Genomic DNA, 57671 nt, shown 5'->3' with positions numbered 1-57671 from the left:
GCGACCGGACCCCGCCGCCCCCTGATGCTCGCCGCGGCAGCTGCTGCCCTGCTGGTCGGCGGCGGCATCAGCTGGGGAGTCACGCAGAGCGGTGACACCCCGCCGGCCACCGCCGCCCCGCTGACCCTGACCGTCCAGAAGAGCGACGCCATGACCGCATGCGCTGAGCTGGACGTCGCGACCCTGCACAAGTACACGACCGCTTTCGAGGGCACGGCCACTTCCGTCAAGGGCGACCAGGTCAGCCTCCGGGTGGACCACTGGTACCGCGGCGGAGACACCTCCACCGTCCGGATCACGAACAACCAGGAGGCAGAGATGGAGTCCTTCGGGCAGGAATTCGCCGTCGGTGAGACCTACCTCGTCTACGCCAAGGACGGCAAGATCCCGCCGTGCTACGGCGACGCCGAGGCCACCACCGCACTGCGGAGCCTCTACAACCAGGCGTACCCGGCTTCGTGACCGTTGGCCAACGCATGCGCTGGATGTACTCGCGCTCCATCCCCGGCACGGCGGCCGAGATCCTCGACGACGAGGGTGACGCGTACACCGGAGGAGCGGATCTCTCCGGCGAGTTTGACGGCGGCCTCCAGTTCGGGGCGCGTGTTGGCGCGGGTGGAGATCTCTTCTCGGAGAAGACCCGGGTCACGCCGGCCTCGGCGAGGGAGTCCGGCTGTGCGTCCAGGGACTGCCGGGCGGTCGAGGCTCGGGCGTAGCCGAGGGGGGACGTGGCCGACCGGCTCGGCGCCGGCGCTCACGGGCCATGGAATGTCCCGACCATCATGGCGAAGACGCTGAGCGCCTTCGCGCGCGGAGGGCGGATCGTCAGGCGCCCAGGCGGGCGACGATGTCGTCCATGACGACCAGCACACTGTCGGTGAACGTCCGCCTGGTCTCATCCGCGCAGCGCCCGATTGGCTCACCGCGAGCGAGCCCATGCAAGTAGTGGTCCATGACGGAGAGGCGGCTGATGCCGGCCACCTCCGCGCCCGCCGCGGACGGTTCGGGACCGAGAGCGGCCGGGCCGTCATGGTGGTCGAAGCGGGTGATGTGTACGCCCAGTCGCAGGGGTCTTCAGTTCAGTCGGCGCGGTGGCGGAGTCCGTCGAGGAGCAGATCGAGCATGCGGCCCGCGCGGTCGCGCAGCCCCTTGTCGGTGGTGATCAGCAGGATGCCGCCGAGGCTGAATCCGACGTCGAGAGGGTCGACGTCGGAGCGCAGGACGCCCGCCTCGGCCCCGGCCTTCAGCAGCGTGCTGATGGCCGTGCTGATCCGGTCCAGGCTCTCGGCGAACGGGTCCGAGTCACCGGAGGCGATGACGGCCTTCAACGCGTCCGCCATGCCCTGCTTGGTGGCCAGATAGTCGATGAACCGGTCCATCCACACCCGCATCGCCTGGTCGGGCGGGTACTGCGCCAGCAGTTCTTCGGCGCTGTCGCAGACCCGCGCGACCTCGTTGCGGTAGGCGGCCTCGAGCAGTGCCTCCCGAGTGGGGAAGTGCCGGTACAGCGTGCCGATGCCCACACCGGCCTCTTTGGCGATGGCCTCGAGCGACGCGTCCGTGCCCCGCTCGGAGAAGGCGCGTACGGCGACATCGAGCAGGCGTTGCCGGTTGCGCCGCGCGTCGGCACGCAGTCCGCGTGTGTTGCCGGTCACAGCATTCCTTCCTCCTGGACAATCGGAGGATCCTCCGCTTAAAGTCCAAGCAAAGCGGAGGAGCCTCCGATTTTTGGATCGTACCAAACCGGGAGCACGTGCCGACATGACCACGAGCACACGCGTCACCACCCCCTTCCACGCCGGATCCACGGCCGCCGAGGTCATTGCGGACACGGATCTCACCGGCCGCCGCGCCGTCGTCACCGGAGCCGCCTCCCTGGATCTGACCGATCCGGCGTCCGTGGAGGCGTTCGTGACCGCGTGGGACGGCCCGCTGCACATCCTCGTCAACAACGCGGGCGTCATGGCGACTCCTCAGACCCCAAGTGGGCGGTGGAGGGGCTGTCCGAGGCCCTGGCCGCCGAGGTCGCCGGGCAGAACATCAAGGTCACCCTGGTCGAACCCGGCCCCTACCCGACCGACTGGCCCGGCGCCTCCGCGGTCAACTCCGAGCCCGACCCGCTCTACGACGGAGTCCGTCAGGCCCTGGCCGAGGGCCTGGACCTGTCCGACATGGGCGATCCGAAGGCCGTCGGATCCGCGCTGCTGACCATCGTGGACGCCGAGGACCCGCCGTTGCGGGTGTTCTTCGGCAGACCGCCGATCGAGCTGGTCAAGGACCACTACACGCGCAAGCCGGCCACCTGGGCCGAATGGGAGCACGTCTCCCTCGCCGCCCACGGCTGACCCCATGGCATTCATAACCCAGGGGACTTTCTGCCCTATTACTTGAACTTTCAAGATCAATTATCCGATCGTCTGCCTCTCGGAGGAACCAATGGCACGCACCACACCCGGACGCTGGAAGCGTCGGCTGATCGTCGGCGTTGCCGCCGCCGCCCTCGTGGGTGTCGGCGGCCCGTACGTCTACATCAACTACATCCAGGACGACCCACCAGCCGCGCTGTCACTCGACAGTCCACCGGCCGCACCGGAGAGCACATCCGACTCCGGCTCCGGCGATCAGGCGGGCAAGAGCGTCGAGGGCAGCTGGCGGGTCGCGAGCGGCTCGCAGGCCGGCTACCGCGTCGACGAGGTGCTCTTCGGCCAGAACGTCACGGCCGTGGGCCGTACCGAAGAGGTCACCGGAGAGCTGGAGATCGAGGGCACCCGGGCTGTCAGCGGAAGCTTCACCGTCGATCTGGCCTCGGTGCGGAGCGACTCCGACCAGCGCGACGGCCAGTTCCGCGGCCGGGTCATGAACACCGAGCGGTACCCCAACGCCACCTTCGAGCTCACCGAACCCGTGGACTTCAGCTCGGTGCCGGACGTGAACGAGCAGGTCACCGGCGAGGCCACGGGCGACCTGACCATCCACGGCCAGACCAACTCCGTCACCTTCGACCTCACCGCCCAGCGCACCGCCGACGGCTTCCGCGTGAACGGCTCGATCCCCGTCACCTTCGCCGACTACGACATCGACGCACCGAACTTCGGCGGGATCACCGTCGAGGACGAGGGGACCGTCGAGTTCCTCCTCGCCTTCACCCCCGCGTGATTCCGCCGCCCACAGCCACCACGTAACGCATCGCTCATCGCACCCGTATTGGAGAACACCGTCATGCGCAGCACCTCCCTGTACAGGAAGGTCGTCGCAGCCCTGCTGGCCACGGCGACCGTCGGATCCGTGGCCGGGTTCGCACCCGCCGCCACTGCGTCCAGCCCGGCATCCTCCCGGACCGTCGCGGACTTCCGGCACACGAGCCCTCACGTCCAGGAGCGCAACAAGCGCGTCGCCGTCCACGTACTCAGGCAGCTCTTCGAAGAAGGCAACCTCAAGGTCGCCGACCAGTACATCCGTGCGGACTACATCCAGCACAACCCGATGGCCCCCGACGGCCGGGAGGCCATCAAGAACTTCATCCGCGACTGGACCGCGCAGTTCCCGGACCACGTGTACAACGTCAAGCGGGTCCTCGCCCAGGGCGACCTGGTCATGGTGCACTCCAACCCGGTCTACGAGCCCGGCACCCGCGGTTCGTCCGTGGTCGACATCTTCCGCTTCGACAAGAAGGGCATGATCGCCGAGCACTGGGACGTTGTCCAGGAGGTACCGGAGACCACCGTCAACGGCAACGACATGTTCGGCACAGTCAGCCGGCCGCGCACGAACCAGCCCGGCCCCCGCTGGATGACTCCCTTCAGCCAGAAGGTGGCGACCGCCTACTTCGACACACTCCTCGTCGACAAGAACCCCGACGCGGTCAGGTACCTGACGCCGGAGTACCACCAGCACAACCCCACCATTCCGAGCGGCTCGGCCGGCCTGCGCGAGCAGTTCACCAACTTCTTCCAGCAGTTCCCGAACCTGATCGTGGAACGCAAGCGCGTCATCGCCGAAGGCGACATGGTGGCCATCCACGCCCACTACCGCCTCAGCCCCGAGGACCGCGGCCAGGCCGTCGTGGACATCTTCCGCGTCGGCAAGCACGGCAAGATCCTCGAGCACTGGGACTCCGTCCAGGACGTGCCGTCGACCCCTCCCCTCAACGACAACACCATGTTCTGAGCCCATTACGTCGCGAGGGCTTGCTGTAGGCATCGATCACGCGCCCATGTGACCGCTGTACGAACATTTGTCCGTACAGCGGTCAAGGCCTGTCGAATCGAGGAGGCTCCCGTGGCCTTCGTGACGGAGGACAATCTCACCGACCTCGTGGTCAAACGGTGGGCCACCACTCACTCGTCCAGGCTCGCCGAGGTGATGGCGGCGCTCGTACGCCACCTCCATGCGTTCGCCCGCGACGTTGATCTCACCGAGGAGGAGTGGGCGGCGGCAGTCGAATGGCTCACGGCGACGGGCCGGATCAACGACGACAAGCGTCAGGAGTCCATCCTCGCCTCCGACGTGCTCGGGCTGAGCACGCTCGTCGTCCAGCTCAACCACCGGCTCTCGGCGAACGCCACACCGGCGACCGTGCTCGGCCCGTTCCACATCGACGACTCACCCGAGGCCGCGTTCGGGGCCAGCATGTCCGACGACATCCCTGGCACCCCGTGTTCCTCACCGGCCGGGTCCTCGACCTCGACGGCACACCGCTGCCGGACGTCGTCCTCGACGTGCCTGCTCGCCCGCACGGCCGGACTCATCGGCCGGCTCGCGGAGGAGATCCGTACCCCTGTCGCGAACGACATCTTCCTCTCGGTGGACCGGGGCAACCGCGCCGTACCGCCGCACCCTGCCGACGGAGGCGAAGCTTCAGCAAGCGGCTGATCAGGAAGGGACTGATGCCGTACGCCGGTAGCGGCCGGGCGCGATGCCGTGTTCCCGGGAGAATGCCCGCGAGAAGGCGAACTCGGAGCGGTATCCGACGGTTTGCGCGATATCGCCGACCGGATTGGCGGTGTCACGCAGCAGGCGGGCGGCCAGGTCGATCCGCACGCGAGAGAGGTAGGCCAGCGGGGTGCGGCCCACCACCTCCTTGAACTGGCGGGCGAAGGCCGGGCGGGACATCGTGACGGTGCGGGCCAGGCTCTCCACCGTCCAGTCGCGGTGCGGCTCTTCGTGCATCCGTGACAGGGCGGTCCCGATGCGCGGGTCGCGCAGGGCGGTCAGCCAGGACGGTCCCGTCTCGGTGGCGGTGTCGGCCCGTTCGATCCAGGCGCGGATCGCGAGCACGAAGAGCACCTCGGTCAGGCGGGTGGCCACTGCCCGGGAGCCGGGCTGCCCGCCCACCGTCTCGGTGGCGAGGATCCGGACGACATCCTGCAACTGGGGGTCGGCGCTCATGCCGGGCACATGGACGACCTCCGGCAGCGCCGACAGCACCGGATGCCCGTCGGTGTTGCCGGCGTAGTGGAACTTGCCGCACACCACCCGCATGACGGGCCCGGCCCCGCCGAGGTCGACCACGCCCTGCCCGGCGTGCGCATTGGCGCTTGTTGCGGCGGTGAACTCCTCAAGCTCCGCACCCGTATGCGCGGGTGGGGTGTCTGGTGGGGACCATTGGGTGTTCCGGCTGTTCGGGAGCAAGCAGTCGTTCTTTCTGGCCTGCGTCGATGAGCTGGAGAACCGCGTCCGCGGGGTCTTCCGGCAGGCTGCGGCAACGTGCCCGAGCGATCCGCTGCAGGCGATGGGCGAGGGCTTCCGGGAACTGGTCGCCGACGGGGTCATCAGCGGCTTGTGGCTGCAGGCGTGCGCCACGGCGCGCGGGAACGAGGAGGTGGCGGCGCGCTGCCGCTCCCTCATCTCAGGTGTCCTGGGGGAGGCCGAGCGGTTGACCGGAGCCGCACCGGACGACCTGGCACGGTTCCTGGCCAACGGTTCTCTCGTGGTGTTGCTACAGGCGCTGGGGACGGACCTGACCGGTGGGAGCCGGGCGGCCGTCGAATCCCTGCGTGTGGAGAGGACGGTTTCGTGAATCCGCTCCTGCTGCCCATCGTTGCCGCGCAAGGGATCTGGGTGCGCGCCACCACCGAGGTGCTTCCCCCGGCCGCCGGGCCGACCACCGGAACCGTGGGGGACACGTCCCGGCCGCCCATACGCATCGCCGTCGTGGGCGAGTCGACCGCGGCCGGCTGCGGTGTCGACACCCACGACGACGGATTCACGGGACGTCTGGCCCACGAAATCGCCACACGAACCCGCCGACCCGTCGAATGGGAGGTGGCCGGGCAGTATGCCGCCACCATCCGCCGCATTCACTACCGGCTCCTGTCCCGGCTCGGAGAGAACCTGGACGTGGCCGTGCTCCTGGCAGGTGTCAACGACGTGCTCACCAGACGGCCCCGTGCCCAGTGGGGTGCCGATCTCTCCGCGATCGTCGACGACCTCACTGACCGTTCCAAGCACGTCGTGGTGACCGGCATCCCACCGTTCGATGTGTTCCCTTCTCTCCCGACCACGCTGGGGCGATATCTCGCCCGGCGGGCGGGCGCCCTCGACGAAGTCTCCCGGCAGATATGCGCTGCGCAACCGCGGGCAACATGGGTCGACTCGACGGACCTCCTGCCCGCAGGCCCGGGCTTCTTCGCTCACGACCGTTTCCACCCTTCGGCCGCCGGTTACCGCGACTGGGCCCAGGCTGTTGCGGACAAACTTTCCGAGGACAACGGGTTCCGGGCCTGGTAGAGCGTGCAGAGCCTTGACTCGTCTTTTTGACCTTGGTTCGGGTAGGTGTTGGTGGCCAGGGGTGATTCCCCGCTCACAGGTACTCAGCGGGAAATCTGCAGGTCTTGATTGTTACTCGCCCCGGGCCGAGTCGATGTCCCAGGCCACGGTCGGCCGCCCGTTCCTAGAGCGTCTGGAACCGATCCGTGGCCGCCAGCACGGCCTCCGTCGTGGCGTCCCCAGACAGCCCGTGCCCGTCCGCATCCGCCCGTGGACCATCACACCGGGAATGCCGGCGAGCTTCCCGGCGTCACGCAGCAGCACCCCGTCCTCCAGGAAGCCGGCGTGCCGCCAATAGTGCGTAACGAGGCGGGCGAAGCGCAGCCGGAAGTGCGGGTGCTCGTAACAGGGGTCGGGCTTGTACCCCTGGTGGGTGGACACGTGTACGTCCTCCCACCGGCACCACTCCCGCGCCGCCCGCTCCCGTACGGCCGGATCGGCGTCAGCGAGCATCCGGGCGTACGCCTCCACCAGGCTGCCGTCGCGCTCCCGCTCCGGTACGGCATCGCAGAACCGGGCCCATTCCTCGGGAAAGACCCGCCCCATGTCCCGGGTGACCCACTCCACCTCGCGGCGGGTGGTGTTGGTGACGCTGAAGAGCACCAGCTCGGATACGCGTCCAGGGTGCTGCTCGGCGTAGGCCAGCGCGAGAGTCACACCCCAGGAGCCGCCGAGGACCAGCCACTTCTCGATGCCGAGGTGCTGCTTCCGGTCCGCGACCTGGCCGCGGCGGTGGGTGTCACGCACTCGGCCGCGAGCCAGACGGCCGCCCAGATGGCCCGCGCGGGCCTGGTCACCCACACCCCCGACCCGCGAGACGCCCGCCGTCGGCTGATCGAGCTCACGCCGAAGGCCCAAGCTCTGCTGCCGCAGATCGAGGCGGAGTGGGACGCGACGGTGGCGGCGATGGCGGAGCTGGACGGGGAGCTCTCGATGCCGCTGGCGGAGCTGCTGATCGAGGTGGCGGAGGCCGTACGCCGGCGCCCGTTCCGGGAGCGGATCGCGGCGGCGTATCGACTCTAGGGACCTGCAGGAGCGGCCACTTTTCCGAGCTGTCGCACTGCGGCAGCCCTGGAACCGGACGCGTTGGACCGCATGGTCCGACCGGCTCCAACGCAAGACCGCCTATGGATCGAATGCCACCGATGCCTTCGCCGTCCTTGCCGACAACCGTCGCACCAAATGGATCCGCAACACCGCCAGGACCAACCCCCAGCAGCCGAGCGGGCGCTGATCTTCAAGTCAACTCATCCACAGCTCTTGCCTGCTGCTCCTTCGAGCCCCCGTAGGTTCCCGGGCAGCAGCAAGGGCCCGAACAGCTGCGACCGAGCATTCCCTCTGGCCGGTGAGAACTTCACTGGCCAGTCCCGTGCTCAGCGGCTGTGAGAACATGCGACTGTTCTGGACCGGGGCGGGTCGCCCCGCCCATGGAAGTCAGCCCGCTCCGGCCTGCTCGATGGCTGTGCGCAGCAACTCGGCCATCGATCGGCCGGCCACCCGCAGCGGCTCCGGATCGCGGGAGGCCCGGGAGAGTACGAACGCTCCCTCCAGGATCATGATCATCGAGTAGGCGAGTGACCGCGCCGTGTTCTGGTCGGACACCCAGCGGCCGAACCACTGTTCGCCGCCGCTGACCCACTCGGCGAAGACCTCCGCCGTCGCGACCCGCAGGATGTCATCGGTGCTGGCGACCTCCAGCGCCACCGTCGCGATCGGGCACGCGTCGGCATAGTCCGTCGCGGCCAGGTCGTCCGCGGCCGCCTCGAAGGCATGCGCGACGGACTCGACCGGGTCCGGAACACTGTCCAGCAAGGCCAGCACCATCAGGCCGTACGCGGCGCCGGACGTGCGGATCGTCTCCTCGGCCAGCTGCTGCTTGCCGCTGGGGAAGAAGTGGTAGATCGAGCCGAAGGGCGCGTTCGCTTCCGTCGCGATCCGCTTCAGGCCGGTGCCCGTGTAGCCGTTGCGGCGGAACAACACCGTGGCCGCATCCCGGATCCTGGTCCGCGTGTCCGGCTGCCCCTGTCCCATTGCCCTTTCACCCCTTCTCCACCGAGGTCTTGGCGTGGCCCGTCGGCCTTCACTAGATTACAGTAGAACGATCTATCAAATGGGGGTGCGATGCCGGAGATCGAGCTGTCGTCCGGAGTGATCGACTATCAGGACACCGGTGGTGGAGGGCCGGTGCTGGTGTTCGGCCATGGCCTGCCGATGAATGAGACGCAGTGGCGCCGGGTGGTACCGCTGCTGGACGGGTATCGCTGCATCCTGCCCACCCTGCCCCTCGGCGGTCATCGCCGACCGATGAACCCGGACGCCGACCTGTCCCACCGTGGTGTCGCACGGCTGCTGGGTGAGTTCATCGAACGGCTGGGCCTGGACGAAGTGACCCTCGTCCTCAATGACTGGGGCGGTGGCCAGTTCCTGGTCTCAGAAGAGCAGGGCCGGAGGGTCGCCCGGCTGGTGCTGGTGGCCTGCGAGGCGTTCGACAACTTTCCCCCTGGACCGGCCAAGGCGCTGGCCACCGTGTGCGGGGTTCCCGGCGGCGTCTGGCTGCTGACGCGGCTGATGCGCATCCCCGCGTTCCGGAACAACCGCAACGGATACGGCGGGATGAGCCTGCGCGGGATTCCGGACGAGATCCTGGACGACTGGTTCGCTCCCGCGACCCGGAGCAGGGCCATTCGCCGGGACTTCGCCAAGTTCGCCACCTCGGCGCCCAAGCGTGAGACCTTGCTGGCCTGGAGCGAGCGGCTACGTGACTTCGACCGCCCTGTACTGGTCGTCTGGGCGACCGACGACCGATTGATGCCGCGCGAGCACGGCCCCCGACTGGCGGAGCTGTACCCGAAGGGCCGGCTGATCGAGATTTCCGACTCGTCCACCCTCGTCCCCGAGGACCAGCCCGAACAACTCGCCGAAGTGCTCACCGACTTCCTGATTCGGACCGGAGCAGTGCCGGTCCGGCACACCGGCTGAGCCCAAGGGCGGTAGGCGGGCTCTCTGCCACCCCGCCGGCCAACGGAAGCACTCACACCGGCCAACCGCGGGGTTATGACCGACGTGCCGCTTCGGCGTCGTGCCATCGGGTTCGCTTCCGGCACACGCTTCATGCGTGAGCGATGAGTTTGGGCGGCGGGTCGGGTCTGCCCTGGCATGACTCGAATCATCGCGGACATCTCGGTCTCTCTCGACGGCTTCGTCACCGGGCCCGACCCCGGCCCGGACAACGGTCTGGGCACCTGCGGCGAGGCCCTGCACACTTGGGCGTTTTCCGACGACCCCGACGACCGCCGGGTCCTGCGCGAGGCGACCGCCCGCTCGGGCGCCGTCGTCCTCGGCCGCCGACTCTTCGACCTGGTCGACGGGCCGGACGGCTGGGACGACAAGACTGGCTACGGCGCCGGCGAGGTCGGCAAGCCCGCGTTCGTCGTCGTGACGAGCTCGCCGCCCAAGGCGGTGCGGCTCACCGACCTCGACTGGACGTTCGTCACCACCGGTCTGCCCGACGCCGTCACCGCCGCGCGCGAGCGGGCCGAGGCGGCGTCGTCGGACCGCGGCAAGGACCTCGACGTCGTCCTCATGGGCGGCGGCGCCACGATCGGCTCGGCGCTCGACGCCGGGCTGGTCGACGCGCTGACGCTGCACCTCGCGCCCGTCGTGCTGGGTGCCGGGACGCCACTGTTCACCGGCAAAGCGCCGCGCATGCTGGTGCAGCGGAGCGTGACTTCGACATCGACCGCGACGCACCTGACCTACGACGTCCTCCGGTGATCCGATGACCACCGTCAACGTTAATGAGATCGCCTTGGGCATCGAGTCGTTCGGTGACGACGACGCGCCACTCGTCCTGCTCGCGGGCGCGACGACGATGCTCTCCTGGCCCGACGCGCTGTGCGAGCGCCTCGCCGCCGGCGGGCGCCGCGTGGTGCGCTACGACCTACGCGACAGCGGAGAGTCGACGACGGCGGACCCGGAGGCGCCCGCCTATACCCTGCGCGACCTCGCCGCCGACGCGGCGGCCCTTGCCGACGCGCTCGGCGGCGGGCCCGCGCATCTCGCGGGCATCGGCGTCGGCGGGATGGTCGCCCAGGTGGCCGTGCTCGACCATCCGGGCGCGTTCTCGGCGCTCACCCTGGTCGGCACCCGCGCGGTTGCGCCCGGCCCGCCCGACGACGACCTCCCCGACCATGACCAAGCGACGATGAGCCGGCTGTTCGCGCGTCCGATGCCCGACTGGGCCGACCGCGAGGCGGTGGCGGAGTTTGCCGCCGCCGGCGCGGAGATCCTCGGCAACGACCCCGTCGCCGCGCGCGCGATCGCCGCGCGCGTCTGGGACCGCACGCCCGGCACCGCACCCCCGGTCCAGATGGCCAACCAGCTGGGCATGGTGTTTGCCAGGCTCGACTGCAAACCCCGCTGGCGCGAGCGCCTGCCCGAGATCGAGATCCCCACGCTCGTCGTCCACGGCCGCCGCGACCGGTTCTTCCCCGTCGGCAACGGCGAGGCGATCGCGCGCGCGATCCCCGGGGCGCAGCTGCTCGTCCTCGAGGAGGCCGCCACCGCGATCCCCGACGCGGCGGTCGGCGAGGTCGCCGAGGCGATGCTCACCCTCGGGTAGAGAACGGCGCGTGCCGCGCGGGTATGGCATCCGCGCGGCAGCGGGCGTCGGAGGCTCGACCCGGCCGCGCGCCCGCGATCGGCACCCGCGGAACTCTCGAAGGCGGTTCGGACAGCCACGGCGACCACGCCCCGGCCTGACGTCACGCCGAGCTGTGACGACATGACCTGGATCACAAGTAACGTATTGGCGCAGTGTGTTGAGCCACCGGCTCACACGAGGGTGAGGCCACCTGGTGGACCAGGTTCTTCGAGTATGTGTGATCACGCAGACGGTCGTGGACCGAGGACGTGGACGACGGCCTTCGGACGCGGTCAAGCCGCTACTGCCGCCGAGTGCCGCATGGCCTGCGCCGGGCAGGACGTCCGGGTGAACAAGACCTGGGCCGACAGCAACTAGATCAGGAAGGATCCGATCGGGCGGCATCTGTGGTTGTAACCGGGTCCGGGCCCTCCTCCCCCCGCGCGGCGATCAGCGGTCCCAGCAGCTGCGTGCCCGGCCCTACCCGTCCGCCGGGGCCGGGCAGTTGTGTCGTGTCGGCCACCGTGAGCGGCTCCTGGCAGGCGTCGCAGGCCACGACCGGCGTGGCCAGGTGTCCGCAGGCGTCGTGGCGTATCCGGGCGGGCGGCCCTGCGGGGCCCGCGTACCACTTGTCGCCCCAGGTCATCAGCGCCAGTAGGACGGGGTAGAGTTCCTGGCCCTTCTCCGTGGCCACGTACTCCTCGCGCGGCGGGCTGCCCTGGTACCGCTCGCGCGTCAGTACGTCCTCCTGGACCAGGCGGGCCAGTCGCGCGGCGAGGACCTTGCGGGACAGGCCGAGATCCTGCGCCAGCTCGTCGAAGCGGCGGATGCCGACGAGGACGTCACGCATGATCAGGGCCGTCCAGGCGTCGCCGAACAGGTCGGTCGCACGGGCGATCGAGCACGCGACGCCGGAGAGGGGGGTACGGGTCACGCTCCCGTCGTATGACCGATGAGTTCCCTGAGGGAACTCATGGTTGCAGCCATCGGTGGGCCCGACTGCAGTGCAAATCCAGGCTGCCAGAAGAGTCTTACTGGTCAGCCCGCTCGCCCCTTGATCACTCATGGCAGTGAATCGACCAAAATCCTGCAACCGTCTGCAACAGGACGCGGTTACCCCAGGTGCTCATCAGAAGATCATCAGAAAGGGCCACCTGGGTCATGCAGTACATCGCTCGTCTCACCACGGCCTTGGCCGCCGCGGGAGCACTCGTCCTCACCACCCCGACCGGTGCGCACGCCGGCGCAATCGGATCAACTCCCGTGCGCACCTTCGAGTACAGCGTGGGCGGTGTGACGATGAAGGTTCCGACAGGATGCATGTTCACGCACATCATCCGAGGAAGCGGTAGGAAGATCACGTACCAGAACGCCGGCGTCGACTGTGCCTTCGCCGGAGCACTCAGCAGCGGTTTCTGCAACTGGCGCATCGACTTCACGTATGCCGACACCAACAACCGGACCTACCGCACATCGCGCGGCCGGACGTGATCGAGCAGCAACACGGACAGAACTCGGACCAGGCGTGGGAGGCGCGACGGCGCCGGGCCGGGATCGCCGCGTTCCTCGTGGGCCTCGTCGCTACCTTCGCCTTCTTCGCCTTCTTCCCCGGACTGCCGCACGTCATCGACTCGGGAGCCGTTCTCGTGTCCCTTGCTATGGGCGGGCTTGCCCGGTGGGCCTGTCAGTCCTGGATGACGAGAACCCGGACGAAGAAGGCAGAAGAAGAATGAAGGCGCGAATTCCCTTGCACAGCACGGCGTCCCACCCGCGAGACTCGCCGAATGGGACGCCATGACCGTGCCCTGACCGTGCGCAGGGACCCTGGGGTCACAGACCCTGAGATCACAGGTGCTGCTCGTTCCGGCGGAACGCCCGGTACTCGTCCTGGCCCTCCTTGACGTATTCCGGGATCGGGAAGTCCCACCAACCCGGCACCCACGGGCCCGCGGCGTCGCGTGCGGTGGGGATCTGCACCAGTACCGGCTCGTTGAGCGTGACCGCCTTGCGAAGGGTCTCCTCTAGTTCCGCGTCGCTCTCGACTCGGAAGGACGTCAGCCCGAACGCCTCGCCGAGTGCCTTGAAGTCGGGGCTGTAGGGCGAGCCGTCGGGGTGATTGAACTCCGTGCCGATGTGACGGTTGGTCTGCTTGCGCTGGCCGCCCCGGATTGACATGTAGCCCGCGTTGTCCTGCACCACGAACACGACCGGGATGTTGTGCGTCACGCACACGCCGATCTCCTGGGACGTCATCAGGAAGTCGCCGTCGCCGAGAACGCAGACCACGACCCGGTCGGGCGCGCCCAGTTTGGCCCCGATGGCGGCCGGTACCGCCCACCCCATGGACGAGAAGCCTCCCGAGGTGAGGTGCGTCCGTGGCGCGTAGACGGGGAACGTCTGCTTGACCGCGCCCTGGGTGTTGCCGGAACCGGCGACGATGATCGCGTCCCGTGGCAGGACCTTGCGGAGGGCTCCCAGGGGGCGTTGGGAGGTAAAGGGGAAGCGGTCGGAATCGCGGCGATCTGACAGCTGTGCCTCCCAGTTGGCCTTCCTCTCGGCGAGCTCCATCTCGTAGGAGGAGCGGTCCGGGCCGTCGGCGGGCAGCGCGTCCGCGATCTGCCCCACCGTCACCTTGGCGTCCGCGACGATGCCCACCGCGACCGGGTAGTTCTTCCCGATCTCCTGTGGGTCGACGTCGATGTGGATCAGCTTGGAGTCCGGGATCGAGAAGGTCACGCCCTTCGCATAGCTCGAGGCGGACCAGTCGGTGAAGCGGCAGCCCACGGCGATGACGACATCGGCGGTGGAGGCGATGGTGTTGCCGACCGGGGTTCCGGTCTGGCCGACGCTGCCGGCGAAGAGGTCGTGGTCCTCGGGGAAGGCACTCTTGCCGTTCCATGTCGTCACGACCGGAATGCGCCACTTCTCGGCGAGCCGCAGGATCTCCCCGGGAGCCTCACTGGTGATGGCGCCGCCACCGACCACCATGACCGGCCGCTGCGCAGCGGACAGCACTTCCACGGCGGCGGCGATCGCGGCCGGGTCCGGGTGGGCGACCCCGACCGGAAGCCGCTGCTCCAGCGCGTGGACATCCACGTCCGCGCTCTCGGCCTGGACGTCCATGGGGATCTCCAGATGGACCGGGCCCGGCCGTCCCGTCTTCATGGCGCTGAAGAGCCGCTGCATGATGAACGGCAGTTCGTCCACGCGCTGGGCCACCCAGTGCCGCTTGGACACAGCTTCGGCGATCTTGGGGAAGTCGTTCGCCGTGAAGCGTTCCAGTTCCTGGAGAAGGCCGTGGCCGCGCATATGGGTCGGCGGCCCTCCGGTGATCAGAATGGTGCTCGTGGAGTCGGTGTACGCCGTCGCCATGCCGATCACCGTGTTGCTGGCACCGGCGCCGATCGACGTCACCGCGGCCATCGGCTGTCCGGTGACCCGGTAGTAGCCGTCCGCCATGTGCACGGCGCTCTGCTCGTGGAACACCTGGATGAAGGGGATCTCGGAGCCCTTTTCCAGGAAGGCGTCGGTCAGGGACCAGATGCCGTGGCCCGGGATGCCCGCGACGTATTTGACGCCGTATTTCTTGAGGGCCTGCGCCACGATCTGTCCGCCGGTCAGCTCAGCCATGGATCGTCCTCTCTGTGAGTGCCGCCGTAGAGTCTGTGAGTGCCGCCGTCGAGTGGGTCGAGGTCGAGTGGGAGGCCCGCAGCTGCCGGGCGACTTCGACGGCGTCTCCCTCGGGAGCGCTCGATCCCCGGGACGGCTTCATGACCAGCAGATAGGTGAGTCCGGTGCCGGCAACGACGAGGAAGCCGATCAGGGAAATCCACCGGTCGTAGAACGGCAGGCTCCCGTCACCGGACGGCTTGGCGAGCAGCACCATGGCGAAGACACCGTACGCGAGTGCGGAGACCGACACCGGCCAGCCTGCCCTGCCGAGCGAGAACCTGCCCGCCGGGCGCCAGCCCTTCCGCCGGGCGCGCATCGATGCCAGGACGACCATCTGGAAGGCGAAGTACCCGGCGAGCATCTGGAAGGCCGCGATGCGCAGCAGCGAATCGGGCGAGAAGTAGATGAAGACGTACAGCCCGACCGGCAGCACATTGGCGGCGATGAGCGCGTTGACGGGGACGTGCGTCCGAGGGGAGAGCCTGGAGAACCAGGCGCTGCGCGGGAACATGTCGTCCCGTGCGAACGAGAAGATCAGCCGGCTCGCCGCCGCCTGCTGGCCCATGACGCAGGCCAGGAACGAGGTCAGGGCCACGACCAGGAAGATCTTGGTGCCCACCGTGCCGAGCGTGCTCTGCAGGATGACCGGGATCGGATTCGTGATGTCACCGTTGACGATGCCCTGGAGGTCGGGGGCGGCCAGGACGTACCCGACGAAGGCGAACAGTGCCGCCGCTCCCCCGATCAGGACGGTCATCTGCATGGAGCGGGGAATCGTACGACCCGGGTTCGGCGTCTCCTCCGCGACCTCGCCGCACGCCTCGAAGCCGTAGAAGAGGAGGAGTCCGACCAGCGCGGAGGCGAGGAAGGGCGAGGCGTAGCCGCCGGTGCCTCCGGTTCCCATCGTGTCGAAGAAGACCGACACGGAATTGTGCCGCTCGAAGACCAGCAGATAGAGCCCGACCAGGATGATCCCGCCGAGTTCGGCCGCGAGGCCCACCTTGGCGATCCGGGCCAGCGTCTTGCTCCCCGTGGCGTTGAGCAGCAGTCCGACCAGTGTGACGACGATCGCGATGACGAACTTCTGGCCCGGCGTCGACGCCGTTCCCGGGTCTGCGGCATTCCCGTTCAGGAGCGCCTGGACGAAGTCGGCGCTGAACAGTGCGGTCGTGGTGATGCCGATGATGACGCCGGCGATGTAGATCCACGAGAGCATCCAGGCGTACGAGCCGCTCCACAGCCGACGGGCCCACTGGTACAGGCCGCCCGCGATCGGGTACTGGGACACGACTTCGCCGAAGACCAGGGAGACGAGGAACTGTCCGCCCGCGGCGATGAGGATCCACCAGAAGACCGGTGGCCCCGCCGTCGTCAGCCCCAGGCCGAACAGGGCGATGATTCCGACCAGCGGAGAGAGGTAGAGGAAGCCGAGAGCGAAGTTCGACCAGAGGCTGACGCTGCGATCGAAGCCCTCCTCGTAGCCGAGCGATCTCAAGTAGGCGTCGTCGGAGGGTGATTCCCGCAGGGGAGACGGATCTGACATGAGCGGTCCTTCATGACGGAGGGAAGGAACAGGGCTGTGGGAGCGGGGGGTCAGGAAGCATCAGGGGGGTCAGGAAGCATCACGGGAGTCAGGAATCATTGGAGGATGCGCGCCAGGGGATGTTCGCCGCGTCGAACCCGGCAGCCCGTACGTCACCCGACCTCGCGTGGCCCTCGAAGTTCTCCAGGCGGCTCATGCGGCCGCAGAGCTCGCCGAGGAAGGCGCTGCTGCTCGTATCACGGATCTCCTGGTAGGTGACCGTGCGCAGGTATTTGCCGACCCAGAGGCCACCGGTGTAGCGGGCGGCTCCCCGCGTGGGCAGCACATGGTTGGTGCCGATGACCTTGTCGCCGAACGCCACGCAGGTGTTCTCGCCGAGGAAGAGCGCTCCGTAGTCACGCATCTTGTCCAGAGCCTCGCGTGGCGTCCGAGTCAGGATCTGCACGTGCTCGGACGCGTACCGGTCGGCCAGTGCGTACGCCTCGTCCAGGGTGTCGACGAGGTGGACGGCGCCGTGATCGCGCCACGCCTTCGAGGCGATGTCACGCGTCGGCAGGTCCACGAGCAGCCGGTCGATCCAGTCGAGGGCTCCCTTGCCCACGCGTTCGGACGTCGTGATGAGCACTGCGGGGGAGTCGGGTCCGTGCTCGGCCTGGCTGAGCAGGTCCACGGCGACCACGAAAGGATCGGCGGAGTCGTCGGCGACGACCAGGACCTCGGTGGGCCCGGCGAACAGATCGATGCCGACCTCACCGAAGAGCTGCCTCTTCGCCTCTGCGACATACGCGTTGCCCGGTCCCGCGATGATGTGCACGGGATCGATCGTCTCGGTCCCGAGGGCAAGGGCGGCGATGGCCTGCACGCCGCCGAGCACGTAGATCTCCTCGGCACCCGCGAGATGCATGGCGGCGACGCTGACCGGCGGCACCTCGCCCCGGTTCGGCGGCGTGGTGGCCGCGACGCGCTCGACGCCCGCCACCTTCGCCGGCACGATCGTCATGTGGGCCGAGGCCGTCAGCGGGTAACGCCCGCCCGGCACATAGGCGCCGGCCGCGGCCACCGGGATGTTCTTCTGGCCGAGGAAGACGCCGGGCAGCGTCTCCATCTCGACGTCGTGCAACGACTCACGCTGGGCACGGGCGAAGTCGCTCACCTGCTTCTGGACGAAACGGATGTCTTCGAGCACGGTGCCCGGCAGTGACGCCACGATCGCCTCGATCTGCGCGGTACTGAGCCGGAACGAGTCGGGCTGCCAGTCGTCGAAGGTGGACGAGTGGCGCCGTACCGCCTCGTCACCTTCCGCTCGTACATCGGCGATGACCTGAGCCACCGTCTGCGCCACCTGAGAGTCACCGGTCGGCGCATCGGCCTGGCCGGCGGGACGCTTCAGCATGCGCGGCGGGTCAAAGGTCACGGTGGTTCTCCTGCTGGGTGCGGGGGGGGAGAGAGAGAAGGGGGGAGCGGAGGGCTCGTGCCGTCGAGTCTGCCCATTGGTGCACCGGGGAGTTAGACTCACAATGTGCAGTGATAATTGATCTAGTTGCTCACATTGTGTGTGTTCGAGAGTGATGGTGCGGGGGTCATGATGCGGGAGTCACGGTGTCGTTGACGGTGGAAGGCGCTCTGTCGCTCGAGGTCTTCTCGCGCGTCCCCTTCACGCTGTACGCGGGCAAGGAGAACCTGCACCGGACCGTGCGGTGGGTCCATCCCGTCGAGATCCCGGACATCGCGCGGTTCCTCAAGGGGGGCGAGATGCTCCTGACGGCCGGGCTGGGGATCGATCACACGGCGAGCGCCCAGCGGGCCTATGTGCGAGCGCTGGCCGAGGCGGGTGCCGCCGTACTCGTCATCGAGCTCAGCGGGCGCGCCTACACCGAGATGCCCCGGGTCCTCGTCCACGAGGCGGCCCGGCTGGGGCTTCCGCTGGTGGGGCTCGACGGCGAGTTGCCCTTCGTCGAGGTGTCGGCCCAGGTGCACGGCAGCCTGGTCGACCACCGCATCAGCGAGCTCACCGCGTACGAGCGTCTCAACGACACCTTCATGCGGCTGCTGCTCGCGGGGCGCGACCACGTGGCCTTCACCCAGGCCCTCGCGGACGAGATCGCCCGGCCGGTGATCCTCGAGGACGCCTCCCGCCGGGTCGTCGCCTATTCCTCGGGCACCGGCGCCTCCGACTCCGTGGTCAGCAACTGGGACCTGCACTCCCGTGTCCTGCACGCCCGCGACTCCCATGAGGGGCCGCTCGTCGCGTCGGTTCCCCTGACGCCTTCCGGCGAGGGGGAGGCACCGGGCACCGCGGCGGCATGCACGCGCCGCGCGATCCTCATCCGCGGCGAACGGTGGGGCTGGCTGCACGTCATCCACGACAGCGATGCGCTCTCCAGCCCCGCCCAGCACGCGATCGACCGGACCGCGGATGCGATCGCGATCAGCGTGCTGAGCGCGCGCCAGGTCCGAGCCCAGGCGGCCCAGCGGGAAAACGCCCTGGTCAACCGACTCCTGCTCGGCGACATCTCCGGTGAGGCGTTCATCTCGCGGGCGCTTCGGCTGGGCAAGGATCTGCGAGGCCGTCCCCTGCTGGCGATCTGCGCCGTCAAGGAATCGGCGCCCGACCCCGAGGACCGTACGAGTCTGGTGGCGGCCTTCGAGTCGATCGCACTGCCGGCCGTGGTCGCCGACATCGGCGACCACGTCATGGCCATCGTCGGGCTCGCGCGGGCCCAGGACGAACCCCAGGTCGCCGCACACCTCTCAGGTGAGGAGCTGCGAGCCGGGGTCAGCCGCAGCTGCCCGCCGACGGAACTGTCCACCGCGATCCGCCAGGCGAGGAGCGCGGCTTCGGTCGCCGCCACCCATTCCGGCCGCGAGGTGGTCCGCTTCGACGATCTCGGCCTGCTGCGTCTCCTGGTGTCCCTGTCGCAGGGGCCTGAACTGGCCAACTACGTCGACGACGAACTCGGGCCCGTGCTGCGGCATGACGCGGACTCCCCCCACCCGCTGCTGCCGACTCTGCGCGCCTTCCTGGAGAACGACGCCAACAAGTCCAAAACCGCCGACCAGCTCTACATCCAGCGCCGCACGCTCTATTACCGCCTGGACCGTCTCGACGCGCTGCTGGGCCGCTCACTCGACGAGAGCGACGTCCGCCAGAGCCTGGCGCTCGCCCTGCGCGGCCTCGATCTGCTCCAACAGGGCCGTGTGCGGACTATGAAATCCGGCAGCTGAAGATTGCACACTCTGTGCGCGGTCCGTGAGCCTCACCCGAACTAACGTGATCGTGGGATCGCGCGTAGGCATCCGCGTAGGCGTCCGGCCACGTCCCTTGTCACGAGGAGTGAGCGATGACCGATGTATTCCGTGCCGACCAGGCCGCCGTTGTCACCGATCCTCCGGCCGAGATCGACTGCGACATCGCCATCATCGGTTCGGGTATGGGCGGTGGCACCCTGGCCTACGCGCTGCGTGATTCCGGTGCCCGTGTACTCATCGTCGAACAGGGCGACTTCCTGCCCAGGGAGCTGTCCAACTGGTCGCCCCGCGAGGTCCATATGCAGGGCAGATACAAGAATTCGGCCATGTGGTACGAGGCCGGCACAGGCCGCGGATTCACACCGGGCAACTACCACTACGTCGGCGGCAGCACGAAAATGTACGGCGCCACGCTGCCGCGCTTCCGCGAGATGGACTTCGACGACGTCGAGCACCCCGACGGACTGTCACCGGCGTGGCCACTGACGTATGCGGACATCGAGCGTCACTACGCGCAGGCCGAGTCGATCTTCTGGGTCCACGGTCTGAAGGGGGAGGACCCCAGCGAGCCGTGGCGCTCGACGGACTTCCCGCATCCGCCCGTGCCGCACGACGACACCGTGGCCGAATACGTCGAGAGCCTGCGCGGGCAGGGACTCCACCCCTTCAGCCTCCCCACCGCCATCGACTACGGGCCGGAGGGCAACTGTCTGTGGTGTGCGACCTGCGACGCCTTCCCGTGCATGGTCGATGCCAAGGGCGACGCCGATGTCGCGGCCGTCCGGCCCGCTCTGAAGTCGCCGACGGTGCGCCTGCTGACCCGCGCCGAAGTCCTTCGCCTAGACACCGACGGTTCGGGCAAGGAGGTGGTGGCCGCACAGGCCGTGCACAACGGCACGCCCGTCCGGATCACCGCCAAGCGCTTCGTCGTCTCGGCCGGTGCCGCGAACACGGCGGCACTGCTCCTGCGCTCCTCCTCCACGTCGCATCCCTCCGGCCTCTCCAACGGCTCCGACCAGGTCGGGCGCAACTACATGACCCACGTCACGTCGTTCTTCCTGGCGGTCGACCCCCGGCACACCAACAAATCGGTCTTCCAGAAGACCATCGGCGTCAACGACTGGTACCACCCCGGCGCCGACACCCGGTACCCGCTGGGCAATGTGCAGGGCCTCGGAAAACTCCAGGGGGCCAGCGTGAAGAACGCGCGCCGGATGGTTCCCAAGGTCATCCTCGACGCCGTCACCCACCGCACCCTCGATCTGTTCCTGCAGACCGAGGACATCCCGCTGCCGGAGAACCGCATCACCCTGGGCTCCGGCGGCCGGCTCACTGTCGCCCGCAAGCCCACCAACATGGCGTCGCACAAGGAACTCGCCTCGCGCATGAAGGCGGTGTCCCGCAAGGCCGGTTACCCGGTCGCACTCATCCAGTTGCTCGGCATCGAGGCGTCGTCCCACCAGTGCGGCACCGCACGCATGGGCCTGGATCCCGCGACCAGCGTCGTCGACCCGTACTGCAAGTCCCACGAGGTCGACAACCTGTGGATCGTCGACTCCTCGCCCTTCCCGTCCTCGGCCGCGGTGAATCCCGCCCTGACGGTCGCGGCCCTCGCCCTGCGGGTCGCCGAGTCCGGTCAGCTCATCGCGTGAGCCCACGAAAAGAACCAGGAGCAGGCCATCAACGCATCCAATACATCCAACACGTCCAATAAACCCAGTACATCTCGTGGTGGGATTCCCACTCTGAGATCCGTCGACCACGTCGCTTTCACCGTGCCCGACCTCGACGAGGCGATCGCCTTCTTCGTGGATCACGTCGGCGGCGAATTCATCTTCCGTGACGGCCCGTTCGTGGATGAGGCGGGGGACGGCATGACCCGCAGGCTCAACGTCGACGCGCGAGCCGGCTGCACTCTCGCCATGGTCCGGCTCGGCCGTCTGAACCTGGAGTTGTTCGAGTACACCGCACCGCAGCGGTCGACGACCCAGCCGCGCAACAGCGACATCGGCGGGCACCATTTGGCCCTTTATGTCGACGACGTGGACGCGGCACGCGCCTATCTGTCGGCTGTTCCCGGTGTGACCCTCATGGAGGGCCCCAACGGGGTCGCCGACGACTCACCGGTCTTCGGCCAGCGATGGTTCTACTTCACCACCCCGTGGGGGCTCCAGATGGAGATCACCTCCTGCGCCGACGGCACGTTCTACCGGGGACTCCCGGGCGAGCGCATGGCACCGCCGGCGTAGACGCCGTAGATGCAGTAGATGTCGCAGACCTCGGGATGACTCGGCCGTTGCTGACGGTCAGTCGTTCCCCGGAGTCCGCCACCGGGGAAGAACGTCCGCGGCGATCCGGTCGACCACCGACCGCGGCGCGGAGAACGGACCCTGCGCACGCGGCCACGGGGCGACGACGTCGGTGAACCCCAACTCGTCGGCCCGGCCCAGAAAATCGTCGAAGCAGTCGGCCGACTGGATACTGAGCACCGGTGCGGCATCGGTCTGCAGCATCCGCCGGAACTCCGGATCAGCCTCACGTCCGTGCGTCGCAAGGGCAGCCGTCATCCGGTCGCTCGCCTCCGAGACGAGACCCCACCACTCGTCGAGCCGCTCCGCCATCCCGCCGATCGTCACCCACCCCTGCCCGTACTGCGCCGCGACAGATGCTGCCCCGGGACCGTTGGCCGCCACGATGAACGGCAGCCGCGGCCGCTGCCGGCAGCCGGGCACCGTACGAGCGTCGACGGCGGAGTAGTAGTCGCCCTGGAAGGAGACATGGTCCTCGCGCAGGAGCCGATCGAGCAGCTCGACGAACTCGCCGAACCTGCGCACCCGGCTCTTCGGCGCTCCCGCCCCGAACACGTCGACGTCGTACCCGCTCGTCGCGCCGGCGCCGACGCCGAGAGTGAGACGTCCTTCGCTGATCTCGTCGAGGCCGATCAGGTCGCGGGAGAAGGTCACCGGGTGGCGGAAGTTCGGGCTGGCCACCAGCGTGCCGATCTCCAGCCGTGACGTGACCAGTGCGGCGAGGGTCAGCGTCGGCATCGTGCCGTACCACGGGCCGTCGAGCAGCCCGTCCCAGCCGAGATGGTCGAAAGTCCAGCCGTGGTCGAACCCGTACTCCTCGACGCTCGCCCAGATCTTCCGGGCGGACTCCCCGGAATACTCCGGCAACACCGTCATCCCCACGCGCATGTACGCCTCCTCGTCCTCTCCGCACAGCATTGCCGCCACCCGGCGGGGTTCCAATGCGCAAGACATGCAAGCCCCCGGGCCCCGACTGCACATCCCGTGCACATCCTGCCCGTGCATGTCCTGCCCGTGCACGGCCTGTCCGTACGGCTCGGCCGGTCGGCGCACTCGCCGCCGCCCTGCGCCTGATTCAAGCCATTCGGCATAGTCGGGCGATTGGTTCGCATTGGCCGGTTGACACGACTTGACCGTTTCGGCCATCTTTTTGGGAGCGCTCCCACCCCCCTATCGCTTTTCTGCGACTGCTTCTTCGCCGTACGTCCGTCCTTTGTCCGTCGAACCGGAAAGTGACCGCACGTATGCCTGACCGCAATCCCGTACAGCCCGGATCCACCGTCGGCACCCCATTCGTGGAGCGCAATCTCGACCTGGTCGGCAAGCTCTACCAGCGTTCCGTGTACCCGGCCGTCCTCGACGTCGCCCACGGCAAGCGCCTGGCCGCGCCGCTCGTCGTCGACCTCGACCCCACGACCGTGTGCGACCTCGCCTGCCCGGAGTGCATCAGTACCCAGGTGCTGCACCACGGACAGATAGACAAGGACCGCATCGTCCGCCTCGCCCACGAGCTGGCCGCCTCGGAGGTCCGCGCGGTGATCCTGATCGGCGGCGGCGAACCGTTACTTCACCGCGCCGTCGGACGGATCATCGAGGTGCTCCACGAGGCCGGCATCCCACTCGGCCTGGTCACCAATGGCACCCAGATCCACCGTCACATCGACCAGCTCGCCGGGATGATGTCCTGGGTGCGGGTCTCGATGGACGCCGGAAGCGCGGACACCTACCAGGCCTTTCGCCCCAGCCGGAGCAAGCGCAGCGCCTTCCCCCAGGTCGTCGAGAACATGCGGCTGCTCGCCGCGCGCAAGCAGGGCCGGCTCGGCTACTCGTTCCTGCTCATGCAGCGCTTCGACGACGACGGGAAGGTCACCGACTCCAACTACGACGAGGTGTACCGGGCCGGGGTGCTGGCCCGGGAGATCGGCTGTGACTACTTCGAGGTCAAGGCGATGCTGGACGAGGACCACTACACGGTCAACCAGCGTTCCGAGGACATCGAGGCGGTCGAGGACCAGATCGCCCGGCTGCGCGCGCTGGAGGACGACTCCTTCCACATCCTGCACTCCTCCAACTGGCAGGCCGTGCGCCGCGATGCCGACCCCGTGCAGCCCAAGGAGTACCGAAGCTGCGCTGTCGCCGAGCTGCGTACCACCGTCACTCCCACCGGCGTCTTCGTCTGCCCTTACCACCGGGGCAACCCCAAGGGCCGTATCGGCGACATCCAGCGGACGGGGTTCGCCGAGATGTGGTCGGCGGCCGACACCACGGTGATCGACCCCAGCGAGGACTGCCGCTTCGTGTGCGCCCGGCACGGCACCAACCAGGAGATCGCACTGCTCCCAGGGCGCCCCCAACCGGCCGATCCGGTCGAGGACTTCGACCCCTTCATCTGACGCCGACCCTCCTCACCGACGTCGGCCCTCTTCACTGACGCCGGCCCACTTCATCTGACGCCGGCCTCAGCCCGGGCGCTCCTCTGCCACCCGCACAGGCGCCCCCTGCACAAGCGCCCCCCTTGCACGTCTGCCCCCATCGCCAAGGCCCAGGAGCACACATGCACTTAGCCGTCATCGGAGCCGGTCCCGCGGGGCTCACCTGCGTCAAGCAGGCCCTCGCCGACGGCCACGACGTGGTCTGCTACGAGAAGCACCAGGACCTCGGCGGCATCTGGAACCCCGCATCCGGCGGCGCGTACGCGGGGGTCCGGATGCAGAGCTCGCGCATGAGCATGCCGTTCTCCGACCACCCGCCCGGCTTCGCCGCCGACTTTCCCACGCAGGACGAGGTGCAGGCGTACCTGCGCTCGTACGCCGAGGATTTCGGCCTGCTCGACTCGGTGCGATTCGGCCACGAGGTCGTCCGGGTCGCGAAGGACGGCGGACGCTGGCGGGTGACGGCCCGTCACTCCGGCGGCGCGGGGGAGCACTCCGAGCACGTCGACGCCGTCCTGGTCGCCAACGGCGAGCTGTGGCGGCCCCGGCTCCCGGACGGGGGCCTCCCGCCGCCCGGGACCGGTGTCCGGGTGCTCACGGCCCCCGAGTACCGCGGTCCTGCCGCATTCGCCGGGCAGCGGATCCTGGTCGTCGGCGGCGGGGTGAGCGGCGCCGACATCGCCGCCGACCTGGCCCCGCACGCCGCCCGGGTGGACTGGTCCGTGCGCCGCGAGGCGCTGTTCCTGCCGCGCAGCATCGCCGGCGCCCACAACGACGCCCTGTTCTCCTACGCGGGCCGGGTCGCCGTGGAGGAGGTGCCGTACGCCGTGTACCTGGACTGGCTGGCCGAGTGGCTGCCCGAGTACATGCGCATGTACCGGGCCACCGGACTGCTGCCGCAGCGCGGCTTCCACGGCGCGGTGCACATCAACGAGAAGATCGTCCCCGCCGTGTACGGCGGCGAGGTGCACCCGGTGCCGGCCTTGGCGGAGTTCACCGCCGACGGCCGGGCGGTCCTCGCGGACGGCACCGGTGACCGGTACGACGCCGTGGTGCTGTGCCTCGGCTACGAGCCGCCCGACTACGGCTTCATCGACGCCCTGCGCCGCGAGGACCTGTACGAGCACCACTTCTGGCGGCACGACCCGACCCTGGCCGTGGTCAACACCCCTGTGGACACCGAGGCGTTCGGCACCGCCTGCCCGTATTTCGAGGCGGTCGCCGGCTGGGTGCTGAGCGTGTTCGGCGGCAAGGCGACGCTGCCCGGCCCCGCCGAGCGCGCCGAGTGGTGCGCCCGCCATATGTCCGCACTCCACGACCGGCGCTACCTCGACTGCTGGCTGGAGACCATCCGCCTCGGGCTGCTCAGCGGTGCGCTGCCCGACCCGGCCGTGCACTTCCGGGCCTACTGGGCCCTCGTCTCCAGCCAGGTCGACCCCGCCAACCTGCGCCCGGGGCGGGCCCGTTCGCTGCCCGCCGTGCACGACGGGCGGCTTGACCTGGCCGGCGTACGGCATCGCGTCCTGGCCGCGCTGCCGGCCGGCGCCCGGGAACGGCTCCTGGCCCACGGGGAGATCGACGCGGCCGATCTGACGGCGGCCGCGCGGGTTCCCGCCGGCCGGGAGCTTGCGCCCTGGCTGCCGTACCGGCAACGCGACAGCGGACCCGCAGGACCGGCCGAGGGGAGGGCGGCGTGAGCGCCGAAGCCGAGGCCGAGACCGTGACCGAGGCCGCGGCGGGCAGCCGGTGGCGCCTGATCGGCGACCCCGCGGTGCGCAACCTGATCGCCGCCAGCGCGGCGGTGGGGGTGGCCGGTGCGTTCGTGGTGCCCACCACCAGCCTCTTCCTGACCGAGACGATCGCCGCCACGCCCCTGATGGTCGGCCTGTTCTTCGCGGCCCGGTCGATCGCGGAGATCGGCACGGACGTGGTGGTGGGCGCGCTCTCGGACCGGCTGGGCGACCGCCGCACGATCCTGGTGCTGACCGCGCTGCTGAACGCGGCCGGGGCCCTGTGCTACACGTTCCTGCGCGACTACTCCCTGCTGCTCGTGACCGGCATGATCTTCTTCGGCCTGGGCGGCGCGTGCTTCGGCCAGCTCTTCGCCTACACCCGGGAACTCGCGGACGCGCGGGGCGTGGACGCCCCGTTCTTCAACGGCCTCCTGCGGGCGGTCACCTCACTGGCCTGGGTGGTGGGCCCGCCGCTCGCCTTCTGGGTGATCGCCCGCTGGTCCTTCACGGCGCTGTACGCCGCGACGGCCGGCCTGTCCCTGCTGGCGGCGGTGCTGTGCCGGTGGGGGCTGCCGCGCCCCGACGGACCGGCCCCGGCCGAGCAGGCCGAACCGGACGCAGAGCCGGTCCCCGGGCTGCGGGGAATGTTCGCCGGGGTCGGGCCGCGCACGGCGCTGGTGCTCGGGTCCGTCGTCCTGCTGCTCGGCGCCAACATGATGTACCAGATCAACCTCCCCCTCTTCGTCACCGACGACCTGGAGATGAGCGCCCAGTTCGCCGGTCTGCTGCTCGGGGTGAGCGCCGCGCTGGAAATTCCGCTGATGGTGATGGTCGGCGTCTGGGCGGACCGCATCGGCAAGCAGCGGCTGATGGTCGCGGCGACCGTCTGCGCCACCTTGTTCTTCGCCCTTCTCCCGCTGGCGGACAGCCGTCAGCTGCTGCTGGCGCTGCAACCTCTCAACGCGGCCTGGGCGGCGGTGGCTCTGAACATCCCCGTCGTGCTGCTCCAGGACAGCCTGCCGGGCCGGTTCGGCACCGCCTCGGCCCTGTACTCCAGCGCCTTCAAGGCCGGCATGTTCCTGGGCGGCCTCACGGTCGGCACGGTGGCCACCTGGACCGGCTACACCCAGGTCTTCTGGGTGTGCGCGGGCCTGACCGGGCTGGCCGGGCTGCTCGTGTTGTTCCAGCGCTCCGACCCCGCCGGCCACTCCACCGGTTCCACCAACCCTCGCGAAGGGAACGCCGCGTGACCACGCCGCCCGCCTGCACGGTCGTCGTACCCACCTACAACCGCGCCGGACTCCTCAAGCACACCCTCGACTCCCTGTGCCGTCAGCGGCTCGCAGCCGACGACCACTTCGAGGTGGTGGTCGCGGACGACGGCTCCGCCGACGAGACCGCGGAGCTCGTCGCCGCCTACCGCGACCGGCTCGACGTGCGCCACCACTTCCAGGAGGACGAGGGCTACCGCGCCGCGAAGGCCCGCAACGCCGGCATCGAGCACGCCCGCGCCGACATCTGCGTGTTCGTGGACTCCGGGGTGATCCTGCACTCCGGCGCGCTGGCCGCCCACCTGGCCGCGCACCGGCAGACGTTCGGGCCCACGGCGGTCGTCGGCTACGTCTTCTGCTTCAACGAGGACAACGAGGACGGCAAGGAGATCACCGCGTCCCTCGACTTCGCCGACCCGGACGCCTCCTTCGCCGAGTTCGCCGCTCGGCGCCGCTGGCTGGACATCCGGGAGGACTACTACGAACGCTACGGCGAGGACCTCGACGCCCTGACGGCGCCCTGGCTGATGTGGTGGACCTGCAACTCGTCGGCCGACACCGGGCTGCTGCGCGAGGTCGGCGGCTTCGACGAGGCGTACCGGGCCTGGGGCGCGGAGGACGTCGACCTGAGCTACCGGCTGCGTACGGCCGGCGCCCGCTTCGTGCTGCGTCGCGAAGCGACCGCGCTCCATGTCCCGCATCCGAAGGACTACGAGGCCAACATGCGTTCGGCGGCGAGCAACTACCAGTACTTCGCCGCCAAGTACGACACCCCGGTCGCCCACCTGGTGCCGTACCACCACTTCCACGAGATCGAGGACATCCTGCGCTCCCGGGGGCTGGCCGACGGCGAGGTCACCGACCGGTTCGGCACGGTGATCCGGCCGATCGACCAGATGGACGCCGAGCGGGCCGCCGCGGCACGGCCCGCCGACGAACCGGCCGCCGCCGGCCCAGCTCCCGCCTCCGCCCCGGACGGTGCCCGGTGACTCCGCCGCTGCTCGGCATGTGGGTCTGGAAGGACCGTGAGGCGCGGCGCGGCACGCCCCGGGTGCTGGTCTTCTCGCCGCATCCCGACGACGAGGTGATCGCCTGCGGCGGCACCATGGCCCGGCTCACCGCCGAGGGCGCCCGGGTGGGGGTGGTGTTCGCCACCGACGGCGCGATGTCCCACTCGGCCGTGCTGGGCCTGCACACCGACCCCACGCCCGCCGAACTGCGCCTGATCCGCCGCGACGAGGCGCGCATGGCGGCCAAGACGCTGGGGCTGGCCGATGAGGCGGTGCGGTTCCTCGACCATCCCGACACCCGGCTCGCCGACCATCTGCCCCGGTTCCGCCGGGACGTCCTCGACGTGCTGCGCGAGCACCGGACCGTCACCCAGGTGTACGTCCCCCACGAGGTGAGGGAGCTCAACGCGGACCACCGGCTGACCGGCGAGACGGTGGTGTCCTGCCTGGCCGAGCTGGGGCTCACCCCGGACGTGTACCGGTACGTGGTGTGGGACGAACGCACCGAGGAGGAGTTCGGCTTCGTCAACCGCAACCCGGCGGCCGGCCCGGGCACGGGCACCGAGCGGCTCGTGTCCTTCGACATCGGCGAGTACCTGCCGCACAAGCAGGCCGCGTTCCGCGAACACCGCACCCAGGTCGAGCTGTACGCCCCGGGCCAGACCCGGCCGGTCGTGCCGCTGCCGTTCCAGGAGCGGGTGTTCGCCGCACGGGCCGAGGAGTTCTGGATCGCCGGGCCGGGCGGCGAACCCGGCACTCGGGAAGGGAAGTGACGACGACGTGACGACCGTGACGAGGAGCACCGGGGCACCCGGAGCCACCGGGCTGCCCGCCCTGCGGCCGCTGACGCGGTGGCCCCGGCTCACTTCGGCGATTCCGCTCGACCCCGGGGTCGAGCGCCGGGTGGCCGAGATCCTCGGGCAGCTGACGCTGGAGGAGAAGGTCGGCCAGATGATCCAGCCCGAGCTGGCCGAACTGACCCCCGAGGACGTACGCGACTACCGGATCGGCTCGGCGCTCAACGGCGCCGGCATCTGGCCGGGCGGCAGGCGCCACGCCACCGTCCGGGACTGGGTGGACACCGTCGACGGCTTCTGGACGGCGGCCGAGGAGTGCTGGCGGGACCGGCCCTTCCGTATCCCGTTCATGTGGGCCACCGACGCCGTGCACGGGCACAACAATGTGCACGGCGCCACGGTCTTCCCGCACAACATCGGCCTCGGCGCGGCCGGTGACCCCGACCTGGTGCGGCGCATCGGCGAGGTCACCGCCCGTGAGGTGGCCGCCACCGGCATGGACTGGACCTTCGCCCCGACCGTCACCACCCCGCGCGACCGACGCTGGGGCCGCTATTACGAGGGCTACGGCGAGGACCCCGCCCTCGTCCACGCCTACGGCCGTGCCATGGTCGAGGGCCTGCAGGGCGATGTCGCCGCGCTGCGCACCGACGGGAAGGCGCTCGCCACCCTCAAGCACTGGATCGCCGACGGCGGCACCGAGAACGGCGGCGACCGCGGCACCGCCCGCTGCTCCGAGGCGGTGCTCAGGGACATCCACGCCCAGGGCTTCCTGGCCGGCATCGAGGCCGGCGCGCAGAGCGTGATGGTCTCCTTCAGCAGCTGGGAGAACCCCGCCAACTACAACCACACCCCCGGCCGCGCCGAGCCGTACAACGACAAGGTGCACGGCAGCCGTTACCTGCTGACCGACGTGCTCAAGGACGCCCTCGGCTTCGACGGCATCGTCCTCAGCGACTGGGACGCGCACGCCGAGGTCGCCGGCTGCTCCGCCGGGGACGCCGGCTACGCGATCAACGCGGGCCTCGACGTGCTGATGATCGCCGGCCGCGAGGCCTGGCAGAGCGTGCACCGGACGACCGTGCGGTACGTACGCGACGGGGTCATCCCGATGGCCCGCATCGACGACGCGGTCTCCCGCGTCCTGCGCGTGAAGATGCGCGCAGGACTGTGGGAGAAGGCCCGTCCCCGGGAACGCGCCCTCGCGCGTGCCGAGGCTCCGGTCGTCGGCTGCGCCGAGCACCGGGCGCTGTCCCGCGAGGCCGCCCGCAAGTCACTGGTCCTGCTCAGGAACACCCCCGGCCTGCTGCCCCTGTCCCGCACCGCCCGGGTGCTGGTCACCGGCAGCGCCGCCGACGACCTGAGCAAGCAGTGCGGCGGCTGGACCGTCACCTGGCAGGGCGACGACGTGGACCACGCCGACCTGCCCGGCGGCACCACGTTGGCGGACGCGGTCCGCTCCGTCGTCGGCACCGAGCGCTGCACCGTCGACGCGGCGCTGGAGCACACCGACCCCACCGCCTTCGACGTGGCCGTGGTCGCCCTCGGTGAGGACTCGTACGCCGAGATGCGCGGCACCCTCAAGCCCTGGCGTTCCCTCGGCTACGCCGACCTGAAGACTTCCTACGCCCGCGACCTGGACGTGCTGCGCCGACTGCACACCGCAGGACTGCCCGCCGTCACCGTCTTCTTCACCGGAAGGCCCCTGTACTGCACCGAGGAGATCAACCTCTCGGCGGCTTTCGTCACCGCCTGGCTGCCCGGACCGTACGCCGAGGGCATCACCGACGTGCTGTTCGCCGCCCCGGACGGATCAGCCGCGTACGACTTCCAGGGCCGGCTGCCGTCCTCCTGGCCCCGCACCCGCGACTCCGCCGCCGTCAACCGGATCCCGTCCCACCTGCCCGACTACCGCGTACCCGCCGAGGAGACCGCTCCGGAGGGCCGGCACACCCCGCTCTTCCCCGTGGGCCACGGCCTGTCCCTGCACGACCCGGCCCCCGGCGTCGGCCCCCTGCCGCCGGACGAACCCCAGCCGGCCCCGCCGCCGCCCCCGGCGGACGGCCCGCTCCGCGTCCTCGACGCCCACGGCACGCCGTACCGGCTGCGGGTCGGCGGCCACAACACCTGGTCCCGCGAGGACATTTCGCTCACCGGGCCGATGCGGTGCCTCGTCGTGCACGCCGACCCCGTGCCCGCCCCCGCCGAGGGCACCGGGCTGCGGCTGCGCTTCACCGGCTACCCGGCCTTTGTCTACGCCGAGTCGCCCACCGGCACACCCGCCGATCTGCGCGGCCACCTGGACGCCGGCGCCCATGTGCGTTTTCGCGCGCGTGTGCTCGAGCCGCCCTCCGCCGCCCTGTTCCTGGCCTGCCACGACGACTACCCCGCCCAGCCGGGCGTGGACCTGGCGCCGAGGCTGCGCGCGGCGGCGAAGGGGGAGTGGACCATGGTGTCGGTCCCGCTCGCGGACCTGGCGGCGGTCGGCATGGATCTGCGCCACGTGGACGTGCCGTTCATGCTCTACACCGACGGCACGGCGCTGCTGGAGATCGCGGACGTCGGCTGGCGCGTCCCCCAGGGGTGAAGGGAGTAACCGTGCGGCCCAGGCTGGCTCTTGTCGGCATCGGCTCCTGGGGACGTCAGTATCTGAGGATCGCCACGCGACTGGGGGCGTCGGTCGCCGTGTGCCACTCCCGGCATCACGGCGACGACGCCAGGTGGCTCGCCGCCCATTACCCGGCCGTGCGGCACACCACCTCCCTCACCGAGGCACTGGACCGTCCCCTCGACGCCGTCGCCGTCGTCACCTCACGGCATGCGCATGCCGACATCACGCTGGAGTGCCTCCGCCGTGGACTGCACGTCCTGGTGGAGAAGCCGGCCGTGACGAACCGGGCCGACCTGGAACGGACGCGGGCGGAGGCGCACAGCCGCGGGCTGGTCCTGCGGACCGGGTACACGCACTGCTTCGACGAGAGCCTGCGGCGACTCGCCACGACGGCCCGGCGGCTGACCGCCCCCGACTGGCGTTTCACCTGGACAAGGCCGGCTCCCGGCACGGGTGTGACGGACCTGGTCTGGGAGTACTTCCCGCACGTCTTCAGCATCGCCGGCCTGCTCGGCGACGTGGCCGCCGAGCACCTCGCGACTTCCTCGGTACGAGTCGGCCGGGGCCCGTCCGGCACGGCCACCGTCGAGGTCGACCTGCCGATGCGGGACGGCCGGGGACACGTCAGCGTGTCCTCGGACGCCGGGGTGCGGCACAAGGGCATCCGCCTGTACGACGGGACCGAGCTCGTCGCCGTGTGGCGGGACCGGCGGCTGCTCGACGTACGCCGGAACCGGGTGTTCGAGGCGGCCGAAGAGCCCCTGCTGTGCCAGATCCGCGACTTCCTTGAGGCCGTCGCGTCACGCGGCGACGACACAAGGCGGTACGACCCACGTGACCCACAAAACCCATATGACCCACACGACTGCGTCAGCCGGGACAGGGTGGTCACCGACCTGCTGGTGAGGCTCGACTCGGCAGCACGGCACAACGATCACCGAACCCTTACGAGGTGAGCTGTGAGAATTTTCCTGGCGGGGAACCGCGGATATCTCGGTGCCGTTCTGGAGCAGTCGCTGCTGCGGGACGGACACGAGGTCGTCGGTCTGGACACGGGGTACTTCGACACCGCCCCGGCACAGCCCCGCAAAGACGTCCGGCGGGTCACCCGCGACGACCTGGCGGGGTGCGACGCGGTGGTCAACCTCGCCGCCCTGTGCAACGACGCCTGCGGCGAACTCTCCCTGGCCGCCACGCACCAGATCAACGCCCAGGCACCCGTGCGCCTGGCCCGGCTGGCGAAGGCGCTGGGCATCCGGTCGTACGTCCTGGCCTCCTCGTGCAGCGTCTACGGGGCGGCGCGCGACGGCGAGTTGACGGAGACCGACGACGTCGCCCCGGAAACCGCTTACGCCACCAGCAAGGTGATGGCCGAGCATGAGGTGCTGCGGCTGGCCGACGAGTCGTTCGCCCCGGTCGCGCTGCGTTTCGCGACCCTGTTCGGTGACTCGCCGTCCTTCCGGAGCGACCTCATGGTCAACCGCATCGCCCTGACCGCCAGCCGGTGGGGCGAGATCCGCATGAACGGCGAGGGCCTGCTGTGGCGGCCCCTGCTGCATGTGCGCGACGCGGCCCGCGCCGTCCGCCTCGTCCTGGACGCGGGAGGTCACTCCGGCGGCGAGGTCTTCAACGTCGGCCTCCCGGACCAGAACCACCGCCTCGTCGACGTGGTCGAGATGATGCGCGAACTCCTGCCCGGTGTCACCGTCATCAGGACCGTCGCACCGGACAACCGCAGCTACGCCGTCTGCTTCGACAAGTTCCACGCGACCTTCGAGCCGTTCCGCTCCACCTGCACCGCCGCCGACGGCCTGCGCGAGGTCGTCGACGTCTACCGGCACCGGCTTCGCCACCCCCTGCGCGACGCGGGCGACGGCTGGGCCGGCACCGACCGACGCGAATGGCTGCTCGCCAAGCGCACCGTCGGAGACCTCGACGCCGACTTCCACTGGAACGCCCACTCGCCCGCCGTGGCCTGACCGACCGTCGTGGCCCGACCGACACACCAACCGCCTTTCGGAGAGGACCCCGTTTGTCCAGCCAGCACACCACTCGTTCCGACACCGCGCAGATCATCCCCCCGGAGGCCGTGCACGCCGACCTTCGCGGCACGATCACCGCGCTCCCCCACTTCGACACGGCCGGGACGATGGTCATCGAGTCGGAGGCCGGCTCCGTACGCGGCAACCACTACCACCTCAACGAGAGCCACCTCATGTACGTCGTTTCCGGCCGCATGATCTACCTGGAGGAGGACGACGACCGCGGGATCTCGGTGGCCGACGTCGGCCCCGGTGAGTCGGTGATCAGCCCCAAGGGCGTACCGCACGCCACCGTCTTCCCCGAGCACACCGTCTTCGTGACGCTCTCCGACTGGGACCGCCGCGGCCACCGCTACGAGGACGAGATCGTCCGGGTCGACCCCCTGGAGGAACGCCCCGAGGTCGCCCCGTACCTGGAGGGCATCGGCGAGTTACTCACCGGCGAGTTCCAGAAGCGGAGGAACGGATGACGATGTGCGCGCCGACCGCCGCCCCCGCCTCCGGAACCTGCCTGCTGTGCCACTCGACGGCACTGGAGGATGTCCTCGAGCTGCGCCCCACCCCACCGGCCAACGCCCTCACGCCGACCGCGGACGAGGCGCGGCGCGCCACCAAGTTCCCGCTGCGCCTGGTGCGCTGCGCCGCCTGCACCCATGTGCAGCTGGCCGACCTGGTGGACCGCGACCTCCTCTTCCGCGACTACAAGTACGCGACCGGCGCCGCACCCGGTCTCGTGCGCCACTACGGGACGCTCGCCCACCAGTTGATGACCCGGCACCGGCCGGCGCCGGGGGCGACGGTGGTCGAGATCGGCTCCAACGACGGCACGCTGCTGCGCGAGTTCGCCGCCGCGGGCATGCGGGTGCTGGGCGTCGACCCGGCCGCCGACCTCGCCCGTCAGGCCGAGGAGTCCGGCATCCCCACCTACGCCACGCACTTCGACGACTCCGTCGCCGAGAAGATCCTCGCCGAACAGGGCCCGGCGGACCTGGTCCTGGCCAACAACGTGCTGGCGCACGTGGGGGACCTGGGCAGCACGCTGCGGGGCGTCCGCCGGCTCCTGGCACCGACGGCACATGCCGTGGTGGAGGCGGCGCACCTGCTCCCCATGGCCGTCTCCGGCATGTACGAGTTCATCTACCACGAGCACATGTCGTACTTCTCCCTGCACGCGTTGCGGACCGCGGCGGAGCGCCACGACCTGAGCGTCGTCGACGTCGAGGAGATCCCCACCCAGGGCGGCTCCATCCGCTGCTGGCTCCGCCCCGCCGACACCGTGCGACCCGCCGACGTCTCACCCGCGGTCACGGAGCTGCTCCGCCGGGAGGAGGCCGCGGGCTTGACCGACGGCACCCTGCTGCACGCGTTCGCCGCCCGCACCCGGCGGGTCAACACCGGCCTGCACGACGTCATCCACGGCCTGCGGACCCGCGGCAGACGCCTGTCCGGCTACGGCGCCTCGGCCCGTGCGGTCACGCTGATGGCCCAGGCCGGCATCGACGACGCCATCGACCACATCGTCGACGACAACCCGCGCAAGCACGGCCTCCACGTCCCCGGTTCCGGCATCCCGGTCGTGCCCACCGACACCCTCGACCGTGCGCGTACGGACTACTGCGTGCTCTTCGCCTGGAACTTCCGGGACGACATCACCGCCGGCCTGACCGACTTCGTCCGGGCGGGCGGCATGTTCGTCGTCCCCTTCCCGCGACTGAGCGTCGAGTAGACGACGCCGGAGGCGGGCTGTCACCAGCTGTGCCTGCCCCCGTACAGTCCGTCGTGCCGGCCAGTCCGTCGTGCCGGCTCCGTCACGCCAGGCACAGCGGTTGACCAGGAGAAGAATCATGGATCCCGAAGCCGGCCCCGGCTCCCTTCCGCACGCTTCCGGAAGGGAGCCGGGGCCGGTCCCCGAAGCCGATCCCGGACTCGTGAAGCGATGGCGCGCGGAGGGAGGCGAACTGGTCGAGCTGCTGTCCCAGGTGCGCGAGCGGTCGGGCGGCATCGCCGCGTTCCGCCTCGGCCCCGCCCCTACCGTTCTGGTCACCGACCCGCAGGCGGTCCAGCACGTACTCGCCCGGCACCCGGAGCGGTACGTCAAGCGCTCCCACCGCGCCCGTCTGCTGATCGGCGACGGAGTCCTCGCCGCCACCGGTGCGGCGTGGAAGCGCCAACGCCGCTTGTTGCAGTCCCAGTTCACCGGTACCGGGATGCGCCGCTACGAACAGCGGACCACCGCGGCCGCCCGGACCACCGCAGAACGCTGGGACGCGTACGCCCGTACTGGGCAGACCCTCGATGTCGGGCGGGAGATGCGCCGCTTCGCCCTGGACGCCATCTGGCGCTCCCTCACCGGGCACCCCCTCGATGAGGGGACCGAGCGCGAACTGTCCGCCGTGGCAGCCGTGGCGACCGCCCTGCCGACACTGCCCGCTGATGTCACCGAGGCCCAGGACGCCGTTGCCGCGGATCTCGCCCGGATCGACGCGGTCGCCCGGCACGCCGTCGAGGCCGCCCGCGACGGGGCCGCCGGTCCCGACGGCCCCGGCCTGCTGCACGTCCTGATCGACGCCGCCACCGAGCACCCCGAGTACACCGACCGGCTGATCCGCGACGAGCTGGTCACGCTGCTCGCGGCCGGGCACGAGACCACCGCCACCACCCTGACCTGGCTCTATCTGCTCCTCGACCAGCACCCCGCCGCCCGCGAACAGGCTCTCGCCGCCGGCGGCGAAGGTTCGGCGCAACGCCGCCAGGCCATCCAGGCTCTGGTCCACGAGACGCTCCGGCTCTACCCGTCCGCCTGGATTTTGCCCCGCCACGCCACCGAGGACGACACCCTCGCCGGCTACACCGTCGAGGCGGGCACCGACATCCTGGTCTGCCCGTACCTCACACACCGCGACCCCGAACTGTGGCCGGACCCAGCGCACTTCAACCCCCGGCGCTTCATCACCCCGGGCGGCCGGCCCGCCCACCCGGGCGCCTACTTCCCCTTCGGCATCGGTCCCCGCGCCTGCCTCGGTCTGCAGTTCGCGCTCCGCGAATCGACGGTCCTGCTCGAACACCTGCTGCCGGCCCACACCCTGGCCTTCTCCTCCACCCCGACGAAGACGTCGTACGGCATCACCGTCCGCCCCGACGGCCCCACCCCCGCGACGGCGACGGCGACGGCGACGGCGACTCGGTCAGCATGACGACCGCGCCCCGGCCGGCGGCGTCGTCCGTGAGCCGGCGCGGCAGCAGGGTGGCTCCGGCGCCGGCCAGGACGAGGGGCCGATGACGGCGCCGTGCGAGGTCTGGACCGCGACTCGGGGCGGCTTGCCGTCGACAGTCAGTACGTGATCGACGAGGGCGCGCACGGCGGTGCCTTCCGGCGTCGAGATCAGCGGGAAGGCCGCCAACGCGGCGACGTCCACGACCTGTTGGCCGTCCAGGCGCCCGCAGGAACGAAGTCGAGCGGCTGATCAACCGTGTCCTCAGTACGAGAGATCCTTCTGCTCGGTGATCAGACGACCGGCGATGTGCAGGTTGCCGTCGGAGTCGAGTACCGCGATGATCTTTTTTGTCCGGCCGTGGTAGGTCGTGAAGTAGATCTTGTCCGCCTCCTGGGAGGGTGGATAAGTTCGTGTTCACGGCCAGCTCGATACTCACCGGCGAGCTGATGAGCACGTCCTTCTTGGGAGAGTTCGGGTAGACCTGGTTCGGTCGAAGCTTGATGCGGCCGTGAGTGTCGCCCTCATTCCAGTCCGTCGCCAGTCCGAGGTCAATATCAGCCATGAGGCTTCCTCTCGAGTCCCGGCGGGCCGTATCTCTTCTCACGGGCCACAACCGCGTCGTTCTGTGCGTGAAGCCCGAACAAGACGCGCCCGCTCCCCAATGGAAGATCCTTCGCGTTCGGGTTACATACGACATCACCACGTGCAGGAGTGAGAGGCGGGCTGGTGGCCCTGACGAGCGCATTCATCGACGCCGAACAGCCTCAGGTGTACCGACGGGCGGTCACCGGATTCCTCACCGGCCGCCCTTGACCGGTCCCTCGCGGCTACCGACTGGCGTCCTCCGCGTCCGCGTCCGCGTCCGCGCCGGCCGACACGGCCCTGTCCTTGACCCTGGACAGCGTCGTGTCGATGAAGGCGCGGGTGGCGGCGGTGACGGGTCCGGCGCGGTGGACGAGCCACTGGGCGAGCCGTTCCGGCGGCGAGAACCGGTAGACGTCGGCGCCCGCGCGGCGGGCGAGGTCGGCCCAGCCGTCCGGCATGAGGCCGGCGCCGATGCCCTTGAGCACCATCGGCAGCACCACACTGCGGTCACCCACCTCGGCGGCGACCGTGAGGTCGCCGACCGTGGCGGAGAACCGGTCGAACAGCGCCCGCACGGCCGTCGCGGGGCCGGTCACGACGAACCGCATCCCGCGAAGATCCTCGGGCCGCACGGTCGGCCCGGCGCCGGCCGGGAGTGTGCCCGGCGGCAGGACGAGCAGAAACTCCTCGTCGCGCAGGTAGTGGGCCACCAGGCCCTGGCCCGCGGGGCGCTGCGCACTGCCGCAGACGCCGACCTCGCAGCGGCCCTGCGACACCATGGCGACCACCTCGGCGGCGGCCATGGCGGACGAGGTGCTGACGGTGACGCCGGGGTGCCGCTCCCGCAGTTCGGCGATGATGCTGGTGACGGGTTCGAGGCCGGAGGACGACGTGGCCGCGACGTCGACCCTCCCGACGGCACCGTCACCGAGCGACCGTGCCGCCGCGCGCATCGCCTCCAGGTCGCGCAGCACGAGCCTGGCCCGGTCGGCCATCGCCTCCCCCGCGGTACTGAGTACGGCATTGCGGCCGACCCGGTGGAAGAGCGTGACGCCGAGTTCGCGTTCGAGGTTGCCGATGGCTCGGGACAGCGAGGGTTGGGCGACGTGCAGCGCCCGTGCGGCGTGGGTGAATCCGCCGTGCTCCACGATCGCCACGAAGTATTCGAGCTGACGGCGTTCCACGATTCGCTCCACCCGCCCACTCGCCGATCAACCCACTCGCCGATCCGCCCATAGCCGATTGCTATCGGAATGGTGTCACGCATGTCTTGGACGTCCCACCCCCGCACCGGCTTTACTCACCCCGTGTTCACCACTCGGCCCACGCTCCAGGGCACCCACGGAATGGTGTCCTCCACCCACTGGCTCGCCTCCGCCGCGGCGATGGCCGTACTCGAAGACGACGGCAACGCGTTCGACGCCGCGGTCGCGGCGGGTTTCGTGCTGCATGTCGTCGAGCCGCACCTCAACGGGCCGGCGGGCGAGGTGCCGATCATCCTCGCTCCGGCGGGCGGCCGGCCGCTCGTGCTGTGCGGGCAGGGTCCGGCGCCGGCCGGCGCGACCATCGGCCACTACACCTCGCTCGGCCTGGACCTGGTGCCCGGCACCGGCCCGCTGGCCGCCGCCGTGCCGGGGGCGTTCGACGCCTGGATGGTGCTGCTGCGCGACCACGGCACCAAAACGCTCGCCGACGTCCTCACGTACGCGATCGGCTACGCCGAGAACGGCCACCCGGCGGTCGAGCGCGTCGGCGAGACCGTGGAGGCGGTACGGGAACTCTTCGAGACCGAGTGGACAACCTCGGCCGAGGTCTACCTCCCGGGCGGCACCTCACCCGCTCCCGGCGCCCTGCTGCGCAATCCCGCACTGGCCGCCACCTGGCGACGGCTGCTCGCGGAGGCGAAGGCGGCGACGGGCGGATCCGGAGCGGACCGCAGGGAGGCGGAGATCGAGGCGGCGCGCCGGGTGTGGCGGGAGGGGTTCATCGCCGAGGCCCTGGTCGAGTTCGCCGCCCGCCCCACGAAGGACACCTCGGGCGAGCGGCACACCGGCACCCTCACCGGCGACGACCTCGTCCGGTACGCGGCGGCGTACGAGGCGCCGGTCACGTACGACTGGAACGGCTGGACGGTGGCCAAGTGCGGCCCCTGGAGCCAGGGCCCGGTCTTCCTTCAGCAACTCGCCCTGCTGCCCGGCGGTTTCGGGGAGGGCGGGCGTGGCACACCGGCGTACGGCACGGCGGAGTACGTCCACACCCTCGTCGAGGGTACGAAGCTCGCGATGGCCGACCGTGAGGCGTGGTACGGCGACGCCGGCAGCGACGGCAGCGTCCCGCTCCAGACACTGCTGTCGCCCGGCTACAACGACGCCCGCCGGGCACTGGTCTCGGACGACCGCGCGTCGTTCGAGCTGCGGCCCGGCAGCCCCGACGGCCGGTCACCGCGGCTCCCCAAGCAGGCGCTGGGCACCGCACCCGGCGGGCCCGGTCCGGCCGCGGCGGGCGCCGGCGAGCCGACCGTGGGGCGGGACGGTGCCACCCGTGGGGACACCTGCCACCTCGACGTGGTCGACCGCTGGGGCAACATGATCGCCGCCACCCCGAGCGGCGGCTGGCTCCAGTCCAACCCGGTGGTACCCGGCCTCGGCTTCCCCCTCGGCACCCGGCTGCAGATGGCCTGGCTCGAACCGGGGCTGCCGAACTCGCTGACCCCGGGCCGCCGCCCGCGGACCACCTTGACTCCCTCGCTCGCACTGCGCGACGGTGCGCCGGTGCTCGCCTTCGGAACTCCCGGCGGCGATCAGCAGGACCAGTGGAGCCTGCATTTCTTCCTCGCCGTGACTCTGCGGGAAAAGGTGCGGGGAGGATTCGATCTGCAAGGCGCCATCGACGCCCCGAACTGGCACACCGAAAGCTTTCCGAGTTCCTTCTATCCACGTGACATGCATCCGGGAACCATCACCGTGGAATCACGGATCGGCGAATCCGTCATTTCCGGTCTAAGGCGTCGCGGACACCGCGTAACCGTCAGTACTCCCTGGTCGGAGGGCCGCCTCTGCGGAGTGGCCCGCGATCCGGAAACCGGTGTGCTGTCGGCGGCGGCCAACCCGCGCGGGATGCAGGGTTACGCCGTCGGCAGGTAGTGAAGAAGGCAGCGCGAAGATAGCGTGGAACATATGAGATCCGCATTTTTAATGCGGCCGAAATAGATACCGGTAAAGCGTCGGCTACCGTGATGGAACCCCAGAAGAAGCACCGCTCGAAGTGCTCGGAGTTTCCATGGAAGACCGATCCCCCCGACATCCGGGAATCCCGCACTACCGAATGGTCATCGCGGCGGTGGCCGCCCTCACTGCGACCGTCCTCACCTCGTGCGTCCCGGTCCAGTCCGTCACCAACACGGCCCGTCACACCGACGCCTACGGTACTCCGGTCGGCGACCAGCCGGTCCGCGCGGGCGGCAGCCTGACGATGGGCCTGTCGGCCGAACCCGACCGCCTCGACCCGACCACGTCCAGCTCGCTCTACACGCGCTACGTCATGAGCTCGATGTGCGAGAAGCTGTACGACCTCGACTCCGAGGGCACGATCGTCCCGCAGCTCGCGACCGCCCTGCCGGACGTCTCCGCCGACGGGCTCACCGTGACGATCCCGGTCCGTACCGGCGCCGTCTTCGCCGACGGAACCCGGTTCGACGCGGCCGCCGTACGCACCAGCCTGCTCCGTCACTTCTCGCTGCCGACCTCCCAGCGCACCCCCGAGATGGGGCAGATCCGGAGCATCGAGGCGCCCGACGCACGCCAGGTGGTGATCCGCTACAAGCGTCCGTTCGCGCCCATCGCCGCCGCCCTCGCCGACCGGGCGGGCATGATCATGTCGCCGAAGGCGCTGGCCGCCGAGGGCGACGACTTCGGTGACAAGCCGGTCTGCGTCGGGCCGTTCAAGTTCGTCGAGCGGGTACCGCAGACATCCATCACGGTCGAGCGCGACCCGCGTTACTACGACGCACGGGACATCCGCCTCGACAAGATCACCTACCGGATCATGCCGGACGCCAACATCCGTGCCGCCAACCTGCGTTCGGGCGACATCCAGGTCGCCGACACCATCTCCCCGCAGGACGTGGACGCCCTCGTCAAGGAACCGGAACTGAGACTGCTCCAGTCCGGGTCACTCGGCTACTCCGGGGTCACCATCAACACCGGGAACGTGGACGGCGTCGGCACAGCGGCCAAGCGGATCGACACCCCGATCGCCAGCGACGCACGGGTCCGCGCCGCCTTCGCCGCGAGCATCGACCGCAAGACGCTGGTCAACACGGTCTTCAACAACTGGTTCGAACCGGCCTGTTCGCCGATCGCCCCGCAGACCGTCTACGCCTCGGCCGCCAGCAACGCCTGTCCCGCCTTCGATCCGGAACGCGCACGGCGCCTGCTCGCCGAGGCGGGTGTGAAGACCCCGTACCGGGTGACCCTCCAGGTGTCCAACTCGCAGGACCAGATCCGTTACGCCCAGGCGCTCCAGGCCAGTGTCGCGGAGGGAGGTTTCGACCTCCGGATCGTCCCGGTCGAGTACTCCACGCTCCTCGACGTCGAAAAGCGCGGGACCTTCGAACTGCTGCTGCTCGGCTGGTCCGGACGGATCGACCCGGACGGCAACACCTCCCGGTTCCTGGCCACCGGTTCCGCGGGCAACTACGGCGGTTTCTCGTCGAAAACGCTTGACGACCTGCTGGCACGCGCCTCGCGGACCACCGACACGAAGGAGCGGACCGCGCTGTACGGCAGGGCCGTCACCCTGCTCCAGCGGCAGAACCCGCTCGTCTACACCTACCGGCAACGGAACCTGACCGTCGCCTCCACCTCGGTCGCCGGGGTCCGGGTCTACACCGACGGCGTGGTCCGGCTCTCCGAAGCCGCCTTCCGCACGGCCGGTGCCGGTGCCAACGCCGACGCCGGCACCGGCAAGGAGGGCTGACCGATGGTGCGTTACCTCCTGCACCGCCTCTGGCAGTCGGCCCTCACCCTCGTCCTCGCCTCGATCGTCGTCTTCGCAGGGATACGGGCCCTGCCGGGCGACCCGGCCACCGCGATGGCCGGCGAGGAGGCCGACCCGGCCACGATCCGCGCCGTACGCGCCCAACTCGGCCTGGACGAACCACTTCCCGTGCAGTACGTGAAGTTCGCCGGACACGCCCTGACCGGCGACTTCGGCGCCTCCACTCGGACCGGAACACCGGTGAGCGACCTGATCGGCGCGACCCTGCCGGTGACCGTCCAGCTGGCCCTGTACGCGGTGGCCGTCGCCGTACTGACCGGGATGACCGCCGGTGTGCTGGCCGCCGTCTTCCGCGGCCGGTGGCCGGAGTGGGCGGCCAACGCCTTCTCCCTGACGGCGCTCTCCGTGCCGACCTTCTGGCTCGGCATCCTGGGGGTGCTCTATCTGGCCGTACGACTCGGCTGGTTCCCCGCATCCGGATACGTCTCGCCCTTCGAGGATCCGCTGCGCGGCGTGTACTACCTGACACTGCCCGCACTGATCCTCGGCCTGACCCACTCCGCGGTGATCCAGCGTCAGACCAGGGCGTCCATGACCGGCACCCTCACCGCCGACTTCGTACGCACCGCGCGGGCGAAGGGACTCGGCAGGACGGCGGTGGTGTTCAGGTACGGGCTGCGCAACAGCCTGATCGTGGCCGTCACCGTCATCGGTCTCCAGCTCGGCGGGCTGATCGGCGGTGCGGTGGTCACCGAGCGGATCTTCACGCTGCCCGGCATCGGCAAGCTGACGCTCGACTCCGTGTTCAGCCGGGACTACCCGGTCATCCAGGCTGTGGTGCTGGTGATCACCACGGCCTACATCGTGATCAATCTGCTGATCGACGTCCTGTACACCGCCATCGATCCGCGCATACGCGTGTCCGGGAGGACACAATGACGGCAGTCGCAGAAACCGCCGCCACACCGGACGGCACCCCGCTCGCCCCCGCCCGCGTACGTGGCCGTGTACTGCGCAGGCTGATCCGGAACCCGATGGGCGCGGCCGGGGCCGTACTCCTGCTGATCGTGCTGGTGGCCGGGGTGTTCGCCCCGTGGCTCGCGCCCTATCCACCGACCGAGGTGCACTTCACGACCCCGTTCCAGCAGCCCGCCACCGTCGGTTTCGCGCTGGGCACCGACGATCTCGGACGGGACATCCTGTCCCGGGTGCTGTACGGAACGCGCGCCTCGCTGGAGGTCGGTGTGCTGTCCGTGCTGCTCGCGGTGGTGGCCGGGGTGCCGCTGGGGCTGCTCGCCGGGTACTGGCGGTGGCTGGACGCCGTCGTGTCACGGCTCGCCGACCTGATGCTCGCCTTCCCGTTCCTGATCCTCGCGGTGGGCCTCGCCGCCATCAACGGCGGTGGTCTCGGCAACGCCGCGATCGCGATCGGCATCGCCAACATACCCACCATGATCCGCGTCGTACGGGCCGAGACGCTGCGGCTGGCCGAGGCCGACTTCGTCCTCGCCGCACACGCCATGGACGCGGGCCCGCTGCGCATCCTGGGCCTGCACATCCTGCCCAACGCCCTGTCGGCCGTCATCGTGCAGGCAACGGTGATCATGCCGGCCGCGGTCCTCGGCGAAGCCGTCCTGTCGTTCCTCGGTCTTGGCATCCTGCCGCCGGACCCGAGCCTGGGCATCATGCTCTCCGACGCCCAGAACTACCTGCTGCGCACCCCCTGGCCAGGGGTCTTCCCCGGCATGGCGATCGCCCTGATCTGCCTCGGGTTCAACCTGTTCGGCGACGCCCTGCGCGATGCGCTGGACCCGAAGACGACGAGTTGAGGACCAGCGATGACGGCGAAGACACTTCTGGAAGTGGAGAACCTGGAAGTCGCCTTCGGCGGCTCTCCGGCCGTACGAGGGGCCGGCCTCACCCTGCTGCCGGGCGAGCGGGTCGCCGTGGTCGGCGAGTCCGGCTCCGGCAAGTCGACGATGGCGCACGCGGTCCTGGGCCTGCTGCCCGGCTCCGGCCGCGTCACCGGCGGTGCTATCCGGTTGCGCGGTGAGGACATCACCCGGGCCCCGGAGAAACGTCTGCGGCAGCTGCGCGGGCGCGCGTTCGGCCTCGTACCGCAGGATCCGATGACCAACCTCAATCCGGTGGCCCGAGTGGGGCGCCAGGTCGCCGAGACCCTGCTCACCCACGGTCTGGCCGACCGCCGCGAGGCCCCCGCCCGCGCGGTGGAGCTGCTGGCCCGGACGGGTCTGCCCGAGCCCGAGCGCCGGGCCCGCCAGTACCCGCACGAGCTGTCCGGCGGCCAGCGGCAGCGCGTACTGATCGCGATCGGCCTGGCCTGCCGCCCCGACCTGCTCATCGCGGACGAGCCCACCTCCGCGCTCGACGTGACCGTGCAGAAGCAGATCCTCGACCATCTGGACGAGCTGACCCGCGAACTCGGCACCGCGCTGCTGCTGATCACCCACGACCTCGGCTTGGCCGCCGACCGCGCCGACCGGGTGGTCGTGATGTCCCGGGGCACCGTCGTCGAGACGGGTTCGGCCGAGCAGGTCCTCACCGCGCCGGAGCACGAGTACACCCGCCGTCTGGTGGCGGCGGCGCCGTCCCTGAGCACCGCGGTCCGTGACACGGCACGTGACCGGTCACCGGTCCCTGCCGAACCGGTCCCCGCCAACCCGTCGGTCAAAACTGCGCCCGCGCCCGCTCCTGACGCGGACCCTCCGCTCAAGACGGCCCCCCTCCTCACGGTCGAGCACGTCACGAAGGACTACCGCATCCGTCGCGGCGCCCCCTTCCGTGCCGTGGACGACGTGTCCTTCACCATCGAGCGCGGCCGGACGATGGCGATCGTCGGCGAGTCGGGCTCGGGCAAGACGACCACGGCCCGGATGGTCCTCGGACTGCTCCCGGTCACCGGCGGCAGCATCCGGCTCGACGGCACGGAGATCTCCGGAGCCGTCGCGCTGCGCGGCCCCGAACGGCGTGCGGCCCGCCGGGCCATGCAGCCGGTTCTACAGGACCCGTACGGCTCCCTCGATCCGACGTTCACCGTGGAACGCCTGATCGCCGAGCCGCTGACCGTCTTCGGCGTCGGGGACCGGGCCGCCCGCCGGGCCAGGGTGACCGAGCTCCTCGACCAGGTCGCCCTGCCCGCCGCCCTGGCCCAGCGCTACCCCAACGAGCTGTCCGGCGGCCAGCGCCAGCGGGTGGCCATCGCCCGCGCCCTGGCCCTCGAACCCCGCCTCGTCGTCTGCGACGAGGCGGTGTCGGCGCTCGACGTCCTCGTCCAGGACCAGATCCTGCGTCTGCTCCGGAGCCTCCAGGACGAGCTGGGCATCGGCTACCTGTTCATCTCGCACGATCTCGCGGTGGTGCGCTCGATCGCCCACGACGTCGTGGTCATGCGCGAGGGCCGCGTCGAGGAGCAGGGCCCGGTCGCCGATGTCCTCGACTCTCCGTCCGCCCCCTACACCCGGCAGCTCCTGGCCTCGATCCCCGGCACCGGGCGCCCGCCGACCGAATGAGAGGACGAGCGGACGAGCGGCCCTACAGGCCCTGGTCCCCGAAGGGCAGCGCGTCCAGGTCTCCGTCGAAGTCCCCTGCGTCGAGGAACGCCAGGTCCAGGGGATCGGGTGACGGTTCCCTGCGGCCGTCGGGGTCGGCCAGGGTCTGTTCGGTCCAGATGCATTTCCCCGTCGTCGTGTAACGCGTGCCCCAGCGCTGCGAGAGCGCCGTGACCAGTTGCAGGCCACGGCCCCCCTCGTCGGTTTCCGTCGCGCGGCGGATGCGGGGCATCGTCAGGCTGCCGTCGAAGACCTCGCAGATCAGCTCGGCGCCGTGCAGCAGACGCAGGCGGACCGGGCCCTTGGCGTGGCGTACGACGTTGCCCACGAGTTCGCTGGCCAGCAGCTCCGTGGTGGGCGTCAGGCCGTCGAGGCCCCAGGCGGAGAGCTGCTCGCGGACGTGGCGGCGGGCCTGGCCCGCCGCCTTCGGGTCCTCGGGCAGCGGCCAGGAGGCGATCCGGTCGCCGGTCAGGGCGTGCAGGCGGGCGACGAGGAACGCCGCGTCGTCGGCCGCCTGGTGGTCGGCGGGCAGCAGGCCGTCCGTCAGGGTGTCGCAGAGGCGCTCCAGGTCCGCGCCGGTGGCGGCGCCGTCCGCGTGCGCCGTGCTCAGGAGCCGGGCCAGTTCCGCCATGCCCTCGTCGATCTCCCGCTTCGCCGACTCGACCAGGCCGTCGGTGTAGAGCACGAGCAGGCTTCCCTCGGGCACCGTCAGCTCGACCGTCTCGAACGGCGGCTCCGCAGCGCCCAGCGGCGGGTCGGCGGCCAGCTCCGGGAAGTGCACGGTGCCGTCGGGGCTGACCAGGGCGGGCGGCGGATGCCCGGCGCGGGCGATGGAGCAGACCCGGGTGGTGGAGTCGTAGAGCGCGTACAGGCAGGTGACGTACGACTCCTCGCCCATGCCGCCGACGATGTCGTTCAGGTGGCTCATGATCTCGTCGGGGGGCAGTTCGAGGTCGGCCAGGGTGTGGACGGCGGTGCGCAGCCGGCCCATCGTGGCCGCCTCGGGCAGACCGTGGCCCATGACGTCGCCGACGACGAGGGCGACCTGTCCGCCGGACAACGGGATGATGTCGTACCAGTCGCCGCCCACGTCCATGCCCTGTCCGGCGGGGAGATAGCGGGCGGCGGCCGTGCACGCCGGCAGGTCGGGCAGGCCGCGGGGGAGCAGACTGCGCTGGAGTTCGCGGGACCTGCCGTGCTCGGCGTCGTAGAGCCGGGCCCTTTCCAGGGCCTGCGCGACGAGGGCGCAGATCGTGGTGAGCAGGGTGCGTTCCTCGTCGGTGAGGCGGCGCGGACGGTCGAAGGCCACGACGCACACCCCGAACGTGTGGCCGGACGCGGTCAGCGGCAGGAACGCCCAGGCCTGTTTGCCGGCGTGGCCGGGCAGGTCGGCCCGCCCGGGGTAGCGCGAGGCGAACTCCTGCGGGGAGGACAGGAACAGCGGCGTGCCGGCCAGGATCGCGTCCCAGAGCGGGTTGGGCCGCATCCCCTCGCGGCTGCCGAGCAGGTCGAGGAAGTCGTCCGGGTAGCCGACGGATCCGACGTTGCACAGCCGGTCGCCCTCGCGCACCTGCACCACAAGCCCGGTGGCGGCGAACGGCGGCAGCACCCGTCGGGCGACCGCGTCCACCACGTCCTGTGAGGTCGTCGCCTTGGCGAGTGCCGTGGTCAGCTCCGCGATCCGGGCCGCCCGTTCGGATGCGGCGCGCTCGGCCGCCCGGTGCTCCTCCGCGAGGCGCCGCTTCTCGGTGACATCGGTGAAGTAGAGGGTGCGGCCGTCGGGTCCCGGGACGAGCCGCAGGTGGTAGCGGCGCCCGTCGTCCGGTATGTCCACGTCGAAGCCGGCGGGCTTCTCCTCGGCCGCGGCCCGTCGGCAGCGGCTCTCCAGGCCGGGGACCAGCCGGGCGTAGGGCAGGTCCCACAGGATGCGCCCGAACAGCTCCTCCTCGGAGAAGCCGAGCGTGCGTTCCGCCTCCAGGTTGGCGAAGGTGATCCGCCAGTCGTCGTCCACCGCGAGGAAGCCGTCGCTCATGTGGCGCAGGGCCCGGCTGAGTGCGTCACGGGCGGTACGGGGCTCGTTGCTGTCCCATCCCACGCCGATCATCCGGTGGGCTTCGCCCCGCTCGTCGTACGTCGCCCTGCCGCGGGCCTGTGTCCAGCCCCACGTCCCGTCCAGTTTGCGTACGCGGTACTCGGCCTCGTACACGCCGTGGTCCCGGATCGCCTGCTGTGCCGCCGCCAGCGTCGGTGCCAGGTCGTCGGGGTGGACGATCCTCATCCAGTTCTCGATCTTGCCGGTGAAGTCCTCGGGTCTGGTGCCGTAGAGCTCCAGGGCCGCGTCGTCCCATATAAGGTCGCCGGTCTGGACGTTCCAGTCCCACGAGCCGACGCTGACCTGCTTGAGCGCCTGCCGCAGGCGCTCACCGCTCAGCTCCGTCTGCGAGGGCCCGGACGGCGGCGGCGCCTGCGGCAGGCGCTCCTCGGTCCAGGCGATGACGGCCCGCAGGAAGTCCCACTGCTCCGGGGTGGGCTCGCCCCCGTCGCCCATCAGGAGGGTGAGCGCGCCGATGCTGCGGTCCCCGCTGAACACCGGTACGGCGACCAGTCCGGTGCCGGGCCACCCGACGTCCGCCGCTTCCGACACTTCCGCGACCTTCGTCACTTCCGCCGCTTCCGCCGGAAGGCCGGCGGGATCGGGACGGCCGGCCGGACCGGCGAGCCCGGCGGACTCCAGCGGCACCCATACGCCACTGCCCTGGTGCAGGGCACGGGCCGGGGCCAGCGGGCCCTCCTGGTCGAGGATCTCCCAGGGGCCGGTGAGGGCGGGAGGGAGACCGGCCGTCGACACCAGACGCAACGCTGACATGGGGCCACGCAGATGCACCGTTCCGCCCAGGGCGCCCAGCTCGCCCACCGCATGCTGGAGTGCGAGCCGGAAGACCTCACTTTCCGTGACACCCGGAACCACCGTGCTCAGCAATGCCAGCCGTGCGTTCATGCCGCGGACCTTATCGTTCTCATCTGGTTCAAAACCTTGCTTCGCAGGATTCTCACGCTCATCCCCGGACTGCGCCACAGGGCATCAACAGCGAGGAAACCCAAGGGAGTTGGCCGAGCACATCGTCAACTCCCCTTCCGTGTAACGCGGGTAACGTCCCGGACCCGTGTAGCGCGCCTCCCCACGGGCAACCTGGCGGCATGGATATCGGCGTCTTCATCCCCATCGGCAACAACGGCTGGCTCATCTCCAAGAGCTCTCCGCAGTACATGCCCACCTTCGAGCTGAACAAGGCCATCGTGCAGAAGGCCGAGGAGCACGGGCTCGACTTCGCGCTGTCGATGATCAAGCTCAAGGGGTTCGGCGGTGAGACCGAGTTCTGGGACCACTGCCTTGAGTCGTTCACGCTGATGGCGGGCCTGGCCGCCGTGACAGAACGGATCAAACTGTACGCCTCGACGCCGATCCTCGTCCTGCCCCCGGCGATCGTCGCGCGCATGGCCGTGACCGTCGACTCGATCGCCCCCGGCCGGTTCGGCGTCAACATCGTCACCGGCTGGGCGCCCGGCGAGTACTCCCAGATGGGCGTATGGCCCGGGGACGAGCACTTCGGCAACCGCTACGCCCGCGCCGTCGAGTACGTCACCGTGATGAAGGAGCTGTGGAGCGAGGGCGTCAGCAACTTCAAGGGCGAGTTCTACGAGATGGACGACTGCGTGCTGTCGCCGCGCCCGGCCGACGGGCACATTGACATCGTTGCCGCGGGCCAGAGCAGCACCGGCATGAAGTTCGCCGCCGAGCACGCCGAGTACAACTTCATCCTGGGCAGCGGCGTCAACACCCCGCTCGCGCTCTCGGACACCACGGCCACGCTCGTGGAAGCGGCGCGGGAGACCGGCCGCGACGTCGGGGCGATGTCGCTGTTCATGGTCATCGCGGACGAGACCGACGAGGCCGCCCAGGCGAAGTGGCAGGACTACCACGACAACGCCGACCGTGCGGCGCTGGCGTACATGGCGGGGGAGTCGGCCACGGACAAGACCGCCGACGACTCCTCGACCGCCCGGACCATCTCGCTGCCCGAGGGCGCCGTGAACTTCAACATGGGCACGCTCGTCGGCTCGTACGAGACCGTCGCGAAGATGCTCGACGAGGTCGCCGGGGTCGCCGGAACCAAGGGCATCATGCTGGTGTTCGACGACTTCCTCGAAGGCATCGAGAGCTTCGGCACGCGCATCCAGCCGCTGATGAAGTGCCGGTCGTGAGGTCCGACCAGCAGAAGGACTACGAGCGCGCCGGTTTCACCGGACACCTCGACCCCGGCACCTCCCCGACCCTGATCCTGGTGGACCCTGCCCGCGCCTACGTCGACCCGGACTGTCCCCTCTACGCCGGAGCCGGGGCCGAGACGGCGGTCGAGGCCATGAAAGCCCTGCTGGCCGCCGCGCGCCGAGCCGGTGTCCCGGTGGTCGTCACACGGGTACGGCTGCGGGCCGACGGCAGCGACGGCGGCGTCTTCTTCCGCAAGGTGCCCACACTGCGGGCCTTCACCGAGGGCAGCCCCTTCGGCGAGTTCATCGACGGACTGGCACCGGCGCCGGACGAACTGACCGTGACGAAGCACTACCCGAGCGCCTTCTTCGGTACCGCCCTGGCGGCCTTTCTCACCGCCAACAGAATCGACACCCTGCTCATCGGCGGACTGTCCACGAGCGGCTGCGTCCGCGCCACCGCCTTGGACGCCATGCAGCACGGATTCGTTCCCGTCGTCGTCGAGGAGGCGGTGGGCGACCGGGATCCGGCCATCCACGCGGCCAACCTCTTCGACATCAAGCACAAGATCGGCGAGGTCTGGCCGCTGGAGCAGGCGGCGGAGTATCTCGCGGGGCTCGGCACGGGTGACGTCGAAACAGGTGAACGGACTTGAGCCCGCCTGCCTCGCCGTTCAGCCCGGCTGGTGACCGAAGCGAGCACCCTTCAGGCTGAGGCCGTGCACCGCGGGGTCCACGCGGCGCTGGGGACGGGTGCGTACCGGGGCGGGCTCGATCACGGCCGGGGGCTCGCCCGCCTCCGCCATACGCCGCAGCAGCCGCTCGCGCAGGCTGTCGGCGAGGTCGCGGTGGGAGGTCAGACCGGCGAGGTTGTCGAGTTCGTAGGGGTCGTGGGCCAGGTCGTACAGGGCGGTCTCGGTGTAGCGGTCCGCCGACGGCCGGCGCCAAGGGTCGGCGTCCGGCGCGCTGACGTGGTACTTCCAGCGGGAGGTGCGGATCGCCCGGCCGCACTCGGCCTCGCTGATCTGGATGTACGCCTCGTCCGGCCACTCGGCGCCGGGATCGCGGACCAGGGGGAGAAAGGACCGCCCCTGCATCTCGTCGGGCACGCCGATCCCCGCGGCGTCCAGCAGCGTCGGGCCGAGGTCCATGGTGCTGACGGGGGTGTCGATCACCCGGCCGCCGTCGAAGCCGGGACCGCGCACGGCGAGCGGCACCCGTACGGAGCCGTCGTGGCAGGAGCGCTTGTACTCGTCGTTGCGCGTCCTGAAGTGATTGCCGTGGTCGGAGGTGAACGCGACGATCGTGTCGTCGAGCAGGTCCATGCTGCGCAACGCGTCCAACAGTCGGCCGAGCCCCTCGTCGACGCGGCGGATCTGCCCGAGATAGCCGCCCATATGACGATGGGCCGAACCCCCTTCGCCCGGCAGGGCGGCGAGGTCGGGCGGCATCCAGCGGCCCTGGTAACGCTGCGCATAGCCGTCCGGCGCCGGATAACTGTCCACCTCGTTCTGGTGGTGCGGCTCGATGAGCGAGCAGAAGAGGTAGAACGGCTCGGCGTGGTGGTCGGCGGCGTAGCGTACGGCCGCGTCGAACAGGGCGTCGGAGCGGTAGCCGGGCAGGAGAACCGGCTTGCCCCCGTCGTCGTACATGACCGTCTTGTACGCGTCGGACGTGAACTCCAGCGTGTTGGAGCCCAGCCAGGACCCGTAGCCGCCACGCTGCCCGGGCGGCACGGGATCGCCGCCCGCCAGATGCCATTTGCCGAGATAGCCGGTGGCGTAGCCGGCCGCGCCGAAGTGACGGGCGAGGGTGCGGCTGTCCTCGGGCAGCGGGATGCCGTTGCGGAAGCAGCCGGTGGTCGTCGGGTACTGCCCGGTCTGGAGGGCGGCCCGCGCCGGGGCGCACACCGGCTGCGGAGTGATCGCCTGCACGGCGTGCGTACCGGTGCGCGCCATGCTGTCGAAGGCGGGCGTCAGGTCGAGCGGGTTGCCGTGCGCCCCCGTCGTGTCCCAGCGCTGCTGGTCGGTGAAGACGACGATGACGTTCGGGGGCCGTCCCGGCATGGAACTCCTTGTCGATCGTTGCTGTCGTTGGTCGAAGACCCCGGGTGCGGCTGCCCGACCGTACTCAGCGCGGGCCTGGTGATTCCTGCTCAGCCGCTCAGCCGGCTCTCCAGCCGTACATGCAGCTCCTCCTCCTGATCACCTGAGGCCGTGCTGACCTCGTGCACGGAGAACAAGGAGTCCAGGGTGGAGCGGAAGCGGTCGATCGCCCAGTAGCCGCCCTGTATGTCGGCCGTGACGGAGGCCGCGAGGCGGGCCGGGCGGGCGCCCTCGTGTGCGTCGGCGACGTCGAAGGTGCCGAGCCACACCGTGGGGCGTGTCGCCGAAAACTCCTGAGGTACGTCGTCGGCGCACCGGTCGGACGTGAAGCACGCGCACAGGGTGTCGAAGACGACGCGTGCGTCTTCCTTGCTGCATCCGCTGATTTCCACAGAGACGGTTTCCGGGTGCGGTCGTACGTTGTCCATCGTGATCGCTCCTCTCGTCACCGCGCTGCGGTACCGCGGGACGCACCGGCCAAACCACGCCCCACCCCCAGAAAAGCACCAACTCCCGGGAAGAGCACCACCGGCGGCCGTTCACTATGGCTCGCGGCCCAGCCAGTAACCGAACCCCCGGCGGGTGTGGATGAGTACGGGTTCTTCCTGGTCCACCTTGCGCCGGAGGCGGGAGACGAGTTGCTCGATCGCGTTGCCGGCGCGGAACTCGCCCCAGACGTGCCGGCTGATCTGTTCCTTCGACAGCACGCGTTCCGCGTTGACCAGCAGGTGCCGCAGCAGCCGGTACTCCGCCGGAGTCAGATCGAACGACCTGCCGCCACGCCGCGCCTGACAGGTGGCGTCGTCCAGGACCAGGTCGCAGTAGAGCAACCCGCCGCCCGGACGTGCCGAGCTCCGGCCGCGCAGTAAAACCTGCGCCCGGGCGAGGACTTCTGCGATACGAAAGGGCTTGGTGACGTAGTCCTGTTCACCCGGGCCGAGTTCGGGGACAAGGCAGTCCAGGGAGTCGCACCCGGCCAGGAAGAGCAGCGGCGGGCGGTCCAGGGCGGGCACGCGACGCCCCCGAGTGAGTCCGTTCAGGTCCGGCAGCGTGGCATCGAGCACCACCAGGTCGTACGGGTACTCCGCGAGCCGCAGCGCGGCCTCGGCGCCCGTACCCGCCGTACCGACCTTGTAGCCCGCCAGCTCCATGGTCGTCGTGAGCAGTTCCGCGGTGCCGGGGTCGTCGACGACGACCAGGACGTGCTGTCCGTCCCCACGAGTCGGCGACGGTTTCTCGCTGATGCTCCCGTACATGGCAGACCATCCGTGTGGGTCGGGTAGGGCTCACGCTCGGCATGCGAACGGAAGGGCAGGTACACGGGCGGGGCCCGGAAGTTCTGGGTACGCCCGCCACGTCCCCCGGCAGGCGGCGGCACCGGCGGAGACACCCAGGCCACCGGCCCGGCACGTGCGCACGGTCAACCGCGTCGGACGTACGGGAGGACAGCCATCGCTCCGGACGACAGACAGCAATCGCTCCTGGCGGCAGCCAGCCATCCGTCCCGACGGCAGACAGCCATCGCTCCCGGCAACAGACAGCCACCGGCCCCGCCCGCCCGGCGAAGACAACGGACCCGCACGGACAGCGAGCGCCAGCCGCCCGCAGAGAGCCGCCCCCCGCCATCAGGCACGATGCGGAACGTCGATCTCCGCTTCAGCCCGGTCGATGAAGTCGTCGACCATCCGGTCGACGAGCAAGGCAAGCTGCCGCAACTCCTCGGGCGACCAGTCGGCCAGGGCCGCCTGCATGCCCCGGACGCTGGCCTCACGTACGCGGGCGAACGCTTCCTTGCCGGCCGGCGTGAGCTGGACGCGCTGGGCCCGGCGGTCGTCGGGGTCGGGGACGCGGGTGGCATAGCCGGTTTTCTCCAGCTGCTGCACCTGCCGGGTGACGTGCGACGCCTCCACCGACAACCGGGCCGCCAGCTCCCCGAGGCGAAGCGGCTCGCTCTCGGCGAGCTGCCGCAAGAGCGCCACGGCGGCACGGTCCAGCGGCAGTCCGGAGAGCGCCATGAGGCGCTCGTGCTGCCGGGTCCTGCCGGACAGGTACGTGGCACGGGTGAGGGCACGCTCGATCTTGATCACGTCTGGCGAGACCGATGCTGCCGTTGATGGTGGTGTGGGCATGCCTCTCATTTAACAGCTAATTGCCTAACTCAAGCAAGACGTTCTTGAGATTGCTTGACTCAAGTAATCCCGACATGCTTGCCTAACTCAAGCAAGCCGCCACCCCGCCACGGATGAGCGGCTTCCGAACGCCAGAACCCCCGAACCCCGAACTCCCGAACTCGCGAACCCCACAGCCCCAGAACGCAGGAGACCTCACATGACCGACACCACCGCCCCGGTGGCCGAGCAGGGCCAGGTCGACCGGCCCGCGGTGGCCAGACCCGGCCTGACCCTCCTGGCCCTGGGTACCGCCGGACTCGTCGTCTCGCTCCAGCAGACGCTGGTCCTGCCCCTGCTCCCCCGCCTGATGGAAACCTTCGACACCTCGGTGTCCGCGATCGCCTGGGTGTTCACCGCCACCCTGCTGGCAGGCGCGGTCGCCACCCCGCTGCTGTCCCGGTTCGGCGACATGTACGGCAAGAAGAAGATGATCACCTTGACGATGGCGCTGCTCGTCGCCGGCTCGGTCATCTGCGCGGTCTCCGACTCGCTCCCCGTGATGATCGTCGGCCGCGCGCTCCAGGGCACCGCCGCCGCGGTGATCCCGCTGGCCATCGGCATCATCCGGGACACCCTGCCCCGCGAGAAGGTCACCGCCGGTATCGGCATCGTCAGCGCCACCATGGGCGTCGGCGGCGCGCTGGGCATGCTGGTGACCGGTGTGATCGCCGAGAACACCGACAGCCACCACCCGGTGTTCTGGCTCTCGGCCGCGATGGCCGTGGTCGGCCTGGTGTTCGTCGTGGTCTGCACCCGGGAATCGGGCACCCGCACCGGCGGCCGCCCCGATCTGCTCGGCGCCGGTCTGCTGGCGGGCTTCCTGATCTGTCTCCTGCTGGCCGTCAGCCAGGGCAACTCCTGGGGCTGGAGCGACGCCAAGACCCTCGCCCTGTTCGCGGGCGCCGCGGTGCTGTGCGCGGTCTGGGTGCTCGTCGAGCAGCGGGTACGCGAACCCCTCGTCCAACTGCGTCTGCTGGTGGGACCCAAGTCGCTGTCGGCCAACATGGCCTCGATGCTGCTCGGCTTCGCGATGTTCGCGTCCTTCACCCTGGTGTCCAACTTCATCCAGACACCCGAGTCCCAGGTCGGCTACGGCCTCTCCGGCTCGGTCCTGGACGTCGGCCTGTACATGCTGCCCAGTACCGTCACCATGCTGGTCTTCTCCGCCCTGGCCGGACACTTCGAGGCCAAGCTCGGCGCCGCCCGCACCCTGGGCATCGGCTCGGCCATCGCCGCCCTCGCCTACATCTGGCTCGCGCTCCAGCACGGCTCCGGCGCCGACATCCTGATCTTCAGCGCCGTCCAGGGCATGGGCATCGGCATCGCGTACGCCGCCCTCGGCACCCTCGCCGTGCAGCACGTCCCGATGGACCAGAGCGGCATCGCCAGCGGCATCAACACCCTCGTCCGTACGGCGGGCGGCAGCATCGCCAGCGCGGCGACCTCCGCGATCCTCGCCGCCGAGGTCATCAAGAACACCAGCGTGCCGAGTGTCGACGCGTACGTCATCTGCTTCGTCATCGCCGGCGTCGCCGCGGGCCTCACCGCCGTCATCGCCGCCGCGCACGGCATCAAGCACCGCACCTGAACCGCGACCCCGAGACCGGGGCCGCCCCGAGCGGAGGCGACCCCGCCGCGCCGACCCGTGGGGACGGGGAACGGCGCAGTCCCCGGGCCCGGCGGACGGATCACTCCCCCACCGCCGCCGGGCCCGAGGACACCCCACCGACACGGGCTCCCGCGTCACCGAACCAACAGCCAAGATCCGTACACCCAACAAGATTCCGTACACCCACCGAGATGAGGAGAACCCCCATGAGCAGCACCGGTCTTCAGGGACGCAGCGTCATCGTCACCGGAGCAGGGTCCGGCATCGGCCGGGCCACGGCCCTGAAGTTCGCCGAGGAAGGCGCGAAGGTCCTGGTCGCGGACGTGAACCAGGAAGGCGCCGAGCAGACCGTCGAGACGATCGAGAAGGCGGGCGGCACGGCACGCGCGGTCATCGGCGACCTCCGCGACCAGCAGGTGATCGACGAGATAGTCGACACGGCCGTGCAGGCCTTCGGCGGCCTGGATGTGCTGGTGAACAACGCCGGGGTCATGGACCGTATGTCGGCCCTCGGCGAGACCGATGACGACGAGTGGGACCGCGTCATCCAGATCAACCTCAACGCGCCCTTCCGCCTCACCCGCGCCGCCCTGCCGCACATGCTCGCCGCGAACGGCGGCGCGATCGTCTTCACCGCCTCCGAAGCCGCCCTCCGCGGCAGCGCGGCCGGCGCCGCCTACACCGCCTCCAAGCACGGCATCGTCGGTCTGACCAAATCGCTCGCCGTGATGTACCGCAACGTGGGCATCAGGGCCAACGCCATCGCCCCCGGCGGCACCGCGACCAACATGCGCCCCGACGTACAGCCCGACGCCCACGGTCCCGACGTCATCAGCCCCTACATCGGCCTCGGCCTCGGCGACAAGATCTCCGCTCCCGAGAACCAGGCCGCCGCCATCGTCTTCCTCGCCTCCGACGCCGCGAGCTCCATCAACGGCGCCGTCCTCCCCGTCGACAACGGCTGGTCCGCCGTCTGACCCGGCAGGGCTCGTACGAACCCGACGCCGCCTACGGAGTCCGGACGCCCACGGAGTTCGTACGAGCCCTGCCGGGTCAGACGGCGGACCAGCC

The 57671-nt window shown here is 70.0% G+C and carries 55 protein-coding genes and 2 pseudogenes (1 of these 57 running past the window's edge); 39 read left to right on the top strand and 18 right to left on the bottom strand.

What is annotated here, in order from left to right; all coding sequences use genetic code 11:
- Both G5C60_RS04395 and G5C60_RS04390 read left to right on the top strand, forming a co-directional pair.
- Positions 1-462 carry the 3' portion of a hypothetical protein gene (locus G5C60_RS04395; protein WP_165254841.1) on the top strand. The gene continues 138 nt to the left of window position 1, outside the view, so 462 of the gene's 600 nt are visible here — the last part of the coding sequence; its start codon lies beyond the left edge, outside the window; it ends in the stop codon at positions 460-462.
- Positions 459-716 carry a hypothetical protein gene (locus G5C60_RS04390; protein ID WP_165254840.1) on the top strand — a complete coding sequence of 86 codons (258 nt, stop codon included), beginning with the start codon at positions 459-461 and terminating at the stop codon, positions 714-716. Before G5C60_RS04395 ends, G5C60_RS04390 begins: the two co-directional genes overlap by 4 nt.
- A 109-nt stretch (positions 717-825) precedes the next feature.
- On the opposite strand, the gene G5C60_RS53965 is transcribed toward G5C60_RS04390, so the two are convergent.
- On the bottom strand, positions 826-981 hold the full coding sequence (locus G5C60_RS53965) for a hypothetical protein (RefSeq protein ID WP_420907339.1): 156 nt from the start codon (positions 979-981) through the stop codon (positions 826-828).
- Between the two features lie 98 nt (positions 982-1079).
- Positions 1080-1655: a TetR/AcrR family transcriptional regulator gene (locus G5C60_RS04380; RefSeq protein ID WP_150469138.1), complete on the bottom strand. Its 576-nt coding sequence runs from the start codon at positions 1653-1655 to the stop codon at positions 1080-1082.
- Positions 1656-1761: 106 nt separating this feature from the next.
- On the opposite strand from G5C60_RS04380, the pseudogene G5C60_RS51540 reads away from it, so the two are divergent.
- The 5 genes and pseudogenes from G5C60_RS51540 to G5C60_RS04360 all read left to right on the top strand — a co-directional run.
- Positions 1762-1977: pseudogene (locus tag G5C60_RS51540) on the top strand (SDR family NAD(P)-dependent oxidoreductase); the annotation flags it as partial.
- A 14-nt stretch (positions 1978-1991) separates the two neighbouring features.
- Positions 1992-2345 (top strand): SDR family oxidoreductase, encoded by a 354-nt coding sequence (locus G5C60_RS04375; protein ID WP_165254839.1) that lies wholly within the window; start codon positions 1992-1994, stop codon positions 2343-2345.
- A 91-nt stretch (positions 2346-2436) separates the two neighbouring features.
- On the top strand, positions 2437-3156 hold the full coding sequence (locus G5C60_RS04370) for a YceI family protein (RefSeq protein ID WP_165254838.1): 720 nt from the start codon (positions 2437-2439) through the stop codon (positions 3154-3156).
- Positions 3157-3219: 63 nt separating this feature from the next.
- Entirely contained in the window at positions 3220-4167 is a 948-nt protein-coding gene (locus tag G5C60_RS04365) for a nuclear transport factor 2 family protein (RefSeq protein ID WP_165254837.1), read from the top strand.
- Between the two features lie 111 nt (positions 4168-4278).
- Entirely contained in the window at positions 4279-4872 is a 594-nt protein-coding gene (locus tag G5C60_RS04360) for a dioxygenase (RefSeq protein WP_338145686.1), read from the top strand.
- Here the strand turns inward: G5C60_RS04360 and G5C60_RS04355 are convergent, their stop codons facing one another.
- The gene (locus tag G5C60_RS04355; RefSeq protein WP_165254836.1) at positions 4873-5631 is read right to left on the bottom strand and encodes an AraC family transcriptional regulator; all 759 of its coding nucleotides are present in this window, start codon (positions 5629-5631) and stop codon (positions 4873-4875) included.
- Between G5C60_RS04355 and G5C60_RS04350 the strand changes: the two genes are divergently transcribed.
- Positions 5609-6019, top strand: coding sequence for a hypothetical protein (locus G5C60_RS04350; protein ID WP_206439081.1), 411 nt, complete (start codon positions 5609-5611; stop codon positions 6017-6019). The genes G5C60_RS04355 and G5C60_RS04350 overlap by 23 nt on opposite strands.
- On the top strand, positions 6016-6729 hold the full coding sequence (locus G5C60_RS04345; protein ID WP_165254835.1) for a GDSL-type esterase/lipase family protein: 714 nt from the start codon (positions 6016-6018) through the stop codon (positions 6727-6729). The genes G5C60_RS04350 and G5C60_RS04345 overlap by 4 nt, the downstream gene beginning before the upstream one ends.
- Positions 6730-6840: 111 nt before the next feature.
- Here G5C60_RS04345 and G5C60_RS04340 read toward each other — a convergent pair whose 3' ends face one another.
- Positions 6841-7515 (bottom strand): alpha/beta fold hydrolase, encoded by a 675-nt coding sequence (locus G5C60_RS04340; protein ID WP_338145685.1) that lies wholly within the window; start codon positions 7513-7515, stop codon positions 6841-6843.
- Here G5C60_RS04340 and G5C60_RS51535 point away from each other — a divergent pair.
- Positions 7501-7791 carry a MarR family winged helix-turn-helix transcriptional regulator gene (locus G5C60_RS51535; RefSeq protein ID WP_338145684.1) on the top strand — a complete coding sequence of 97 codons (291 nt, stop codon included), beginning with the start codon at positions 7501-7503 and terminating at the stop codon, positions 7789-7791. The genes G5C60_RS04340 and G5C60_RS51535 overlap by 15 nt on opposite strands.
- Before the next feature lie 411 nt (positions 7792-8202).
- Here the strand turns inward: G5C60_RS51535 and G5C60_RS04330 are convergent, their stop codons facing one another.
- The gene (locus tag G5C60_RS04330) at positions 8203-8799 is read right to left on the bottom strand and encodes a TetR/AcrR family transcriptional regulator (protein ID WP_165254833.1); all 597 of its coding nucleotides are present in this window, start codon (positions 8797-8799) and stop codon (positions 8203-8205) included.
- 90 nt (positions 8800-8889) lie between these two features.
- Between G5C60_RS04330 and G5C60_RS04325 the strand changes: the two genes are divergently transcribed.
- From G5C60_RS04325 to G5C60_RS04315, 3 genes are all read left to right on the top strand, one after another.
- A complete protein-coding gene (locus tag G5C60_RS04325; RefSeq protein ID WP_165254832.1) occupies positions 8890-9747 on the top strand; it encodes an alpha/beta fold hydrolase in 858 nt (285 codons plus the stop codon).
- Positions 9748-9924: 177 nt separating this feature from the next.
- A complete protein-coding gene (locus tag G5C60_RS04320; RefSeq protein ID WP_165254831.1) occupies positions 9925-10542 on the top strand; it encodes a dihydrofolate reductase family protein in 618 nt (205 codons plus the stop codon).
- 4 nt (positions 10543-10546) lie between these two features.
- Complete coding sequence (locus G5C60_RS04315; protein WP_165254830.1) at positions 10547-11389, top strand: alpha/beta fold hydrolase; 843 nt, start codon at positions 10547-10549, stop codon at positions 11387-11389.
- 400 nt (positions 11390-11789) lie between these two features.
- On the opposite strand, the gene G5C60_RS04310 is transcribed toward G5C60_RS04315, so the two are convergent.
- Positions 11790-12344 (bottom strand): winged helix-turn-helix transcriptional regulator, encoded by a 555-nt coding sequence (locus G5C60_RS04310; protein ID WP_165254829.1) that lies wholly within the window; start codon positions 12342-12344, stop codon positions 11790-11792.
- Between the two features lie 227 nt (positions 12345-12571).
- On the opposite strand from G5C60_RS04310, the gene G5C60_RS04305 reads away from it, so the two are divergent.
- Both G5C60_RS04305 and G5C60_RS04300 read left to right on the top strand, forming a co-directional pair.
- Complete coding sequence (locus G5C60_RS04305) at positions 12572-12901, top strand: hypothetical protein (protein ID WP_241266489.1); 330 nt, start codon at positions 12572-12574, stop codon at positions 12899-12901.
- Entirely contained in the window at positions 12898-13143 is a 246-nt protein-coding gene (locus G5C60_RS04300; RefSeq protein WP_165254828.1) for a hypothetical protein, read from the top strand. Before G5C60_RS04305 ends, G5C60_RS04300 begins: the two co-directional genes overlap by 4 nt.
- Positions 13144-13255: 112 nt before the next feature.
- Here the strand turns inward: G5C60_RS04300 and G5C60_RS04295 are convergent, their stop codons facing one another.
- The 3 genes from G5C60_RS04295 to hisD form a co-directional block, all read right to left on the bottom strand.
- The gene (locus G5C60_RS04295) at positions 13256-15040 is read right to left on the bottom strand and encodes a thiamine pyrophosphate-binding protein (RefSeq protein ID WP_165254827.1); all 1785 of its coding nucleotides are present in this window, start codon (positions 15038-15040) and stop codon (positions 13256-13258) included.
- Positions 15033-16625 (bottom strand): APC family permease, encoded by a 1593-nt coding sequence (locus tag G5C60_RS04290; RefSeq protein ID WP_165254826.1) that lies wholly within the window; start codon positions 16623-16625, stop codon positions 15033-15035. The genes G5C60_RS04295 and G5C60_RS04290 overlap by 8 nt, the downstream gene beginning before the upstream one ends.
- A gap of 88 nt (positions 16626-16713) precedes the next feature.
- On the bottom strand, positions 16714-18039 hold the full coding sequence (hisD, locus tag G5C60_RS04285) for a histidinol dehydrogenase (RefSeq protein WP_478502767.1): 1326 nt from the start codon (positions 18037-18039) through the stop codon (positions 16714-16716).
- A gap of 185 nt (positions 18040-18224) precedes the next feature.
- Between hisD and G5C60_RS04280 the strand changes: the two genes are divergently transcribed.
- From G5C60_RS04280 to G5C60_RS04270, 3 genes are all read left to right on the top strand, one after another.
- Positions 18225-19850, top strand: coding sequence for a PucR family transcriptional regulator ligand-binding domain-containing protein (locus tag G5C60_RS04280; protein WP_165254825.1), 1626 nt, complete (start codon positions 18225-18227; stop codon positions 19848-19850).
- Between the two features lie 116 nt (positions 19851-19966).
- Positions 19967-21526, top strand: a complete 1560-nt coding sequence (locus G5C60_RS04275) for a GMC oxidoreductase (RefSeq protein ID WP_165254824.1) — start codon at positions 19967-19969, stop codon at positions 21524-21526.
- 27 nt (positions 21527-21553) lie between these two features.
- Positions 21554-22123 (top strand): VOC family protein, encoded by a 570-nt coding sequence (locus G5C60_RS04270; protein ID WP_165254879.1) that lies wholly within the window; start codon positions 21554-21556, stop codon positions 22121-22123.
- 57 nt (positions 22124-22180) lie between these two features.
- On the opposite strand, the gene G5C60_RS04265 is transcribed toward G5C60_RS04270, so the two are convergent.
- Complete coding sequence (locus G5C60_RS04265) at positions 22181-23071, bottom strand: LLM class flavin-dependent oxidoreductase (protein WP_165254823.1); 891 nt, start codon at positions 23069-23071, stop codon at positions 22181-22183.
- Between the two features lie 356 nt (positions 23072-23427).
- On the opposite strand from G5C60_RS04265, the gene G5C60_RS04260 reads away from it, so the two are divergent.
- The 12 genes from G5C60_RS04260 to G5C60_RS04205 all read left to right on the top strand — a co-directional run bounded on the left by G5C60_RS04260 (position 23428) and on the right by G5C60_RS04205 (position 37543).
- The gene (locus G5C60_RS04260) at positions 23428-24576 is read left to right on the top strand and encodes a radical SAM protein (RefSeq protein ID WP_165254822.1); all 1149 of its coding nucleotides are present in this window, start codon (positions 23428-23430) and stop codon (positions 24574-24576) included.
- A 161-nt stretch (positions 24577-24737) separates the two neighbouring features.
- Complete coding sequence (locus G5C60_RS04255; protein WP_165254821.1) at positions 24738-26312, top strand: flavin-containing monooxygenase; 1575 nt, start codon at positions 24738-24740, stop codon at positions 26310-26312.
- Positions 26309-27598, top strand: coding sequence for an MFS transporter (locus tag G5C60_RS04250; protein WP_165254820.1), 1290 nt, complete (start codon positions 26309-26311; stop codon positions 27596-27598). The genes G5C60_RS04255 and G5C60_RS04250 overlap by 4 nt, the downstream gene beginning before the upstream one ends.
- Positions 27595-28608 carry a glycosyltransferase gene (locus tag G5C60_RS04245; RefSeq protein ID WP_165254819.1) on the top strand — a complete coding sequence of 338 codons (1014 nt, stop codon included), beginning with the start codon at positions 27595-27597 and terminating at the stop codon, positions 28606-28608. Before G5C60_RS04250 ends, G5C60_RS04245 begins: the two co-directional genes overlap by 4 nt.
- Entirely contained in the window at positions 28605-29402 is a 798-nt protein-coding gene (locus G5C60_RS04240; protein WP_165254818.1) for a PIG-L family deacetylase, read from the top strand. The genes G5C60_RS04245 and G5C60_RS04240 overlap by 4 nt, the downstream gene beginning before the upstream one ends.
- 7 nt (positions 29403-29409) lie before the next feature.
- Positions 29410-32013 (top strand): glycoside hydrolase family 3 N-terminal domain-containing protein, encoded by a 2604-nt coding sequence (locus G5C60_RS04235; RefSeq protein WP_165254817.1) that lies wholly within the window; start codon positions 29410-29412, stop codon positions 32011-32013.
- 11 nt (positions 32014-32024) lie between these two features.
- Positions 32025-32993 (top strand): Gfo/Idh/MocA family oxidoreductase, encoded by a 969-nt coding sequence (locus G5C60_RS04230; protein WP_165254816.1) that lies wholly within the window; start codon positions 32025-32027, stop codon positions 32991-32993.
- Positions 32994-32996: 3 nt separating this feature from the next.
- Complete coding sequence (locus tag G5C60_RS04225) at positions 32997-34016, top strand: NAD-dependent epimerase/dehydratase family protein (protein WP_165254815.1); 1020 nt, start codon at positions 32997-32999, stop codon at positions 34014-34016.
- 53 nt (positions 34017-34069) lie between these two features.
- Positions 34070-34549, top strand: a complete 480-nt coding sequence (locus G5C60_RS04220) for a cupin domain-containing protein (protein ID WP_165254814.1) — start codon at positions 34070-34072, stop codon at positions 34547-34549.
- Between the two features lie 2 nt (positions 34550-34551).
- Positions 34552-35805, top strand: a complete 1254-nt coding sequence (locus tag G5C60_RS04215; protein ID WP_165254813.1) for a class I SAM-dependent methyltransferase — start codon at positions 34552-34554, stop codon at positions 35803-35805.
- A gap of 118 nt (positions 35806-35923) precedes the next feature.
- The gene (locus tag G5C60_RS04210) at positions 35924-37273 is read left to right on the top strand and encodes a cytochrome P450 (RefSeq protein WP_165254812.1); all 1350 of its coding nucleotides are present in this window, start codon (positions 35924-35926) and stop codon (positions 37271-37273) included.
- A gap of 93 nt (positions 37274-37366) precedes the next feature.
- A complete protein-coding gene (locus tag G5C60_RS04205) occupies positions 37367-37543 on the top strand; it encodes a hypothetical protein (RefSeq protein ID WP_165254811.1) in 177 nt (58 codons plus the stop codon).
- 12 nt (positions 37544-37555) lie between these two features.
- Here G5C60_RS04205 and G5C60_RS52995 read toward each other — a convergent pair whose 3' ends face one another.
- The 3 genes and pseudogenes from G5C60_RS52995 to G5C60_RS04200 form a co-directional block, all read right to left on the bottom strand.
- A complete protein-coding gene (locus G5C60_RS52995) occupies positions 37556-37672 on the bottom strand; it encodes a DUF6342 family protein (protein WP_338145688.1) in 117 nt (38 codons plus the stop codon).
- A gap of 88 nt (positions 37673-37760) precedes the next feature.
- Positions 37761-37856: pseudogene (locus tag G5C60_RS52990) on the bottom strand (DUF6342 family protein); the annotation flags it as partial.
- A gap of 265 nt (positions 37857-38121) precedes the next feature.
- The gene (locus G5C60_RS04200; RefSeq protein ID WP_338145683.1) at positions 38122-39063 is read right to left on the bottom strand and encodes a LysR family transcriptional regulator; all 942 of its coding nucleotides are present in this window, start codon (positions 39061-39063) and stop codon (positions 38122-38124) included.
- A gap of 123 nt (positions 39064-39186) precedes the next feature.
- Here G5C60_RS04200 and G5C60_RS04195 point away from each other — a divergent pair, with 123 nt between their 5' ends.
- The 5 genes from G5C60_RS04195 (at position 39187) to G5C60_RS04175 (ending at position 46407) form a co-directional block, all read left to right on the top strand.
- A complete protein-coding gene (locus G5C60_RS04195; RefSeq protein WP_165254810.1) occupies positions 39187-41022 on the top strand; it encodes a gamma-glutamyltransferase in 1836 nt (611 codons plus the stop codon).
- 136 nt (positions 41023-41158) lie between these two features.
- Positions 41159-42856, top strand: coding sequence for an ABC transporter substrate-binding protein (locus G5C60_RS04190; protein WP_206439078.1), 1698 nt, complete (start codon positions 41159-41161; stop codon positions 42854-42856).
- Positions 42857-42859: 3 nt separating this feature from the next.
- Entirely contained in the window at positions 42860-43816 is a 957-nt protein-coding gene (locus tag G5C60_RS04185; RefSeq protein WP_165254809.1) for an ABC transporter permease, read from the top strand.
- Positions 43813-44706, top strand: coding sequence for an ABC transporter permease (locus G5C60_RS04180; RefSeq protein WP_165254808.1), 894 nt, complete (start codon positions 43813-43815; stop codon positions 44704-44706). The genes G5C60_RS04185 and G5C60_RS04180 overlap by 4 nt, the downstream gene beginning before the upstream one ends.
- Before the next feature lie 9 nt (positions 44707-44715).
- On the top strand, positions 44716-46407 hold the full coding sequence (locus G5C60_RS04175; protein WP_165254807.1) for an ABC transporter ATP-binding protein: 1692 nt from the start codon (positions 44716-44718) through the stop codon (positions 46405-46407).
- Between the two features lie 22 nt (positions 46408-46429).
- On the opposite strand, the gene G5C60_RS04170 is transcribed toward G5C60_RS04175, so the two are convergent.
- On the bottom strand, positions 46430-49444 hold the full coding sequence (locus G5C60_RS04170; protein WP_165254806.1) for a SpoIIE family protein phosphatase: 3015 nt from the start codon (positions 49442-49444) through the stop codon (positions 46430-46432).
- A 200-nt stretch (positions 49445-49644) separates the two neighbouring features.
- Between G5C60_RS04170 and rutA the strand changes: the two genes are divergently transcribed.
- Together rutA and G5C60_RS04160 are read left to right on the top strand one after the other, a co-directional pair.
- Complete coding sequence (gene rutA, locus G5C60_RS04165) at positions 49645-50709, top strand: pyrimidine utilization protein A (protein ID WP_165254805.1); 1065 nt, start codon at positions 49645-49647, stop codon at positions 50707-50709.
- Positions 50706-51371 (top strand): isochorismatase family protein, encoded by a 666-nt coding sequence (locus G5C60_RS04160; RefSeq protein ID WP_338145682.1) that lies wholly within the window; start codon positions 50706-50708, stop codon positions 51369-51371. The genes rutA and G5C60_RS04160 overlap by 4 nt, the downstream gene beginning before the upstream one ends.
- An 18-nt stretch (positions 51372-51389) precedes the next feature.
- Here G5C60_RS04160 and G5C60_RS04155 read toward each other — a convergent pair whose 3' ends face one another.
- From G5C60_RS04155 to G5C60_RS04140, 4 genes are all read right to left on the bottom strand, one after another.
- Entirely contained in the window at positions 51390-52781 is a 1392-nt protein-coding gene (locus tag G5C60_RS04155) for a sulfatase family protein (RefSeq protein ID WP_165254803.1), read from the bottom strand.
- A gap of 89 nt (positions 52782-52870) precedes the next feature.
- Entirely contained in the window at positions 52871-53248 is a 378-nt protein-coding gene (locus G5C60_RS04150) for a hypothetical protein (protein WP_165254802.1), read from the bottom strand.
- A gap of 114 nt (positions 53249-53362) precedes the next feature.
- Entirely contained in the window at positions 53363-54076 is a 714-nt protein-coding gene (locus G5C60_RS04145) for a response regulator transcription factor (RefSeq protein ID WP_165254801.1), read from the bottom strand.
- Between the two features lie 369 nt (positions 54077-54445).
- Positions 54446-54949 (bottom strand): MarR family winged helix-turn-helix transcriptional regulator, encoded by a 504-nt coding sequence (locus G5C60_RS04140; protein WP_165254800.1) that lies wholly within the window; start codon positions 54947-54949, stop codon positions 54446-54448.
- A 199-nt stretch (positions 54950-55148) separates the two neighbouring features.
- Between G5C60_RS04140 and G5C60_RS04135 the strand changes: the two genes are divergently transcribed.
- Complete coding sequence (locus G5C60_RS04135) at positions 55149-56579, top strand: MFS transporter (protein ID WP_165254799.1); 1431 nt, start codon at positions 55149-55151, stop codon at positions 56577-56579.
- Between the two features lie 227 nt (positions 56580-56806).
- Positions 56807-57577 carry an SDR family NAD(P)-dependent oxidoreductase gene (locus tag G5C60_RS04130; RefSeq protein WP_165254798.1) on the top strand — a complete coding sequence of 257 codons (771 nt, stop codon included), beginning with the start codon at positions 56807-56809 and terminating at the stop codon, positions 57575-57577.
- Positions 57578-57671: the final 94 nt, after the last annotated feature.

It is taken from the genome of Streptomyces scabichelini (genome assembly GCF_011045015.1).
GTDB lineage: Bacteria > Actinomycetota > Actinomycetes > Streptomycetales > Streptomycetaceae > Streptomyces > Streptomyces scabichelini.
Note: the sequence above shows the minus strand (reverse complement) of the source record. Positions and strands in the feature narration are given on the sequence as shown.

What these genes read in the sequence shown, in the direction of transcription:
- G5C60_RS04370 (WP_165254838.1), top strand. Translation starts at nt 2,437, where the DNA reads ATGGCACGCACCACACCCGGACGCTGGAAGCGTCGGCTGATCGTCGGC.
- G5C60_RS04365 (WP_165254837.1), top strand. Translation starts at nt 3,220, where the DNA reads ATGCGCAGCACCTCCCTGTACAGGAAGGTCGTCGCAGCCCTGCTGGCC.
- G5C60_RS04330 (WP_165254833.1), bottom strand. Translation starts at nt 8,799, where the DNA reads ATGGGACAGGGGCAGCCGGACACGCGGACCAGGATCCGGGATGCGGCC.
- G5C60_RS04325 (WP_165254832.1), top strand. Translation starts at nt 8,890, where the DNA reads ATGCCGGAGATCGAGCTGTCGTCCGGAGTGATCGACTATCAGGACACC.
- G5C60_RS04320 (WP_165254831.1), top strand. Translation starts at nt 9,925, where the DNA reads ATGACTCGAATCATCGCGGACATCTCGGTCTCTCTCGACGGCTTCGTC.
- G5C60_RS04315 (WP_165254830.1), top strand. Translation starts at nt 10,547, where the DNA reads ATGACCACCGTCAACGTTAATGAGATCGCCTTGGGCATCGAGTCGTTC.
- G5C60_RS04305 (WP_241266489.1), top strand. Translation starts at nt 12,572, where the DNA reads ATGCAGTACATCGCTCGTCTCACCACGGCCTTGGCCGCCGCGGGAGCA.
- G5C60_RS04295 (WP_165254827.1), bottom strand. Translation starts at nt 15,040, where the DNA reads ATGGCTGAGCTGACCGGCGGACAGATCGTGGCGCAGGCCCTCAAGAAA.
- G5C60_RS04290 (WP_165254826.1), bottom strand. Translation starts at nt 16,625, where the DNA reads ATGTCAGATCCGTCTCCCCTGCGGGAATCACCCTCCGACGACGCCTAC.
- G5C60_RS04275 (WP_165254824.1), top strand. Translation starts at nt 19,967, where the DNA reads ATGACCGATGTATTCCGTGCCGACCAGGCCGCCGTTGTCACCGATCCT.
- G5C60_RS04265 (WP_165254823.1), bottom strand. Translation starts at nt 23,071, where the DNA reads ATGCGCGTGGGGATGACGGTGTTGCCGGAGTATTCCGGGGAGTCCGCC.
- G5C60_RS04260 (WP_165254822.1), top strand. Translation starts at nt 23,428, where the DNA reads ATGCCTGACCGCAATCCCGTACAGCCCGGATCCACCGTCGGCACCCCA.
- G5C60_RS04255 (WP_165254821.1), top strand. Translation starts at nt 24,738, where the DNA reads ATGCACTTAGCCGTCATCGGAGCCGGTCCCGCGGGGCTCACCTGCGTC.
- G5C60_RS04215 (WP_165254813.1), top strand. Translation starts at nt 34,552, where the DNA reads ATGTGCGCGCCGACCGCCGCCCCCGCCTCCGGAACCTGCCTGCTGTGC.
- G5C60_RS04210 (WP_165254812.1), top strand. Translation starts at nt 35,924, where the DNA reads ATGGATCCCGAAGCCGGCCCCGGCTCCCTTCCGCACGCTTCCGGAAGG.
- G5C60_RS04190 (WP_206439078.1), top strand. Translation starts at nt 41,159, where the DNA reads ATGGAAGACCGATCCCCCCGACATCCGGGAATCCCGCACTACCGAATG.
- G5C60_RS04185 (WP_165254809.1), top strand. Translation starts at nt 42,860, where the DNA reads ATGGTGCGTTACCTCCTGCACCGCCTCTGGCAGTCGGCCCTCACCCTC.
- G5C60_RS04180 (WP_165254808.1), top strand. Translation starts at nt 43,813, where the DNA reads ATGACGGCAGTCGCAGAAACCGCCGCCACACCGGACGGCACCCCGCTC.
- G5C60_RS04175 (WP_165254807.1), top strand. Translation starts at nt 44,716, where the DNA reads ATGACGGCGAAGACACTTCTGGAAGTGGAGAACCTGGAAGTCGCCTTC.
- G5C60_RS04170 (WP_165254806.1), bottom strand. Translation starts at nt 49,444, where the DNA reads ATGAACGCACGGCTGGCATTGCTGAGCACGGTGGTTCCGGGTGTCACG.
- rutA (WP_165254805.1), top strand. Translation starts at nt 49,645, where the DNA reads ATGGATATCGGCGTCTTCATCCCCATCGGCAACAACGGCTGGCTCATC.
- G5C60_RS04155 (WP_165254803.1), bottom strand. Translation starts at nt 52,781, where the DNA reads ATGCCGGGACGGCCCCCGAACGTCATCGTCGTCTTCACCGACCAGCAG.
- G5C60_RS04150 (WP_165254802.1), bottom strand. Translation starts at nt 53,248, where the DNA reads ATGGACAACGTACGACCGCACCCGGAAACCGTCTCTGTGGAAATCAGC.
- G5C60_RS04145 (WP_165254801.1), bottom strand. Translation starts at nt 54,076, where the DNA reads ATGTACGGGAGCATCAGCGAGAAACCGTCGCCGACTCGTGGGGACGGA.
- G5C60_RS04140 (WP_165254800.1), bottom strand. Translation starts at nt 54,949, where the DNA reads ATGCCCACACCACCATCAACGGCAGCATCGGTCTCGCCAGACGTGATC.
- G5C60_RS04135 (WP_165254799.1), top strand. Translation starts at nt 55,149, where the DNA reads ATGACCGACACCACCGCCCCGGTGGCCGAGCAGGGCCAGGTCGACCGG.
- G5C60_RS04130 (WP_165254798.1), top strand. Translation starts at nt 56,807, where the DNA reads ATGAGCAGCACCGGTCTTCAGGGACGCAGCGTCATCGTCACCGGAGCA.